The organism is Pseudomonas sp. PSPC3-2, assembly GCF_049897085.1.
Taxonomy (GTDB): Bacteria; Pseudomonadota; Gammaproteobacteria; order Pseudomonadales; family Pseudomonadaceae; genus Aquipseudomonas; species Aquipseudomonas paraveronii.
Map to the genome: position 1 here is coordinate 1 of NZ_JAFCVO010000003.1, position 56,716 is coordinate 56,716.

Below are 56,716 nucleotides of genomic sequence, written 5' to 3' on the forward strand. Positions count from 1 at the left end.
TTTGAGCCGCCGCCGCTTTCCAGGCTTTCCTGATGGATGTTGTAGCGGATGCCGACGATCAGGTATTCGCGGTTCTGGTCCTGGCGGCTGAAGCCGGTGAGGCTGAACAGGTGGCCGGAGCCGAGGCCGCGGGCGTTGCCGCTGAATTCGATTTGTTCATGCAGGGTTTGCAGCGCTTCGATGCGGGTGCGCGCGTAGTGTTCGCCGTCCGCGCTTTGCACGTAGGTGCCGGGGTAGTCGTACAGCGGGTAGTCGCCGGCGGTGTGCGGGCGCGGCATGGCCGAGCGCACGTCGATGCTCGCGCTGGGGCGCTGGAAGTCGTAGTCGTTGAGCTCCAGCGAGCCCGGCTGCACTTGCTGCGCCAGGTGCCAGTTGTGCATGTGGTCGCGTTCGCGTTGCTGCTCGTCCTTGGGGTAATACGGAATCGACGCGTAGCCCGGCACCGTGGTGTGGGCGCCGTAGGCATCGGCCAGCACCAGCACGTGGCGGTCCTGTTCGTGTCGGAAGAAGTAGTAGATGCCTTCCTGTTCCATCAAGCGGCTGACGAAATCGAAGCTGGTTTCGCGGTACTGCACGCAGTATTCCCACTCGCGGTATGGCCGGCTCAGGGCGTCTTCGAAGTCGGAAAAACCCAGGTCGCGGAACACCTGCTTGATGATCTGCGGGATGCTCAGGTTCTGGAAAATCCGACAGTCCGAGGTGCGGCTCAGCAACCACAGCCACGGGCGTAGCGTCACTTGGTAGCTGGCGAACTGGCCCTGGTCGATGCTCTGGCTGCACTGCGCGACGATCCCGTGGAAATGCCGCTCGCCGCCGTCTGCCAGTTGCACGCCGACGCTCATCGGCTTGCCGAGCAACTGGTTGAGGTCGATGTTGGCGTCCAGGGAGGTCAGTTGCAGGTCGTAGGTGAACAGCCTTCCCAACTCTTCGCCGCCGCCCATTTGATTGAGCAGCAGCACGTCCGGCCCGAGGGGGCTGGTGATTTTGGCTAGGCGTGAGGCTTGGTTGAATAGCATCGGTTAACCCGTAAATTGCGTAATAGCTGAAGAAACCGGCTGCAAATGTGGGAGGGGGCTTGCCCCCGATAGCAGTGTGTCAGTTGATGCATGTGGTGACTGATTCACCGCTATCGGGGGCAAGCCCCCTCCCACACATTTGATCGTGTTTCGTCAGGTCAATCGTTGAACTGATAGTGCAATTCATTATCCCGGCTACTGATCCGCACACCCGCCAGCGCCTTGCCTTCGAGCATGCGCGTGAGGAATTCACGGCTCATGTCCGGCAGCAGGCTGTTGGTAAGGATCGTGTCGATCATGCGCCCGCCGCTTTCGGTCTCGGTGCAGCGCGAGACGATCAAATCGACCACCGCGTCGTCGTAGTCGAAGGCGACTTTGTGTGTGTTCTGCACACGCTTCTTGATGCGCTCGAGTTGCAGGCGGGTGATCGCCTTGAGCATCTCGTCGCTCAGCGGGTAATACGGGATGGTCACCAGTCGGCCGAGCAGGGCGGGCGGGAAAATTTCCAGCAGCGGCTGGCGCAGGGCCTTGGCGATGGCTTCCGGCTCGGGAATGTTCGCCGGGTCTTTGCAGACCTGGGAAATCAACTCGGTGCCGGCGTTGGTGGTCAGCAGGATCAGGGTGTTCTTGAAGTCGATCACCCGGCCTTCGCCGTCTTCCATCACGCCCTTGTCGAACACCTGGAAGAAGATCTCATGCACGTCCGGGTGGGCTTTTTCCACCTCGTCCAGCAGCACCACGCTGTAGGGCTTGCGCCGTACCGCTTCGGTTAGCACGCCGCCTTCGCCGTAGCCGATGTAGCCCGGTGGCGCGCCCTTGAGGGTCGACACGGTGTGGGCTTCCTGGAACTCGCTCATGTTGATGGTGATGACGTTCTGCTCGCCGCCGTACATGGCTTCGGCCAGGGCCAGGGCGGTTTCGGTCTTGCCCACGCCGGAGGTGCCGGCCAGCATGAACACGCCGATCGGCTTGCTCGGGTTGTCGAGGCCGGCGCGAGAGGTCTGGATGCGCTTGGCGATCATCTGCAAGGCGTGGTCCTGGCCGATGATGCGTTTTTTCAGGTGCTGGTCGAGGTTGAGCACGGTTTCCAGTTCGTTGCGCGCCATGCGGCCGACCGGGATGCCGGTCCAGTCGGCGACTACCGAGGCCACGGCCTGGTAATCCACGGTCGGTAGGATCAGCGGGGTTTCGCCTTGCAGCGCGGTGAGGCGCTGTTGCAAGTCGACCAATTGCGCACGCAACTCATCGTTGCCGCTGTCCACGACGCCGGCTTTTTCACGCAACGTGGCGCGGGTAGCGAGCAACTCATCCACCAGGGTTTTCTCTTCGGCCCAGCGGCTTTCCAGGGTGGCCAGGCGCTCGCGCTCGGCACTCAGCAAGGCTTCGCTGTTGCTCTGGCGCGCACCGATGGCGATGCCGATCGCATGCTCGCGGGCGATGATTTGCAGCTCGGTTTCCAGGGCTTCGATGCGGCGACGGCTGTCGTCCACTTCGGCCGGCACCGCATGCAGGCTGATGGCAACGCGGGCACAGGCGGTGTCCAGCAGGCTGACGGATTTATCCGGCAACTGGCGCGCCGGGATGTAACGGTGGGACAGCTTCACCGAGGCTTCCAGCGCTTCGTCGAGGACCTGCACCTGATGGTGCTTCTCCATGGTCGAGGCCACGCCGCGCATCATCAGCAGCGCCTTGTCTTCCGACGGTTCGGCAACCTGTACCACCTGGAAACGGCGGGTCAGGGCCGGGTCTTTCTCGATGTGCTTTTTGTACTCGGCCCAGGTGGTCGCGGCCACGGTGCGCAAGGTGCCACGGGCCAGGGCCGGCTTGAGCAGGTTGGCTGCGTCACCGGTTCCGGCGGCGCCACCGGCACCCACCAGGGTGTGGGCTTCGTCGATAAACAGGATGATCGGCTTCGGCGAGGCCTGGACGTCTTCGATGACCTGGCGCAGACGCTGTTCGAATTCGCCTTTCATGCTGGCGCCGGCTTGCAGCAGGCCGACGTCGAGGCTGCGCAGTTCCACGTCTTTCAGCGCGGGCGGCACGTCACCGGCGACGATGCGCAGGGCGAAACCTTCGACCACGGCGGTTTTGCCGACGCCGGCTTCACCGGTGAGGATCGGGTTGTTCTGGCGTCGACGCATGAGGATGTCGACCAACTGGCGGATTTCTTCGTCGCGGCCGACGATCGGGTCGAGCTTGCCGCTGCGCGCCTGTTCGGTCAGGTCAACAGTGAAACGCTTGAGCGCTTCCTGCTTGCCCATCGCACTCGGCGCCATCGCACCGCTGGCTTCGCCCGGAACGGCGCCGGCGTTGAAACCGTCGCTTGCGCTCAGGGCATTTTCCGGCGAGTCGCCGACGTACTCGTCAAAGCGTTCGCTCAGGGTTTCGGCCTTGATCTTGTCGAACTCCGACGATAAGCCCAACAGCGCATGGCGCAGGCTCGGCGTCTTCAGAATGCCCAGCACCAGATACCCGGTACGCACCTGGCTTTCGCCGAACATCAGGCTGCCGTAGACCCAGCCGCGCTCCACGGCTTCTTCCACATGCGAGGACAGGTCGGTGATCGAAGTCGAGCCACGGGGCAGGCGGTCCAGGGCTTCGGTCAGGTCGCGGGCCAGGCGTGCCGGTTCCACGTTGAACTGACGGATGATGCGGTGCAGGTCCGAGTCCTGCAGTTGCAGCAACTGGTGAAACCAGTGGGCCAGTTCCACATACGGGTTGCCCCGCAGCTTGCAGAACACGGTGGCGGCTTCGATGGCTTTGTAGGCCACGCTGTTGAGTTTGCCGAACAGTGCGGCGCGACTGATTTCACCCATGCTCTGGATTCCTTGAGGTGGTGGCGTGATCGGCGTAATGCCGGGCCAGGATTAGGTCGTTGGCATCAACCGCAGGGCGGCCGAGCCAGGTGTTGAAGCCCAGGCGGAACCGGCCGTTGAGTTGCAGCGCCGGTACTTCGGGTTGTTGCAGAACCAGGTTCAAGTCCCAATCCAATTCATGGCCCAGGTACTCGGCCACCCAGGCCACCAGCTCGTTGAACGGCTGGCTGCCGGGCAGCATGCCCATGTAATCATCAAGTTTCAGCGGGCCCAGGCGGATACGGAATTTATGCTGGCGGTCCCACACGTGGCTGCCCAGGCAGAAGTCCACGCCCAGCCGGTTGGCGCTGACACCAACGCGGCTGCGTTCGGGCAGTTCGAGCCACTGGCCGACGTATTCTTCGATTTCTACCGGCAGGCCGAAGTACTCGCCAAGGATCGCCTTCAAACCATCCGGGTAGCGGGTTTGCGCTGACAGGTGGCCGCTGTAATGCAGCTTTGCCGTGTCGGGGATCAGCCCCTGGTTGAGCAGGCTCGGCATGCCCCGACCGCTCAAGGCGGCGAGGCGCGCCGACCAGTAATCATCGTCCGGGCGGTCGTGGCTGACGGTCGGCCGCGCCTCGGCCCAGGCGCGATAGAACAGGCTCAACAGGCGATGATGGAAGATATCCAGGAACTGCTTGCTGGTGCTGTCGGCGTTGTTGCGCTGGCGCTCGCGCACGTATTCGGTGATGTGCAGCGGCAGCGGGCCGTTGGGACCGCCGAGGCCGAAAAAGAACTGCTCCAGCCGCGCCGGCTTGCCGTCGCCACCGGGGTCGACCGAGGCCAGGGTGGCCGGTGCGAAGGTGCAGTCGGCCTGTTGCCCGAGGCGCAGCGGGTCATCCGCCAGGCGCAGGGAATGGCCCAGGCGCGGCAGCTCCGGCGATTCGCACTCGATACGCCGCAGCGCCTGGAAGAAATCGTATTCCCAGGGCTCCCGGTGCATCGCATCCAGGGTACTCACAGGGTCGGACGACGTCCGGGCTTGGCTTTCCATCGCATGATCTCGCCGCGTTCGGTGGTACGGATCACCGTCTCGGTAAAGCTGTTGATCGACACGTAGCGTGCCAGGAAGCGCTCCAGTACCGCACCGAGCAGGAACACCCCGGTGCCGCGAAACGCGTTTTCATCGAATTCCAAGGTGATTTCCAGGCCGCGCCCAAACACGATCGGGCCGGGCATCGGCAGGCGCCGGGTCACCGTTTTGCTGCTGACTTCGCGCAGGCCTTCGATCTGCAATTGCAGGGCGGCGTCGTTGCTGTCGCCATACAGGCGCAACAGTTCGCGCAAGGCGCCCGCGCCCTGGCCCTGTTCGCTCAGGGACAAGTAGTTGAGCGACAACTGGCTGATCAGGCGCCAGGCCTTGGCGTCATGGGCATGGCTGGCCCGCGGGCGGCTCGGCCCGGCGACGCAGCGCACGGCCAGCACCGGGGCGCTGTCGGCGAGGGTGAAGTCGGTTTTGCCGTTGCCCACGCTCATGAACAGCGGCAAGTCGCGGTTGGTACACAGCGCTGTCACACCGAGTTGGCGCAGGTCGTGGCGGTACGGCGCTTGCTGGCTGTCCACCAGGCTGACGAAGGTTTCGCTGCCCACGTAGGTGGAGCGCGGGCCGTTGCGCCGTTGGTCGCTGGACAACACCCGAGGCTCGCGGCGCACGGTGTAGTACGCCTGGTCGCGGCCATAGCGCGATGGGTCGCGCACCGCATAGAACGGCAGGAACGGCTGCTCCGGCCCCGTGCCGTGGCCAGTGATGCCGCTCAGGGAGTGAATCTCGAAGTCCATCGGCCGCGTGCGGTCGGCGATCACATGGTGTTCGTTGACCCGGTCGGACAAGTGGATACGGTCCACGCGTTTCGGGAACAGGTTGATCGCCGGGGTGCAGAACGGCAGGAACTGCGCGGCGCCGACGCTGCCTTCCAGGCTCGGTTCGTGACGGTCGAACAGCACGATCAGCTCCAGCTCCTGGCCGTCGCAACGTTTGACCGCACGGCGCAGTTCGGCGAACTCGACGAACAGGAAACGGTGGGGCAGGGCGAAGTATTCCTGCAACAGCCGATAGCCCTGGAACGCCCGCGCCACCACGGGCATGGCCGCGTCGGCGTCGTCAAAACCCCGCGAGCGCAGCGCGTCTTGCGGCAGGCGCTCGACCCAATCGCCACCCGGCTTGCGCGCAAAGACCGCGCAGGTGTTGCCCAGCAACTGTTCGTAGAGGCGGAACGGTTGCTCATCGGCGCCGCTGAGGTACAGCGGCAGGTTGTCCAGTTCGAGGCTGTTGAATGGCAACTCGGCGCCGGTGCGCAGGGTCAGGCGCAAACCGGCCTTGGCTTTCGGCTCGCTGGCCGCCAGGCGCCCGAGCACGGCGGCGGGGTTGCCGAAGTATTCGGCGTGGCTGACCTGCAACGGCCACAGCGTCACCGGGTGAGCGGTGCGGTACTCGCAACAGGTCTGGGTTTCACGGCCCAACGCGGCGCGCAAGACGGTGTCGCGCGGCAACGGGAAGCCGCTGGCCAGGGAGCCTTCATCCGGGTCGGTCTGCAGTTGCACCACGGTCATCGACGGGGTCGGCGCCAGGTAGTGCGGGTAGGCGATTTCCAGCAGGTTGTGGGTGAAGGTCGGGTACTCGGCGTCGAGCTTGAGCTGCACGCGGGCCGTGAGGTAGGCAAAGCCTTCGAGCAGGCGTTCGACGTAGGGGTCGGCGCAGTCCATGCCGGACAGGCTCAGCCGACTGGCGATCTTCGGGTATTCCTTGGCGAACTCGGCGGCGCTTTCGCGCACGTGGTGCAGTTCCTGGTTGTACAGCTCCAGCAGGCGCGGGTTCATGGGCGTCTCCGCTGGTCGGCGTTGACCACGCGCACGTGGCCCGACTCCAGGTCCAGGTCGGTTTGCAGCAGCAGGCGCAACGGCACCGGCTGCGCCCACAGGTCGCCTTCGATCTCGAAGCTCAGGGCGTTGTGGTTCATCTCGCCATGGCCGACACGGGCTTTGACGCGCAAGGTGTGGCGCAGAATACGTGGCTCAAAGGTGGCGATCGCCTGATAGATGAGGGTTTCCAGGGCTTTGATGTCGACGCTGGAAACACTGTTGCCCGCCAGTGCCGGCAGGCCGTAATTGACCACCGAGGTGCCGGCCGGGGTGTGCAGGGTGGCATCGGCATCGAGCAGCGACGTGGTATTGAGCAGCCACGCCAGGTCACGCAGCACCGAGGCTTTCAATTGGGTCAGGGACAGCACGCGTTTGTCGGCGCTTTCCTTCGGATTGGTCGGGTCGTCGTCGGTCAACCGGTCCAGCAGGGACGGTTGCAGACGGTCGCGGGTGGCGATTTCGGTTACCACGTAAAGGGCGCCACATACATTTTTTGGTCGCCACCCCAACCGCAGGATGCCGATAGGCTGACCGGCGCCACCTCTAGGTGCCCTTGGATTTGGCGAATAGCCTGCATTTTGTTCAAGCAGTCGCGGCTCGGGGCAGGCATGTGCTCAACACGCCAAACTGAAAATATAGGGACGCCGTTGAATGTCTCCACGCGCAATTTCTGATGTTTATCCAAGCTGAAGCTGCATGGCCATTCCATATCCAGTTTTGTACGGCTTTGATCAGGGTTGACTAACGTGCACTGACCCTGGTCATCGATCAGTTTGAGGGGTTGCCCAACAAACACGGCCTCGATCGTCGCCGTTTCGGTATGTTCGGCGCGTGCGTTCAGACTGAGCACGTTCATGGTCAGGCAGAGGGCGAGCAATGGTTTTTTCATTATGTGAGTTCCCAAAACCAGACAGCTCTGGAGCGGAAAAAGAGATCGCCGGTTTGGGTTATTCCTCGGTTCCATAGATCAATATGATCGCCGGTACGGTTATCCAGGGACTCGCCTGATTGCTGGAAACAATCCTTGAAAAAAATAAGTCCGGTTTTGCCCATCAGCGTGCGACGGTCTTCGGCGGTGTTACCCAGAATGGCGGGTCGTCCTAGATGCCTTTTCCACAGCCAATTAGCCAACGACTCGGCACCCCTGGCGTGTTCATGCGCACACTTGGGCTCCGTATAGGTAGATTTGTTGACCTTGATGCTCAGCTCGGCGTTGAGCGCCAGACTCATGCGGATAGCGCATTGATTGGCCCAAGGGCCATTGCAAGGATCTGCTTTCGGGTACGTAACTAAAAGATCGGAATACGCCTTCCACACATTAATAAACGAAGGTTTGGCCATGACTCAGATACCGAAAAAGAAGGGGTCGAATGTGAGCACGCACCAAACCCCCCCCGGCGCATGGCGCCAGGGGGTGTTCATATCAGCGCTTGGTGTTGGAGCGGATGTTCCAGCCAAACTTGATCGCGCCGCCGTCTTTGGTGCCGTCGGCTTTCTGTGGCTGGTAGTCGACCATCACTTGGGCGAAGTTCAGGGTGACGTTTTCGGTCAGGCGATCATCGGAGCCCGAACCACCGGTGCTCAGCGACGTGACCAGCACTTCTTCCAGGTTGATCACCATGTACTCGACCTGGCTTTCGCCACCGGCCTTGCGCACGGTCAGCTTGACCTTGTCGATGTGTTTGCCGCTGGCGCAGTGCATCATCAGGTTCGGCGAGGATTTGTCGACGTACTTGGTCAGCGACAGGTCTTGGATGTTCACCTTGCCTGCGCCGCCGCCACCGCCTACGTGCATGTTGCCGGACTGGGACATGCCCCAGCTCCAGTTCAGCACGTCGATTTCGTCCTTGTGGGCTTTGTCCATGGACTCGCCCTTGATGTCGCCAATCTTGATGAAAATATCAACAGCCATGTTTTCTCCCTGTGTGGACTCGGCCACTCGATTTGGTTTTTTGTGGGAGGGGCAAGCCCCCTCCCACAGAAGAGCAAGTTCAGCCGCTAGTTATGCGCTTTTCGCCGAAGGCAGTTTCGATACCAGGCGCAGCGACACGGTCAGCCCTTCGAGCTGGTAGTGCGGGCGCAAGTAGAACTTGGAGTTGTAGTAACCCGGGTTGCCTTCGACGTCTTCCACGATCACTTCGGCGGCAGCCAACGGGTGCTGGGCCTTGGTGGTTTCGGTGGAGTGCGCCGGGTCGCCGTCGACGTAGTTGAGGATCCAGTCCTGCAACCAGCGTTGCATTTCGTCCTTCTCTTTGAAGGAACCGATCTTGTCGCGCACGATGCACTTCAAGTAGTGCGCGAAACGGCAGGTGGCGAACAGGTACGGCAGGCGCGCAGCCAGGTTGGCGTTGGCGGTGGCGTCCGGGTCGTCATACTCGGCCGGCTTCTGCAGCGACTGCGCGCCAATGAACGCGGCGAAATCGGTGTTTTTCTTGTGCAGCAGCGGCATGAAACCGTTCTTCGCCAGCTCCGCTTCACGGCGGTCGCTGATGGCGATTTCGGTCGGGCACTTCATGTCCACACCACCGTCATCGGTAGGGAACGTGTGGGCCGGCAGGTTTTCCACTTCACCGCCGGATTCCACGCCTCGGATGCGCGAGCACCAGCCGTAGTGTTTGAACGAACGGTTGATGTTCACCGCCATCGCGTAGGCGGCGTTGGCCCAGGTGTACTTGGAGCTGTCGGCGCCGTCGGTGTTTTCTTCGAAGGCGAAGGCTTCCACCGGGTCGGTCTTGGCGCCATACGGCAGGCGCGCGAGGAAGCGCGGCATGGTCAGGCCGATGTAGCGCGAGTCTTCCGATTCACGCAGCGAGCGCCAGCCGGCGTATTCCGGGGTGGTGAAGATCTTGGTCAGGTCGCGCGGGTTCGACAGTTCCTGCCACGAGCCCATGCCCATCACGGTCGGCGAGGCCGCAGCGATGAAGGGGGCGTGCATGGCTGCACAGACTTTGGACAACTCGCCCAGCAACTCGACATCCGGTGGCGACTGGTCGAAGTAGTAGTCGCCGACCAGGCAACCGTAAGGTTCGCCGCCGAACTGGCCGTATTCTTCTTCGTACATCTTCTTGAAGATCGGGCTCTGGTCCCAAGCGGTGCCCTTGAATTTCTTCAGGGTCTTGTGCAGGTCCGGCTTGGAGATGTTGAGCACGCGAATCTTCAGTTGCTCATCGCTCTCGGTGTTGTTGACCAGGTAGTGCAGGCCACGCCAGGCGCTTTCCAACTGCTGGAAATCCTGGTGGTGGATGATCTGGTTGACTTGGGCGGTGAGCTTGGCGTCGATGGCGGCGATGATCGATTCGATCGACTTGATCGCGTCGTTGGACACCAGGTCCGTCTGTGCCAACGCCTGTTCGGCCAGGGTGCGCACGGCGGTTTCCACGGCTTCGCGGGCACGCTCGGTCTTCGGTTTGAATTCTTGCAGCAACAGCGAGGCGAACTCGCTGGTTTCTTCGGTGGCGCCCAGGTTTTGAGCGTTTTCGCGAACGGTATTCTCGGTCATGATTATTGGTCCCCTGCCGGCTTCGGCGCGCTCGCAAGGGCCTGCAGCAATGCTGGGTCCTTGATCGCTTTCATGATGATTTCTTCAGCGCCGGTCTTGCCGTCCATGTAGGTCAGCAGGTTGGCCAACTGGGTGCGGGCTTCGAGCAGCTTGCTCAGCGCGTCGACCTTGCGGGCCACGGCGGCTGGGCTGAAGTCGTCCATGCTTTCGAAGGTGATGTCCAGGCTCAGGTTGCCTTCGCCGGTCAGTTCGTTGGGTACGTGGAACGCTACGCGTGGCTGCATGGCCTTGAGGCGCGAGTCGAAATTGTCGACGTCCACTTCAAGGAACTTGCGGTCGGCCACGGGCGCGAGCGGCTCGGCGGGTTTACCGGCGAGGTCGGCCATCACACCCATCACGAAGGGCAGCTGGACCTTTTTCTCGGCGCCGTAGAGCTCGACGTCGTACTCGATCTGCACTCGAGGCGCGCGGTTGCGCGCGATGAATTTCTGAGAACTTTGCTTCGCCACGTTGCTGCTCCTGGTCGCTTGAGCGACGGTATTGTTACTGCACGGTCGGTCGGCTTACTCGCCGTCCGGGCCACGCAGGTTTTCAAATTGGGACATGCCGTCGGGAATCAGATTACGCACGATGGCCGCGAAGTCGGCATGCACCAGGTGCTTTGCGCGGTTCAACAGCACCGGCAGTGGGCTCGAAGGCTCGTGACGGCTGTAGTACGCAAGGATCTTGTCGAGGCTGCGCAGCACGTCATCGCGGTTGGTGATATCGCCGCTGGGGCGCGGTGCGACAGGGGCGGCGGCGAAGTCGACCGAGGGGGCATTGTCGTCACTGACGGCCTCGGGTTCGCGGCTGTCGGTCTCGCTGCTCGGGACAAACTGACTGAGGATCTGCAGCGCCTGCTTGAGCGGTTGTTTCAACAGGCTGAGGTCGACGCCCTGGGCCGAGCCGACCTGGTCGCTGACCTGTTGTTCGATGGCTTCGCAGGCGGCACGCGCGCTGCTCAAGGCGTCGCGGGTGGCTTGCAGTTGCTCGGGGTCGCTGTCGAGGAACGCGGCGTTGAGCTGCTGGGCGCCGAGTTGTTCGTCGGGGAAACTCATCAGGCCGCTGGCGTTCAGCGCGGCGCGCAGGCTCACGGGGCCGAAGGTGCGCGAGCGCGTGAGGATGCTTTCGCGCAGCAGGCGAATCGTCGCGTCGCTGGTCAAGCCGGACAGGGCGTTGATGCGCACGGTGGGGTCGTTATCGTCGTCGGCATCCAGGTGCGGATGCAGGTCGGCCCAGTATTCGCGCAGCAGTGCGTTGATCAGCGTGAGCGCGTCGGCCAGCCCGGCCACACCCTGGAGGGCGAGGGCGCTTTGCAGCAGAAAATGGGTGATGCGCAGGTCTTTGCTGCGTTGCAATAAGTCGAGGCTTTGCTGCTGGATGCTGCGCCAGTCCGGCGGTTCGGCAGGGAGGATGGAGTCGCCCATGCTGCGCTCGGGCTGACCCTTGGCGTCACGTTCCAATTGTAGAAATTGCGCGTCATATTCCATGTCTTCGCCACATGGCGAAGTCGCGGAAACGGCAGCGAGCAGCAACGGCACATCCACTGAAATCGATCTCCCTATCGGCCCGTTAGATGGCGGGCAATTCATGCATTAGTTGCGTGATGAACTTTGCATGTTTTCTTGGTCATATAAGTGCGACGCCACTAATGTGCCATCACTGGTATTCAAGAAGTTGTGCATTTTTGGTGTAGTAGTTATGGCTTGTCAAGGTAAGCTATTCGCCCTCTGTGACAGATGTGCGGTGTTTAGCAACCTGCTCGACTGATAAGTCAGGAGGCGTACTAAAACAGGATTTTTCTCACAGACGCCGGTTAAGATCAGTGATCATGCTGTAAAAAGCAGGTTATAACAGCCGTTCGCACCACCTGACGGGACCCCTCGGGAAAGGTTGCCGCCGGGAATCGACTGCGCGCGAAGTATCAGCAAGGAGGCAAGATGTCGCTGTGTTTGACTATCACTAGTTATCACAAGATTACCCCTGGGCAGTGTGCCGAAAAATCCTTGAGCCAGGGCTCGATGGCGATCGGCCGCAGCTCGGATAATGACTGGGTATTGCCTGATCCTGAGCGTCTGGTTTCCTCGCAGCATTGTGTAATTCAATACAAAGATGGTCGATATTATTTAACCGATAACAGCACAAATGGTGTGGAGTTGGTTAACGCCGGCATCCGTCTGCGTCGGGGTAATAGCGAGCCTTTGCAGGATGGCGAACTGATCCGCATCGGTGATTACGAAATCCAGGCGCGCATCGATTTCAATGTGCAAGCCGTGGATAGCCAGCCGTTTGCCGGTGATTCCCCGAACAGTTTCGAGGCGCTGATGGGCGCCGTCGTGAGTAAACCGGCAGCCGCGCCGGTGATCGCCCCCCAGTTCCAGGGCGCGTCGTCGATGGACACCCTGCCGGACCTGTTTGATTTCCTCAGCCCGACCGCTGTGCCGCCGCCGACCGTGGCCGATCACGTGCCTTGCGAGCAACATGATTTTCGCCCGCCGACCCCGGTGGCCGTGCCGGTTGTCCCGCCACCTGCCGTGTCGGGCTCGGTCATTCCCGAAGATTGGGACCTGTTTGGCGACACGCCAGCTCCCTTGGTCAGCGCACCGCCACCGCCATCTCCCGCCGCCGTTGTCCCGCCGCCACCCGTGGTTGAGCCCTTGCTCCCCGTGGCCGACAGCCAACAACCCGATCTTTTGCAAGCCTTCCTGCGCGGTGCCGGCCTGGACCAACTGCGCCTGGACAAGGCCCAGGCCGAAGCCCAGATGGAAAGCATCGGCCGCAGCTACCGGCTGATGGTCGACGGCCTGATTGACGTGTTGCGCGCTCGCGCGAGCCTCAAGGGCGAGTTCCGCATGCAGCAAACGATGATCCAGCCAGCGGAAAACAATCCGTTGAAATTCGCCCCGAATGCCGACGAAGCGTTACTGCTGCTGCTTCGTCATGGCAACCAGGCGTTTATGGCGCCGGACATCGCGGTGCGCGACAGTTTCGACGATCTGCGCGCTCACCAGTTGGCAGTAATGGCCGGTGTGGAAGCGGCGATCAAACATCTGCTCAGTCGCTTCGAGCCGGCACAGTTGGAAGAGCGCATGGGCAAGCCCGGCGGGCTGTCGAGCCTGTTCAGCGGCTCGCGCCAGGCCCAGTACTGGCAGCAGTTCACCGAGCTCTACGGCAATATTTCCCGCGAGGCCCAGGAAGATTTCCAGGACCTGTTCGGCCGCGAATTCAGCCGAGCCTATGAAGAGCACAGCGCACGACAGCGTCGCTGAAGCATGGATAAAACGGAAAGCTAAGTACGTCATTGAGGACGAAGGATGATTCCCAGGTTTTTACTCGCAGTAGCCACCCTGCTGATGCTGACAGCGTGCGCCAAGGATGCTGTCAAACCCGAAGCCGCGGCCTCGGCCGAAGCGAACACCGCTGCCGTCGAGTTGCACTTTCATGCGATTGCCGGGCTTAACCCCGGCGCCAACGGCCAGGCCGCCCCGGTGCGGGTGCGGATTTTCGAACTGAAAAACGCCGCCACCTTCAGCCGTTCGGATTACTTCGCCCTGGCTGACCGCGCGCAATCCACCCTTGGCCTCGACCTGCTGGACCAGGACGAAGTGACGGTGCAGCCCGGCCAGCAACTGAGCATCCAGCGCGACCTCGACCCGTCCACCCGCCAGATCGGCCTGTTGGTGGGCTATCGCGAGCTGGACCGCGCGCAATGGCGCACGGTGCTCAACGTGCCGCCGCGCCAATACACCGAATACCAGATCAGCCTCGATGTGCGCGCCGTGCGTGCGGACGTCGTGGTTTCCCCATCCAGCCCAGCCCAATAACAAGCAATCGGAGCCCCCATGTCCTGGAACAATCGCGTGGTCTGGTCGGAAGGCATGTTCATTGGAACGCAGCACTTCCAGCAGCATGACCGTTACCTGGAAAACCTGATCGACGCCCGCAGTCGCCCGTTGTCCGCCGGCGCCTGGGGGTTTTCCGAGTTGCTGATCGATCAGGGCCTGCTGGCCCAGGGCAAGCTGGCGATTGTGTCGGCACGCGGCCTGCTGCCCGATGGCACGCCGTTCAATATTCCCCAGGATGACCTGGCGCCCAGCCCGCTGAATATCGACGACAGCCTGCGCGACGGCCTGGTCTACCTGGCGTTGCCGCTCAAGCGCGCGGGGGCCCGCGACACCGTCGACGACGGCGAAGAGCTTGGCGCTGCCCGCTACGTGAGCCAGGTGCGCGAAGTGCGCGACGACAACGCACCGTTCGAGAACCGCGCCCCGGTGGCCGTCGGTTCCCGCGCGCTGCGCCTGCTGACTGCGCAGGACGGCATCAGCGATTACGCCGCGATCGGCCTGGTACGTATCAAGGAAAAACGCGCCGACCGTGCGCTGGTCCTCGACGACAGCTACATCCCGCCGTTACTCGACGTGGCCGCCAGCAAACCGCTGACGGCGTTTCGCAGCGAACTGCTCGGCCTGCTGCACCAGCGCGGCGAAGCCCTGGCCGGGCGCGTGGTCGCTTCGGGCGCGGGCGGCGCGTCGGAGATCGCCGACTTCATGCTGTTGCAACTGGTCAACCGTGCCCAACCGCTGATCCAGCACCTCAGCCAACTGAGCCCGCTGCACCCGGAGCGTTTGTTCAGTGAACTGGTCAGCCTGGCGGGTGAGTTTGCCACCTTTTCCACCGCCGGCCGGCGCCCCCAGGAATACCCGCAGTACCAGCACGACGACCTGGCCCTGAGCTTTGCCCCGGTGATGCAGGCTCTGCGTGAAGCGCTGTCGATGTTGATCGACAGCAAGGCCACGCCGATCCCGATTGTCGAGAAAGCCTACGGCATCCACGTGGCGATGCTCGCCGACAAAACCCTGATCGACAGCGCCAGTTTCATCCTCGTGGTGCGCGCCGATGTGCCCGGCGAAACCCTGCGCGCACGCTTCGGCCAGCAGAGCAAGGTCGGCTCGGTGGAGCACATTCGCGACCTGGTCAACCTGCAATTGCCTGGCATCGGCCTGCTGCCGTTGCCCGTGGCGCCGCGCCAACTGCCGTACCACGCAGGCTCGACCTATTACGAGCTGGACCGGGGCAGCGAGCACTGGCAGCAGTTGAGCAATTCCGGTGGTTTCGCCTTCCATATCGCCGGGCAGTTCCCGGGCTTGAACCTGGCCTTCTGGGCGATCCGAGGATAATCCGCGATGCACCCCAATGATGATGACCGCACCCAGTTCATGCCGCGCCCGGGTGGCCGGGAGCCTGCTCCTGCGCGTGCCGAACCGGCGCCGCTGTCGATGCCGGCCGCGCCGATCCTTACCGGCCAAAGCCAAGGCCTGAACCCGCTGGAAAGCGCCGCCGGCCCGTTGCTGGCGTTGCTGACACGCCTGCGCAACACCATCGCGCATCCGGCGCCGGCCAGTTTGCGTGCGCAGTTGCTGGCCTACCTGCGCCAGTTCGAAGAGCGCGCCGAAGCTGCTGGCGTGGCCCGCAACGAAGTGCTGCTGGCGCGTTACGCGCTGTGTACCGCCCTGGATGAGGCCGTGTTGAGCACGCCGTGGGGCAGCACCAGCGATTGGGGTAAGCAGAGCCTGCTGATCACGGTCCACAACGAAGCCTGGGGCGGCGAAAAGGTCTTTCAGCTACTCGACCATTGCCTGCAAAGCCCGCGTGAGCGCTTGTACCTGCTGGAGCTGTTGTACCTGTGCCTGTGCCTGGGTTTCGAAGGCCGCTACCGCGTGATGAACGATGGGCGCAGCCAACTGGAAGCCCTGCGTGAACGCACCGCGGCGGCAATTCGCAGCGCACGTGGCGAGCATGAGCGCGAACTGTCGCCGCATTGGCGCGGCGTGAGCGTGGTACGCGATCGCCTGGCGCAGTTCATGCCGCCGTGGATCGCCGTGGCCATCGGCCTGGCGCTGCTGCTGGCGTTGCTGTTCGGCCTGCGCATGAAGCTGGCTTCGGACGCCGAGCCGGTGTTCAAGAATATCCATGCCCTGGGCGAGATCCCGGTGCAGGCCATCGACCGCCCCGTGGCGCAGCCGAAAGTGATCGAGCGCCCGCGTCTGGCCGGTTTTCTGGTGGAAGACATCAAGGCCGGTCGCGTTGCGGTGGAAGACAAGGTCGACCGTTCCGTCGTGACTATCCGCGGTGATGAGCTTTTTGCCTCGGCCAGCTCCAGCATCGTCGATGACTACCAGCCGTTGATGCTGCGCATTGCCGACGCGATCCGCAAGGTCAAGGGCCAGGTGCGCGTCACCGGGCACAGCGACAACCGCCCGATTGCCACGCTGCGCTTCCCGTCCAACTGGGCCTTGTCCGAAGCGCGGGCCAAGTCGGTGCTGGAGATCCTTGCGGCCAAGACCGGCCAGGGCGATCGCTTCAGTGCCGAGGGCCGAAGCGACACCGAGCCGGTGGCCACCAACGCCACCGCCGAAGGCCGTGCCCGCAATCGTCGGGTTGAAATCACCGTACTCGCGGAGGGCGTCGAGTGAAGGCGTTTTTCAGTTTCATGATTCGCTGGGTAATCCCGTTGCTGGGCCTGATCGCCCTGAGCCTGATCATCTGGTTTGTCGGGCCGTTGCTCGACGTACTGATGCCCGAAGGGCGGCGCTGGGCGCTGATCATTCTGGTGTTTGCGGTGTGGCTCGCCTACCGCGTGTTCCGCATCCTCCAGGCCCGCCACCAGGCCGCCGAAGTGATGCGCAGCCTGGCGGCGCAAACGCCGGCCGACCCCAACAGCGTCGCCACCGCCGAAGAACTCACCACCCTGCGCCAGCGCATGGACGAAGCCCTGGCCCTGCTGAAAAAAGCCAAGCTCGGCGGTGATGAGCGGCGCAACCTCTACGAACTGCCGTGGTACGTGATCATCGGCCCGCCGGGTTCGGGCAAGACCACCGCGCTGGTCAATTCCGGGCTGCATTTCCCGCTGGCGGCCCAATTGGGTGCCGGTGCGGTGCGCGGCGTCGGAGGCACGCGCAACTGCGACTGGTGGTTTACCGACCAGGCCGTATTGCTCGACACCGCCGGCCGCTACACCACCCAGGACAGCAACTCCACGGTGGACAAAGCCGCTTGGTTGGGCTTCCTCGACCTATTGAAAAAGCAGCGTTCGCGCCGCCCGATCGATGGTGCCTTTATCGCCATCAGCCTGTCGGATCTGCTGCTGGGCAGCGATGCCGAACGCGCTGCCCACGCGGCAGCGATTCGCCTGCGTATCCAGGAGCTGTACACCCAACTGGGCGTGCGCTTCCCGATCTACCTGATGCTGACCAAGCTCGACCTAGTGCCGGGCTTCATGGAGTTCTTCGACAACCTGAGCAAAGAAGAGCGCGCCCAGGTGTGGGGCATGACCTTTGCCCTGGACGACGGCAAGCACGGCGACAGCCCGCTGGCCCACCTGCAAAGCGAATTTGCCGGCCTCGAACAGCGCCTCAACGAACGCCTGGTCGAACGCCTGCAACAGGAGCGCGACCCGGCACGGCGCGACCTGATCTACGGCTTCCCGCAGCAGTTCGGCGCGTTGAAGGATTGCCTGCAAGGTTTCCTCGAAGGCGTGTTCAAACCCAACGCCTTTGAAGAGCGCGTATTGCTGCGCGGTGTGTACTTCACCAGCGGCACCCAGGAAGGCAGCCCGATCGATCGCTTGATCGGCGCCATGGCCCAGAGCATGAACCTGGACCGCCAGCACCTCGCGCGTCAGAGCGGCAGCGGGCGCAGTTACTTCATCGAGAAACTGTTCAGCGCGGTAGCCTTTGCCGAGCGCGGGCTGGTGGGCGTCAACCCGCAGGTCGAACGGCGGCGCAAATGGATCGCGCGCGGCGTGCTCGCGGCCACCGTGGCGCTGGTGATCGTGGTCAGCAGCCTGTGGTGGGTCAGTTATCGCGCCAACCAGGCGTATATCGCCCAGGTCGACCAGAAGGTCGCCCCCCTGGGCCAGGCCGTACAGAACCTCAGCCCGGCACAGCGCGAAGTGCTCGCCGTGCTGCCGTTGCTCAACGCGGTGAAACACCTCGCCGGTGATTCGCCAAGTTGGTCCGAGGGCCTGGGCCTGTATCAAGGCGATATGCTCGAAGCCGAATCCGCCAGCGTCTATCGCAAGCTGTTGATCGCCGTCTTCGCGCCACGCCTGGTGACGCGCATCGAGGAGCAACTGCACGGCGGCGGTAATTCCGACTTCCTCTACGAAGGCCTCAAGGCTTACCTGATGCTCGCCGACACCGAGCATTACGACCCGGACTTCATCAAAGCCTGGATCGCCCTCGACTGGGATCGCAACCTGCCGCGCGATTTGCCTGCCGATCAGCGCCAAGCGCTGGCCGAACACATGCAGGCGTTGTTCGAACGCCACCCGCCGAGCGCACGCCTCGACCCGCGCTTGATCGACGACCTGCGTCGGCAGTTGCGACAACTGCCGGTGGCCCAGCGCGTGTATGACCGGGTCAAACGCCAGAAACTGCCCGAAGGCATTGCTGACTTCCGCCTCAACGAAGCCGCCGGCCGCGACGCTGCGCTGGTGTTCAGCCGCAAGAGCGGCAAGCCGTTGGGCGAGCCGTTGAGTGGTTTCTTCACCGCCAAAGGCTATCGCCAGGCGTTCCTGCTGAGCAGTCTGAACCAGACCGGCACCCTGGCCGAAGAGCAATGGGTGCTTGGCCAGGAACAGGCCGACCAGCAGAACGTGGTCAGCCTGGCTGCCGACGTGCGTCGCCTGTACTTCCAGGACTATCAGCGTCAGTGGGATGCGTTGCTCGCCGACATCGACTTTGTGCCGATTACCAGCGTGGCCCAGGCGGCGGACGTGCTGCGGGTGATTTCCGGGCCGACTTCGCCGCTGAAAAAGCTGCTGGTGGCGGTGGCCAAGGAAACCGACTTGCAGGCGGAAGAACGCCAGTTGGCGGCCAAGGGCGTGCCGGTTGAAGGCGGGGTGGACAAGCTCAAGGAGCGCCTGGGCAACCTGCTCGGCCAGGAGCAGCCCAGCGCAAATGCGCCGGTTGCGGCGGACGACCCGGTGACCGCGCACTTTGCCGAGCTCAACAGCATCGTCAGCAAGAACGAAGGCGAGCCGGCGGCCATCGACGGCCTGCTGGCCGACATGAACGCGCTGTACGTGCAAGTCAGCGCCATGGTCGGCGCCAGCGGCGATGCCTTGCTCGGCGAGGCGAAGAACCAGGCGGCGGCTGCAGCCACGCGGGTCAGCCTGAACGCCGAGCGCCAGCCGCCGTTGGTGCAGGGCATGGTCAAGTCGGTGGTCAACTCGACCACCAACAGCATGATGGGCGGCGTGCGTAACCAACTGAACGCGGCCTGGGTCAGCGAAGTGGTGAACGTGTATCGCCAGTCCCTGGCCGGGCGTTATCCGATGTCGCCGGGCAGCGCCCGTGACGCCACGCTGGATGATTTCGGCCAGTTCTTCGGCGTGGGCGGGGTGATGGATAACTACTTCCGCAAATACCTGCAGCCCTACGTGGATACGTCCGCACAGACCTGGCGCTGGCAGCCGGGCGCCGCTCAGAAACTCGGGATTGCGCCGGGCGTGCTGCAAACCTTCCAGCGTGCCGCGACGATCCGTGACGCGTTCTTTCGCGCAGGCGGCACTCAGCCGATCGTGCGTTTTGAGCTCAAGCCGGTGGCGATGGACGCCAGCATCACCCAGTTCCTGCTTGACCTCGACGGCCAGCAATTGAGCTACGACCACGGCCCGAGCCGCCCGGTGGCGATGCAGTGGCCGAACCCCGGCAGCATTGGCGTGGTGCGTATTTCGATCATGCCGCCGTCGGCCAGCGGCCGTTCCGGCGTGACCCTGGACGGCCCGTGGGCCTGGTTCCGCCTGCTCGAACAATCGGACCTCACGCCCGGCAATGCGCCGGATCGCTTCAGCCTGCGCCTGCGGGTCGACGGTGCGAGCATCGCCTACGAATTGCGCGCCAACAGCGCCTTCAATCCGTTCAAAAGCCGCGTGCTCAGTGGCTTCAGCCTGCCGGAGCGGTTATGACGACGCTGGGCTTCTACGGCAAGTTGGCCAGTCGCGGGGATTTTGTCAGCCGCGCCTTGCCGCAGAGTTTTATCGGCCCGTGGGACAGCTGGCTGGCGGCGGGTTTGCTCGCCAGCCAACACAGCCTGGGTGCCGACTGGCTCAACGTGTACCTGGTCAGCCCGCTGTGGCGCTTTGTTCTCGCGCCCGGCGTGTGCGGGCCGAACGCGGCGGCGGGTGTGGTGATGCCGAGCATCGACCGGGTCGGGCGGTATTTCCCGCTGGCCGTGGTCGCCTTGCTCGATCACGACACCAACCCGGCGTCCCTGGTAGGTGGCCCGGACCGCTGGTTTGAAGAGGCCGAAGAGCTGTTGCTCAGTACCCTGGACGCCGGCGCCACCTTCGACCGTTTCAACGACGGCGTCGACAGTCTGGGCTTGCCGGCGACTGAACTGCGCGCGGTGGACAGCCGTTTCGCCGGGCTACAGCGGGTCGCCGCCACCGTGCCCCATGCACGCATGACCGCGCTCGCCGAACAGGCCTGCGACGGCGCCAGCCTGTGGTGGGGCCGTGGTTCGCAGACGATTTCCCCGGGTTTATTGCGGTGTCAGGGCTTGCCTGCCACCCGCGATTTTGCGCAGTTTTTGCTCGGACAAGAAGGTGTGATGTAGATGGGGTCGACGTACAAATCCGCGAGCAAAAGCCATGTGGGCATGGTTCGCCAGGTCAATGAAGACGCGTGCCTGGACCTGCCCGAGAGTCGCCTGTGGGTGGTAGCCGACGGCATGGGTGGGCATGCCGCCGGGGATTACGTCAGCAGCCTGATCGTCGACAGCCTGCGCAGTGTGCCGCTGGGACGTTCCCTCGAGGAATACTCGGCGGCCTTGCGCAATGACCTGATCCGCGTCAACGCGGCCGTGCGTGAAGAAACCGCCAACCGTGGCGTGACCATGATGGGCAGCACCGTGGTGGTGTTCGCCGCACGCGGCTTGCGCGGCGTGTGCCTGTGGGCCGGCGACAGTCGCCTGTATCGCCTGCGCGACGGCGTGCTCGACGGCGTCTCCCGCGACCACAGCTACGTGCAGGACCTGCAAGACAGCGGCCTGCTCAGCGAGGCCGATGCCCGCGTGCATCCGCGCGCCAACATCGTCACCCGCGCCATCGGCGTGGAAGCCCAACTGGAACTGGCGGTGGTCGACCTGCTGATTGCCCCCGGCGACAGCTACCTGCTGTGCAGCGATGGCCTGAACAAGACCGTCGAAGATCATGAGATCCGTGAAGTGCTCAACCATGACGCACCGGATGAAATCGTGCGCAGCCTGGTCCACCTGGGGCTTAACCGAGGCGCACCGGACAACATCACCGCCATCGTCGTGAAGGTATCGGCATGAACATCGTGATCCCGGGCTACGACATCGAAGGCGAGATCGGCGAAGGCGCCATGGCCAGCGTGTACCTGGCGACCCAGCGCTCGCTGGAGCGCAAGGTCGCGCTAAAGGTGATGGCTGCGGCGCTGGCGGCGGACCCGAGTTTCTGCGAGCGCTTCCTGCGCGAGGGCAAGACCCTGGCGCGGCTGTCGCACCCGCACACGGTGACCATCCATGACATCGGCAATGTCGGTGAGCTGTATTACATGGCCATGGAATACCTGCCCAACGGCACGCTCAAGGAGCGCATCGCCGCCGGCCTCACACCGGAGCAGGGCCTCACGCTGATCCGCCAGATCGCCTCGGCCTTGGGTTACGCCCATGCGCGGGGGCTGGTCCACCGTGACGTCAAGCCGGCGAACATTCTGTTCCGCGCCGATGGCACCGCCGTGCTGTCGGACTTCGGCATCGCCAAATCCCTGGACGACCGCACCCAGTTCACCCAGGCCGGTTTCGCCGTGGGCACGCCGAACTACATGAGCCCGGAACAGGCGCGTGGCCAGGAAATCGATGGCCGTGCGGACCTGTATGCGCTAGGCGTGGTGCTTTACGAGATCCTCGTCGGCAAGCTGCCTTATAACGGCACTGATGCGCTCTCCACGGCGCTGGCCCACCTGACCGAGCCGCTGCCGGAGCTGCCGCTGCATCACGGGCGTTATCAGGAGGTGCTGCGCAAGCTGTTGGCCAAGGACCCGAATGAGCGTTTCCCGGATGCGGCGGCGTTGCTGCTGGCGCTGGATCAACTGCCGACAGAGTCGCCGGACGCCACGCTGGTGCGGCCGTTGCCGATTCCGCTGAGTTTTGACCTGGCGGGCATGACGCCCGTCACCATCGACATTCCCACCGATAAACCCCAGCCACAACCCGTGCGCCAGCCGGTGGTGACACCGCCACCACACACTTCCGTGTCCGAGCAGCGCCGTGGGCCGGTGTTGGCGTTGGCCGCCGTGGCGGTGGCGGTTGCGTTGGCCATTGGTGGCGCCAGTTACTGGTGGTTGAGCGGTAGCGATACGCCTGCCAAGCCGCCGGCTGCTGTAGTGCCCAAGGTCGCGCCGCCTGTAGTGGTCGCCGACGTGGACGGTGGTCAACGACCCTTGCTGATGGTGGGCAAGAAAACCCTGTTCCAGCGCGTGCTCAGCAAGCCCGGCGCGAAACTCTCCAGCGCTGCCGGCAGCGCACCGGGCAAAGCCCTGCCGGCGTTTTCGGTGCTCTACGTGTATCAGCGCAAGGACGTCGACGGCAGCCCGTGGGTGCGCGTCGGCGCCGCCACCGATGGGCGCAGCGGCGGTTGGTTGCCGGCCGCCCAGGTCAGCGACTGGAAGCAAAGCCTGGTGCTCAAGTTCACCGAACGCTCCGGCCGGGCGCCGGTGATGTTCCTGCGTCAATCCGGCGAAGTGGAAAAGCTGCTGGCCGATCCCGCCGCCGCCAAAGGCGTGCTGGCCAAGGCGCAGAACAACCGCGACGACAACGGCCAGGTCCTGGCCCTGGAACCGGCCGCCAGCGCCGTGCCGCAGAACCAGTTCTACCTGTTGCCGATCTTCGATTCCAAAGAGAGCTTCGACGAAAACGGCCAGCCGGTGCAGTTGCTCAACGTCGCGTCCATCGACCCCGGCAATAGCGCAGTCGCCAAGCCCGCGACCCCGGTAATCAACGCCAGCGCTGATGCCTTCCGCACCGCCGTGGTGTTGGTGGTCGACACCACCGTGTCGATGCAGCCGTATATCGACCAGATCCGCGATGTGGTCCACGAACTGCAAACCCGCATCGCCGAGCGTGGCGAGCTGGACAGCGTCAGTTTCGGCCTGGTGGGTTTTCGCAACAGCATCAAGAAAACCCCGGGCCTGGAATACGTGGCCAAGACTCTGATCACCCTCGACCAAGGCCGCGACCCGCAGCGCTTCCTCGACCTGGCGCGTGAGGTCAAGGCGTCCAGCGTGTCCAGTCATTCCTTCAACGAGGACGCGTTTGCCGGAGTGATGCAGGCGGTGGAAGGCATGGACTGGTCCGGCTATGGCGGCCGTCTGATCTTGCTGGTCACCGACGCTGGCGCCTTGCGCAAGAACGACCCGTTCGCCGCGACCCAGATGAACGAAGCCGAAGTACGCCAGGCGGCGCTGGGCAAGCAGATCAAGATCTACGCCCTGCACCTGCGCACCGATGCCGGCAAGAAAACCCATGGCGGCGCCGAAAGCCAGTACCGCATCCTCACCGCTGACGCCAACCCGCAGATCGGCGACCTGTACACGAAGGTGCCGGGTGGCGATGTGCGCAAGTTGGGCGAGCGCGTCGACGAGATCGGCACGGTGTTCGCCAACCTGGTGCATCAGGTGCGCAGTAACACGCCGCAGCCGGTGCCGTTGTTGAGTGCCGCGCCGAGCCTGGCAGATAAATCCGCCGCCATCGGCTACGCCATGCACATGGACTTCCTCGGGCGCAAAACTGCAAGCCAGGCGCCGCAGTTGGTCAGCGCCTGGACCGCCGACCGCGACCTGACCAACCCGGCGCTGCCGGCGTTCCAGGTGTGCGTGATGTTGACCAAATTGCAGCTCAACGACTTGCAGCAGTCGCTGAAACTGATCGTCGACGCCGCCCGCAAAACCCAGACCTCGCCCAAAGACTTCTTCCAGGAAATCGCCAGCGCCTCGGCCTATATGAGCCGCGACCCGCAGGCCCTGCGCAAGGGCGGCAATCTGGCGGATGGCGGCATTCTCGGCGAATACCTGGAAGGCCTGCCGTACCGCAGCAAGTCGCTGAACATGACCCAGGATCTATGGCTGTCGTTGAGCGTGGCCGAGCAGGAAGACTTTATCGACGAGCTGGACTCGAAGATCCGTCTCTATGAAACCTTCCATAATGACGTGGCCAACTGGGTCCGTTTCGGCGATGCCGAGCCGGGCGATGCGTTGTACCGCGTGCCCTTGTCGACGCTGCCGTAATGCTGAACCTGAACGCGGTCCACAAGAGCCGGGGCGTCGGTAGCCAGCGCTATAGCCTGGTGATTCCGGCGCTGCACCTGCGTGCGGGTGAGCAAGTGGCGATTGTCGGGCCGAGCGGGTGTGGCAAAAGCACCTTGCTCGACCTGCTGGCGTTGGTGCTCGCGCCGGATCAGGTGGACAGGTTTGAATTCAATCAGACCGACATCGGCGACTTGTGGCGCGCCAATCGGCAGACCGCCTTGGCCGACCTGCGCAGCCGGCACCTCGGTTATGTGCTGCAAACCGGCGGGTTGCTGGGCTTTCTCGATGTGCGCAGCAATATCGCCTTGTCCCGGCAATTGCTGGGGTTGAAGGACGATGGCAGCGTGGCGCGCCTGGCTGAGCAATTGGAGATCAGCGATCAGCTGGCCAAGAAGCCGGCGGCGCTGTCGGTCGGCCAACGCCAGCGCGTGAGCTGCGCCCGCGCCCTGGCCCATGCGCCGCAATTGGTCTTGGCCGATGAGCCGACCGCGTCCCTCGACCCGCTTAACGCCGAACGGGTGATGCAGGCGCTGTTGGCCCGCGCGCGCGAACACCGCGCCGCTTGCGTGATCGCCACCCATGATGAACCCCTGGCCCGCGCCAGCGGCTTGCAGGTGCGCCGCATCGCTTGCCGTCGCGACAGCGACGGCGGCGTCACCGCCACCCTCGGGGAGGTGTGCTGATGCGCCTCGGCCTGGTGGCTTCCCTGGCTTGGCAGGACTACCGCAACGATGCGTGGCTGTCGGCCTGCTCGGTGCTGGCGCTGGTCGCCGTTATCGCGCCGTTGCTGGTGCTATTTGGCCTGAAATTCGGACTGGTCAGCAGTTTGACCGAGCGCCTGGAGACCGACCCCGCCACCCGCGAAATTATTCCGTTGGGCGGTGGTCGATTCAGCCGCGCTTTTGTCGAGCAGTTGGGCCAGCGCGGCGACGTGGCGTTCGCCATCCCGCGCACGCGGCAGATCGCGGCGACCGCGCAGGTGGGCACATTGACCCTGGAAATGCTGCCGACTGCGCCGGGCGATCCGCTGCTCAACGGTTTGCCGATGCCCCAGGGGCTGGAGCAGATCGTGCTGAGCCACACCGCCGCCGAGAAGCTCGCGGCGCGGCCGGGGGATTGGCTGGAAACCAGTTTTGCTCGTCAAGTTGCGGGGCGCGTCGAAGCCCGGCGTACACGCTTGCAGGTGCTCGCGGTACTGCCGCTGGAGGCCTTCGCCCGCGACGGTCTGTTTGCCCAATTGAGCCTGCTGGAAGCGGTGGAAGACTACCGCGATGGCCGCGCCGTAGCCGCGCTGGGCTGGGACGGCGACGCGGCCAGCGTGGGCGAGCAGCGGGTGTATCCGGCGTTTCGCCTGTATGCGCGCAACCTCACCGATGTGGAGCCGCTGCGGGTGTATTTCGCCGGACAGAATCTGTGGGTGTCGACTCAGGCATCGAGCATCGCCCAGGTGCAGTCGTTGAGCCGCAACCTTTCAATCGTGTTTTGGATCATCGCCGGGTTGGCCTTGGCCGGGGCGTTCGCGGCGATCTTCGCCGGGGCGTTGGCCGCCGTGGCGCGCAAGCGCAGGGAGTTGTCGGTGTTGCGCCTGTTGGGCTTTTCCACCGGCGCGCTGTTGCGCTTTGTGGTGCTGCAGGCGCTCTACAGCGCTGGCTTGGCTGCCGTGTTCAGTGCGGGTCTGTATGGCCTGGCCGAGGCAGGGTTGAATCAATTATTCGTGCAGGTGCCGGGCGAACACGCCAGCCACCTGTTGGTGCGTCATTACGGCCTGGCCCTGGTTGCGGTGCTCGGCGTCAGCGCCGTGGCGGCGGCCTGTGGCGGCTGGCGCGTGGCGCGTATCCAGGCTTCTGAAGGAATCCGAGATGTATAAGTTACTGGGCGCCGCCTTGGCGCTGAGCCTGGCCTCACTGGCCTGGGCCGATGAAGCCAGCGATAAGCTCGACAACCCCAAACCGTTGCCGGGCGACGTCAGCCTGCCGTTACCGTGCGAAGGCAACCTGGTGTTCCGCTACGCCTACGTGCTGGCGCAAGGCACGTTGGACGACCGCGAGATCAGCCTCGGCTACCCCTTTGCCGAAGGCGAGGCGGGCTATCAACAGTCGTTTATTTCCGGCTATCGCCGCGACTTCATCAACGGCCAGTTCAGCCTCAAGGACTTGCCCAAAGACTGGAATAAAGTCATCGCGCCCCTGATGCCGAAGACCGACGCCAAGACCCCGCTCAAGCCGATGCTGTACTTCATCGGCAAGTACGAAGTGACCGCGCGTCAATACGCCCAGGTGATGTCCCAGGCGCAATCGTTGGCCAGTGGCGAACCGGCGCCCGCGTGCGATGCGCCCAGCGGCATGGCCGGGCGTTTGCCCAAGGTCAAGCTGTCGCGCTTTGAAGCCGAACGCTTCTCGGCGGTGTACAGCGCCTGGCTGATGAAATATCACCGCGAGTTGCTGCCGGTCAGCGGGCGCGGCGCTTCTGCCGACGACGGCGGCCTCGGTTTTGTGCGCTTGCCCACCGAAGTGGAATGGGAATTCGCCGCGCGCGGGGGGCAGGCCGTGAGTCGCCAGGACTTGGAAGGGCGCCTGTTCCCCCGGCGTATCGAGGGCAGTGAAAGCGATGGGCCGCTGGCGGATTGGGCGGTGTTCAACCAGGTCGCCGGCGGCACCGGCCAGGCCGCACGGCTGATGCCCATCGGCACCAAACTGCCCAACCCGATCGGTATGTTCGATGTGATCGGCAACGCGGCGGAAATGGTCCAGGAATCCTTCCAACTGGTACATGCCGGACGTCGCCAGGGCGCCTACGGCGGCTTTGTGGTCAAAGGCGGCAATTACCTGGAAGGCGAGGGCACGCTGTTCACTGGCATGCGCCGTGAGTACCCGTTGTTCGCCGCCGACGGCACCGAGCAAAGCAACGAGACCACCGGTTTTCGCGTGGCGATTGGTGCGCTCTCGGCGCCGCGTTCGCGCTACAAGGAGCTGTTCGCGCAGTGGCAGAAAGAGGGCCGCTTGGCCTCGCTGACCGATGCCATCGATGACGCCCAGGACCCGACCAAGCGCCTGGACAGCATCATCGCCGCGAGCGTCGACCCACGGCTGCAAGCCGAGCTGGGGCTGGTCAACGAAGAGCTCAAGCGCAACGTCTCGCTGATCGCCCAGCAACGCGAAGAAGCGGCGGGCAACTTGATTCAGTCGGCGGCGTTGGTGGCCGAGACCATCAACAACTACAACATCCGCCTGATCAACCTGCAAAAGAGTCGCCAGCAGGCCGTGGATGCTAAGGACGAGGCCAGTGCGCAACTGTTTGCCACGGCCATCGCCAACGGGCGCAGCGCGCTCGACGGTGCGGTGGCGATCTATATCGACAACCTGGCCACCGGCACGCGCTACACCGATGCGGTGATCCAGGCACAGTTTCAACGGATCAAGGAAGAGTTGGATCGCAAGCCAGTGCTCGGCAAAAGCCTGGTGACGCGCGCGACACTGTTCGTTCGCCATGTCGGCGACTACCGCAAGCAACAGCGGGCCGACCCGGCAACGATTTTGAAGGAATTGCTCGCAGCCAGCGGTCAGCGGTCTTGATCGCTGGCTTGCGGGCGAGCTTGGAAGGGACTCAGGCGGCGGTGGGCCGTGCTGGGCAAGTCAAACTTAAAAGAGAACACACCTATGCTTTTTTCCCGTAAGGCGGTTTCCAAGCGTCACCTGCTGCTGATCGCGGCCGGTTTCAGCACCGTGTTGACTGGTTGCGCCACGTCGCCGGCCTCCAAGGTCGCGTCGAGCACCAAGGTCGAGTACTACCCGAACTGCTATGAGCCGGTGCAGCACCTGCGCACGACCGATTCGGACATGACCAAGTCGGTCGTTACCGGCGCGGCCATCGGCGCTGCCGGCGGTGCATTGCTCGGCGCCCTGACCGGCGACTCCGAGAAGCGTGGCCGTAACGCAGCGATCGGTGCTGCGGGCGGCGCCCTGGTCGGCGGCGCGGCGGGTTACTACACCGAGCGTCAGAAGCAGGTCGCCGACGACAACCAGCGTATTGCATCCTACGCGGCTGACGTGAACAAAAGCGCCTCCGACATCGATCGCAGCACCGCCTACGCCAAGGCGTCGCAGCAGTGCTACCAGAGCGCGTTCACCAAACTGGTGGCCGACCGTAAAGCCAAGACCGTCAACGATACCGAAGGCCGCAAGCGCCTGGCGGAAATCGTTTCCGGCCTGAAGGAATCCAATGACTTGATCGTCGCGGTCAATGGCAAAGCCAGCGAAGACCTGAACAACTACACCCAGGCTTACGAGAAAGACCTGCAACAGGTTGGCGTGCAGCGCAACGACGTGGTCACCGTGGCGACAGCGGATGCCACTCCGGCGGTCGTACCGGCCAAGAAAGGCAAATCGACCAGCAAAGTCGTGACCAAGCGTCCGCCGCTGCCTGTGGTGCCGAAAGAAGCGGTCGCCACCGAAAAAACCTTCCAGACTGCCCAGACCAAGCAAGCTGAAAGCAAGCAGGTCGCCAGCGCCGGTAAAGCGCAGATCGAAGGCACTTGCCGCGATCCAAACCTGGCCGACTGGGCACCGGTACCTTGCCCGAACGTATAAGCAAGTTGTTGCTATAAGCGTTAAACGCCAACCGATCTCCCGCTAAAGCGCGAGATCGGTGGCGTTCTTTTGGCAAATTGCTACACTGCTGCGGCCACTCAATAATTACACCGAGGCCGTGTGCATGAAATTTCGTTTTCTCCTCTGGGTACTGGGCCTGATGATGGGCAAAGCCAGTCGCACCAACCCTGCGTTCCAGCAGCAGTTGGGTGACAAAGACCTGGCGTTCCAGTTGCAGACCCTCGACGGCAAGGTTGCCCGTCATTTCATCGTCAAAGACCAGCGCATCACCAGCCGTTCGGGTGTTCACCCCGCGCCGGCCTTCGCCATTGCCTTTAAAGATGCCGCCTACGGCTTCGCCACGATGCAGGCGAAGAACAAGCAACTGGCGTTCATGACGGGGATTCAGGACAAGTCGATTCAGATCAAGGGCAACCCGGCGCTGGTGATCTGGTTCCAGGGGTTGACCAAGTATTTGAAGCCGAAGAAAAAGAAGTAGACCGAGGTGGATTCATCGGGGGCAAGCCCCCTCCCACACTTGACCGTGTTCGCAGATCAAAATGTGGGAGGGGGCTTGCCCCCGATAGGGATCTAACAAGCTACCGATTCAGCCCTGGCTGAACTGCGAGGCCAATTCGCGCAACAGCACCTCGGCATCCAGCACCTTGGCCACGACTTCTTCAGCCTTGTCACGGCTCAAGCCCAAACGTTCAAGCAACTCGTCAGGGATGGTTTCATCCGGCCCGGACCCGATGCCTCGGCTGCGCAGCAGGCGCACGGCCAAGCACACCAGATTCGGGTACTCGGCGTATTGGCCGTCGTAGAACGGATCGTGCTGGAAGCGCAGGGCGGTGGACAGTTCGTCCGGCATGTCCCAGTAGCGCATCAACCAGGCGCCGATCTGCTCGCGGCTGATCCCCAACAAGTGTTGCTCCACAAAGCTGTGGCACAGGTGCGGGTTGACCTCCAGGTGTCGGCAGATCAGCGAGAAGTGCGGCGGGAATACGTGGGCCAGCAGCAGATAACCAAAGTTGTGTAGCAGGCCGGCCAGGTAGGTCAGGCCGGCTTCCGGGCGTTGCGCGCGCGGCATCGCGCGGGTCAGGCCTTCGATGACGGCGGCGGTGTAGATCGACTGGTGCCAGTACGGCGTGGCGTGGTGCGGATGGTCCTTGGGCAGACTCAGGGTTTTGCCCAGGGCCAGGCCCAGCGCCAGGTTGATCACCAGATCGAAGCCCAGCACACGCACGATCGCGTCTTCCACCGAGCGGATTTTGCCCGGCGAGGCGTAATAGGGCGAGGCGGCCCAACTGACCACTTGGGCGGCCAGCGACGGGTCGGTTTCGACCACGCTGGTGATGTCTTCGATGGTGGCGTTGGGGTCGACGCGCAGTTTGATGATCTTCTGCGCGGTGTCGGCCAGCGGCGGAATCTCGATGGTCGCTTCCAGGCGCTGTTGGATGCGCCGGGCGGTGAACGCCTGCATGGCCTGGGTGATTTCCTCGCGGTCATCATTGGGCCGGTCGAGGTTGGGGCGGATGTTGCTCAGCGGCTCGCCGAATTGCGCGGCGCTGGCCTTGGTCAGCATGGTTTTGAAGTCGGCGCTGGCAATCTCCAGCAGCAAACCGGCTTCGCCCGAGTGAACCAGCAGGCTCGGCTCATTCAGCAGGCTGCCTTCATACAGGCAAGGTGAACTGGTCAGCGCCGGCAGGCCGGGCAGCAGGCTCAGGTCATGCTTGCCCAGCATGCGTTCGATACGCTCCGGTGACACCGACGTCAGGCGACGACCGGTGAGTTCGGTGAGTCGGTTGAGGTCGAGCAACTGGCTCTGAGGGAACAGCACCATGAGGGCGCCCACCGCATCCTCCAGCAGCACCGCCTGGACCTTTCGCGCAGGGTTCAGGCCCGGATGTTCGGCGACTTCCGTGTAGCTGATGGCGAGCTTCGCGAGCAGCGCTCGAATAACCGGCGGTGCGGTCAGCGGGGCGGTGGCGTGGGCAACTTCTGACATGGCCTGATCCAATTTCGTACAGTCTTTGGAGTATAACCAGCTTGATACATATGTTGGTCGGATAAGTGAAACAGGCGTCACACTTGGCCGTATTGCTGCCCATGCCGCAGCCATCGGTCCAGTAGCGGGCTGACGTGATGCGGCCAGCGTTCGAGCAAGGCTTGGGCCGCATCGCGCACCGCCGGCAGCAGGTCGGCGTCGCGCATCAGGTCGGCGACCTTGAATTGCAACAGGCCGGTTTGGCGGGTGCCGAGCATTTCGCCGGGGCCGCGCAGTTCGAGGTCTTTTTCGGCGATGACAAAGCCGTCATTTGTTTCACGCATGATACTTAGGCGTTGACGACCGACCTGTGACAGCGGCGGGTGATACAGCAGCACACAGTGGCTGGCCGCGCTGCCCCGGCCGACGCGGCCGCGCAACTGGTGCAGTTGTGCCAGGCCCAGGCGCTCGGGGTTTTCGATGATCATCAGGCTGGCGTTGGGCACGTCCACCCCGACCTCGATCACCGTGGTGGCCACCAGCAATTGCAGGTTGCCGGCCTTGAAATCAGCCATCACCGCAGCTTTTTCCGCTGGCTTCATGCGCCCGTGGATCAGCCCGACCTTGAGTTCGCCCAAGGCGCTGGTGAGGTCTGCGTAAGTGGTCTCGGCGGCCTGGCAGGTCAGCTCTTCGGACTCTTCAATCAGTGTGCATACCCAATACGCCTGGCGGCCTTCGGCACAGGCGCCGCGTACCCGCTCGATCACTTCCACGCGCCGCGTGTCGGTGACCAGCACGGTATTGACCGGGGTGCGGCCGGGCGGCAGTTCGTCGAGGATCGAGGTGTCGAGGTCGGCGTAGGCGCTCATGGCCAGGGTGCGCGGGATCGGTGTGGCGGTCATGATCAATTGGTGCGGGCTCATGCGTCCGCCCACGCCTTTCTGGCGCAGGGCCAGGCGCTGTTGCACGCCGAAGCGGTGCTGTTCGTCGATGATCACCAGCGCGAGGTTCTTGAACTGCACTTCGTCCTGGAACAGCGCGTGGGTGCCCACCACCATCGGGGCGCCGGCGGCGATCTGTTCCAGCGCCGTTGCGCGGTGCTTGCCTTTGAGTTTGCCCGCCAGCCACGCGACTTCCAGGCCCAGCGGTTCGAGCCAGCGCTTGAAGGTGATGAAGTGCTGCTCGGCGAGAATCTCGGTAGGTGCCATCAGCGCCACCTGGTAACCGGCTTCCAGCGCCTGCAAGGCGGCGAGGGCGGCGACCACGGTCTTACCCGCGCCGACGTCGCCCTGGATCAGGCGCAGCATCGGTTCCGGCTGGCTGAGATCGTAGGCGATTTCATTGCCCACGCGTTGCTGGGCACCGGTCGGCGCAAAGCCGAGGTTCGCCAGGTACTGTGCGGGCAGGCGCGTGGCCTTGGGCATCGCCGGTGCGCGCAAAGCGCGCATGCTCTCGCGCAGGCGTTGCTGGGACAGTTGGTGGGTCAGCAGTTCTTCGAAGGCCAGGCGATGCTGGGCCCAGTGATGACCGAGGGCCAGTTCGTCGACATCGGCGTCGGCCGGCGGGTGATGCAGGTAGCGGATCGCATCGTCCAGCGGCGCCAGTTGATAGTCGCGGGCCAGCTCCACGGGCAGCCAGTCGGGCAGGCTTTTCGGGCCGAGCATGCTCAGGGTCTGCTGGCACAGTTGGCGCAGGCGCTGTTGGGTGAGGCCTTCGGTCAGCGGGTAGATCGGCGTCAGGGTGGTGTCGACCGGCGGCGGCTCGTCGCCGGTAATGGCGCGGTATTCCGGGTGGTAGATTTCCAGGCCGGAGGCGCCGGGGCGTGCTTCGCCGTAGCAACGCACGCGGGTGCCGCGCTTGAGGCCTTCCTTCTGCGCGTTGCTGAAATGATAGAAGCGCAGGCTCAGGCCACCGGTGCCGTCCTGCAAGCGCACGACTAAACTGCGGCGCTTGCCCATCACCACGTCGGCGCCGCTGACGGTGCCTTCGATTACCGCGTCTTGCCCCGGACGTAAATGGCCGATGGGCACCACGCGTGTGCGGTCCTGGTAGCGCAGGGGCAGGTGGAACAGCACATCCTGAAGGTTCTCGAGGCCGACCTTGGCCAACTTCTCGGCCATGGCTTCGCCGACACCCTTGAGCGCCGTCACCGACACCTGCGACAGCTCAGTCATACAGCGGCTTAGCTCGCAGCAGGCGGCTTGGCCACCGAACACAGGCGGATCGAGTCGGCAAGGATCTCAATGGCTTTGGGTCGTGGGAAGCTGGCGCGCCAGGCGATCGCCACGGTACGGAACGGCACCGGTGGCGTGAGTGGGCGTACTGCGATCACGCCTGGGGCGTAGTGATGGCTGTCCACCGCCGACAGCGGCAGGATCGAGATGCCCAGGCCGGAGGCGACCATGTGGCGAATGGTTTCCAGGGAGCTGGATTCCACGGTGGTGTGTTTGGCGCCGTCGTGGCCCTTGGTCAGGGTCGGGCAGGCTTCCAGCACCTGGTCGCGGAAGCAGTGGCCTTCACCGAGCAGCAGCAGGCTCTTGTCGTTGAGCAGGCCGGCGTCGATGGTGTCTTTCTGCGTCCACGGGTGCGAGGCCGGCATCAGTACGTAGAACGGCTCGTCGTAGAGCGGCAGGGTCAGCACGTCGGCCTCGTTGAACGGCAGCGCAATGATGATTGCGTCCAGCTCGCCGTTGCGCAGTTTGTCGCGCAGCACGTGGGTGAAGTTCTCTTCGATATACAGCGGCATCTGCGGCGCGACGCGGTGCAGTTGCGGAATCAGGTGCGGGAACAGGTACGGGCCGACGGTGTAGATGGCGCCGACTTTCAGTGGCGCGGTCAGCTGGTTTTTGCCGGCCTGGGCCAGTTCACGAATGCTTTGGGCCTGCTCCAGAACCTTTTGGGCCTGGGCTACGATGCCTTCACCGACCGGCGTCAGGCGCACGGCGCTTTTGCTGCGCTCGAAAATCAGCACACCGAGTTCGTCTTCAAGTTTTTTCACACCCACCGACAGCGTCGGCTGGCTGACGTGGCAACGCTCGGCCGCGTGGCCGAAGTGTTGTTCTTGGGCGAGGGTCACGATGTAGCGTAATTCTGTAAGAGTCATAGCGGGCGTCCATGAGGTTGCGAGCCAAGCATACCGGCTGCAATCGATAGACGCACGTTATCAGAACTTTGACTGGGATTGAGCGGGGAATGTGCGAGATTTTGCTGAAACGATAAGACCCAATGTGGGAGGGAGCAAGCCCCCTCTCACACAGCCCTGCGCGTGCCTTTAGCGGCGACGCTTCTCGATGTTGTAAACGAACGGCGCGACGATCTCAATGCTGCCGCTTTTTACCATGTCGGCCGGTGGCTTGGGCAATGGCTGGGCGCTGCGGATCATGTCCAGGGTGGCGCGGTCCAGGTTGGCGTTGCCGGAGCGGCCCACCAACTCGTAGGACAGCACATTGCCTTGTGCATCGACCACGAAGCGCAAGCGATTCATGCCTTCCTTGCCACTGTTCAGAGCGCTTTGCGGGTACTTTTTGTACTTCTGCAGGTGCGCCAGCAGGGCGCCTTCCCAGGAGGCTTTGGCGGCGACCTGTTGCGGCGACGGGCCCGGCGCGGGCTGGGCCGATTTTTCCGCCGGCGTGTTGGTCGGCGGCGTGTCGCTCGGTGGCGCTTCGGAAGGTTTCTCCTTGGGCGGTTCGGGCTTCTTCTCCACCGGCTTGGGCGGCTGTGGTTTGGGCTTGGGTTTGACCGGCTTGGGCACCTGGATCGTCGGCTTGGGCGCCTCGGTCAGTTTCGGCAGCGGCAGCTCTTCCACCGGGGCCGGCGGCTGCGGCGGCGTGACGACCTTGGGCGGTGCCGGTGGCGGCGGTGCGGGCATCGGCGCCAGGTCAATGACCATGGCCGCCGGTGGCAGTTGGACCGTGCGCGGCGCTGACCAGTGGAGCGCGATGGCGATCGCGATGGCATGCACGCCCAGCACGACGGCCAGGCTGGTGCCATAACGCGTCAGTTTGTGGCGCGTCGTGATCATTTCTTGGCTGCCGTCTCAAGTCCGACCAGGCCGACCTTGAGGTAGCCGGCTGCCCGCAGGGCATCCATCACGCTCATCAGGTCGCCGTAGTCCACGCCCTTATCGGCCTGGAAGAAGATCGTCGTGTCTTTCTTGCCGTGGGTCTTGGCGTCGAGCACCGGCCCCAGGGTTTCGGTTTTGACTTCTTCTTCGCCCAGGAACAGGCGCTGGTCCGCCTTGACGCTGAGGAAAATCGGTTTCTCCGGGCGCGGCGCAGGCTTGGCGCTGGACGCGGGCAGGTCGACCTTGATATCCACGGTGGCTAACGGTGCCGCCACCATGAAGATGATCAGCAGCACCAGCATCACGTCGATAAATGGCGTGACGTTGATTTCGTGGTTCTCGACGAGTTCGTCGTCGCCTTGATTCAAATGCAGGCCCATGGCCGATTACCCCACTTTCACCATGTGCGGTTGCGAGCTGCGCTCGGTAGGCAGGTGATCGAGGTCGCGGCTGACCAGCAGCAAGACTTCTGCCGACGCGTCCGATACCTGGGCCTTGTAGCCGGCAATCGAACGGGCGAAGACGTTGTAGATCACCACCGCAGGAATCGCGGCAACCAGGCCCAGGGCGGTCGCCAGCAGGGCTTCGGCGATGCCGGGAGCGACAACGGCGAGGTTGGTGGTCTGGGTTTTGGCGATGCCGATGAAGCTGTTCATGATGCCCCACACGGTGCCGAACAGGCCGACGAACGGCGCGGTGGAGCCGATGGTCGCCAGCACGCCGGTGCCGCTGCTCATGTTACGACCGCAGGCTGCCACCAGGCGCTCCAGACGGAACGCCACGCGCTCCTTGATGCCTTCTTTTTCGCGGGTGTTGGCCGACAGGCGCATTTCTTCCAGCGCGTCGTGTACCAGCGTATTGGCCAGGGTGCCCTTCTTGGTCGCGCTCTCGCTCGCTTCCTTGAGGGTGGTGGCCTTTTTCAGGTGGACGATTTCGCCGCGCAGGCGGCGCTTGGCGCCCAACAACTCGAAGCCTTTGGCGATCCAGATGGTCCAGGTGATGATCGAGGCGATGGCCAGGCCGATCATCACGGCTTTCACCACCACGTCAGCGTTTTGGTACATGCCCCACGGCGACAGGTCGTGGGCCATGCCGAGGGTGTTGTTCTGTTCGGCTTGCGCCTCTTCGGCCAGCGCATTGAGGCCCTCAACAGCGGTCTTGAGTTCTGGCGGCAGCTTGGAGATGTCGACAGTGCCGTCAGCGTTTCTTGGCACCGGTGTTTGCGCGACGTTCGCGGGGGGTGCTTGTTCGGCGGGAGCAGCAGCCGGTGCGGTGGCATCAGCGAATGCGGCGGTCGGTGCCAGCAGTACGCTGAACAGCAACGCAGCAATCGCGCGCCAGGCGCGAGACGGACTGTGAAGCCTGGTTGGCGAAGCGGGGTTTGTATGACGTGTCATGCTGGCCGGACCTGAGAGAAAAAAATGAGTGATCGTCCTTCCAGACCCTGTGAGGTCGAGGACAAATGGGTGGTTATTATTGCAAGTAATTCTTGTTAACAGAAGCAATGCAGTAATTTTATTTGCCCTTTTTCTGGCCGCTGGTCTCTTGTGACGGCTAATCTAGACCTTTCAGTACGGAGTTTTGTGATGTCTGCGCCTTCTGTTGTGATTGCCGGTTGTGGCGATGTGGGGAGTCGGCTGGCCAGCCAATTACTCGCCTCGGAATGGGAGGTTCATGGCCTGCGGCGCGATATTTCGCGCCTGCCCGACGGCGTGATCGGCATTGCCGGTGACCTGTTCAATAAGGACTGCCCTGACACCTGGCCGATCGGCGGGGTGGATTACCTGGTGTATTGCGCGGCGGCGACGGATCACGACGAAGCCGGTTATCGCGCCGCGTATGTGCAAGGGTTGCAGCACGTGTTGGAGTGGTTGACGGATTACGGCCAGGAGCCCAAGCATCTGCTATTTGTGTCCAGCAGCAGTGTGTATGGGCAGCAGCAGGGCGAATGGGTCGACGAAACGTCTGAGACCCTGGCAAAAGGCTATTCCGGGCAGGTGATGCTGGAGGCCGAGCAAGTGGCGCTGAACAGCGGCATTCCGGCGAGCATCGTGCGGTTGACGGGGATCTATGGGCCGGGCCGTGAGTGGCTGCTGACTCAGGTGCGCCAGGGTTATCGCGTGGCGATCGATCCGCCCTTATATGGCAACCGGATTCACGCCGATGATGCGGCGGGCCTGCTGGCGTTTTTGTTGCGGCATGTGGAGCAGGGCGGTTCGTTGGATCAGATCTATATCGGTGTGGATGACGCACCGGCGCCGCTGGCCGAGGTGGTGGCCTGGTTGCGCGATTACCTGGGTGTGACGCAGTGGTCCGAGGACGCCAGTGTGCGTCGTGCCGGTAGCAAGCAATGCAGCAACGCCCGGGCGAAGGCGTTGGGCTGGGTGCCGACGTATCCGAGTTATCGTGAAGGGTATGCGGCTATCTTGAAGGGCTGAAACGCGATCAGAAAATGTGGGAGGGGCGGTGCGACGATTCGACTTGCCCCGATAGCAGGGGTTCAGTCAATGCATCTGTGACTGTCACCGCCGCCATCGGGGGCAAGTCGAATCGTCGCACCGCCCCTCCCACATTCATATCTGTGTGATGGCGGTTATTGTTTTTCAAGCATCCATTGGCGAGGGCCTGGCGTGAACTGTGGCACTTCATCAGCATGCGCGGTGTTGATCGCCTGGAAGATTTCCAGTTGCTTGCCCTTGCGTACAAAGATCCACGGATTGCCCACGCCGTGCTGTTGCAGCCACATGCTGTCGTAGCCGCCGCTCATGGAGGCGCAATCACCCGCCAGGCACAACGAATATCGATCGGCGCCCGGCAGGCCGGCGACTTGGCCGTCGGCTTGGAACTGCACGATGGCGCCTTCGCCATTGCCGCTGGCTATTTTCCAGTCGCCGCCCATATAAGCTGCGTACAGCGCGCGCTCGAAGTTGGCGCCCAGTGGCGCGCCTTCCGGTGCGGGTTCCTTGGCGCGGGCGAACAGCTGTTCGGGCTCGTTGTCGTTGGCCACTTGCAGCAGTTGCCTGCCTTTGCGCTTGAGTTCAGTGGCGGCGCTGCCGTAGAAGTCGACGCTCCAGGCGCCAGGCTTCTCACTGAGCAACTTGCCTTCCGCTACTTCAAAACCGTTGTAGTAGCGGGCCTGCATAGCCTTGGTGTTGACGTCCCATTCGAGGTTCGGACCAAAGCTCTGCAGTGCTTCACGCAAAGGGCCGCCCTTGGCTGCCGCGTCGATGGCAACCTGGTTGATCCAGGTGCCGCTCACATCCAGGTCGGCGGGGTTGCTGGCACAGCCGCCGAGCAACAGGGCGAGCAACGAAGAGGCTACTAGCGCTTTGCGCATCATGAAATCCTTTTAAAACGAAGTCGGCGCAGCCTGTGGAGGCTACGCCGGGTGTTTTACTCGATGACCAGAATCGCGTCCATCTCAACCTGTGCGCCCTTTGGCAGGGCAGCAACGCCGATGGCGGCGCGGGCTGGGTAAGGCTGTTCGAAGTACTTGCCCATGATCTCGTTGACCTTGGCGAAGTGGCTAAGGTCAGTGAGGAAGATGTTCAGCTTGACGATGTCCTTGAACGAACCACCGGCAGCTTCGGCGACCGACTTGAGGTTTTCGAAGACCTGTACGGTTTGTGCTTCGAAGCCTTCAACCAGTTCCATGGTCTTTGGGTCCAGCGGGATCTGGCCGGACATGTAGACGGTGTTGCCCGCCTTGATCGCCTGGGAGTAGGTGCCGATGGCGGCTGGGGCTTTGTCGCTGGTGATAACAGTCTTGGTCATGAATGACTCCTTGTAAGAGGTGGGCTATGCACGCATGCGGGTGATGCGGATCACGCCGGTCAAGGCGCGCAGTTTCTTGATCACGCGGGCCAGGTGTACGCGGTCGTGTACGCTGACCACCAGTTGGACCACGCTGATGCGACCATCGCGCTCGTCCATGCTGATTTTTTCGATATTGCCGTCGGCCGCGTTGACGCTGCTGGCCAGCAGGGCGATCAGGCCGCGTTGGTGCTCCAGTTCCACCCGCAGCTCGACGTTGAATTCACCGGTGACATCCTTGGCCCACGAGAGCTGGATGCATTTTTCCGGGTTGTGGCGGATTTCGCTGATATTGCGGCAGTTGTCCAGGTGAACCACCATGCCTTTGCCCGCAGACAGGTGACCGACAATCGGGTCGCCCGGGATCGGTGTGCAGCACTTGGCGTAGCTGAGCACCAGGCCCTCGGTGCCGCGAATCGCCAGCGGACCTTCCGGGCTTGGCAATTGCTCGCCTTCGCCGAGCAGGCGACGGGCGACCACATAGGCCATGCGGTTGCCCAGGCCGATGTCTTCGAGCAGGTCTTCGATGGTTTCCTGGCGGTACTCGTTGAGCATCGCTTGCAGGCGTTCGCCGGGGATCTTCTCCAGGGCGCTGTCGAAACCGTTGAGCACCTTGTTCAGCAAGCGTTCGCCCAGGCTGATGGACTCGGAACGGCGCTGCAGTTTCAAGGCGTGACGGATGTGAGTGCGCGCCTTGCCGGTGACCACAAAGTTGAGCCACGCCGGGTTCGGGCGTGCGCCCGGTGCGCTGACGATCTCCACGGTGGAGCCGCTTTGCAGCGGTTCCGACAGCGGGGCCAGGCGCCGGTTGATGCGGCAGGCGATGCAACTGTTGCCGACATCGGTGTGTACGGCGTAGGCAAAGTCGACCGCCGTGGAGCCTTTTGGCAGCTCCATGATCCGGCCCTTGGGCGTGAACACGTAGACCTCGTCCGGGAACAGGTCGATCTTCACGCTTTCGATGAATTCCAGGGAGTTGCCCGCACGTTGCTGCATTTCCAGCACGCCTTTGACCCACTGGCGGGCGCGGGCGTGGGTGCCTTTGGACTGCTCGTCGCCGCTGGATTTGTACAGCCAATGGGCGGCGATGCCGTTATTGGCCATCTCTTCCATTTCCCGAGTGCGGATCTGGATCTCGATCGGCACCCCATGCATACCGAACAGCGTGGTATGCAGCGACTGGTAGCCGTTGGCCTTGGGAATGGCAATGTAGTCCTTGAAGCGCCCCGGCAGGGGTTTGTACAAATTATGTACAGCGCCCAGTACGCGGTAGCAGGTGTCGACCTTGTCGACGATGATCCGGAACGCGTACACGTCCATGATCTCGTTGAAGGCCCGGCGCTTGCCGCGCATCTTCTTGTAGATGCCGTAGATGTGCTTCTGCCGCCCGCTGACCTCGCCCTCGATCTCGTCGATCGCCAGGCAATGGCTCAGGGACTCTTCGATCTTGTTGACGATTTCCTTGCGGTTGCCCCGCGCGCGCTTGACCGCCTGGTAGATGCGCGCCGAACGCATCGGGTACATGGCCTTGAAGCCGAGGTCTTCGAATTCGATACGAATGGCGTGCATGCCCAGCCGGTTGGCGATGGGCGCGTAGATTTCCAGGGTTTCCTTGGCGATGCGCCGGCGTTTTTCGCCGGACAGCACTTCCAGCGTGCGCATGTTGTGCAGCCGGTCGGCGAGCTTGACCAGAATCACCCGGATATCCCGGGCCATGGCCATCGCCATCTTCTGGAAGTTTTCCGCCTGGGCTTCGGCCTTGGTCTCGAAGTTCATCTGGGTCAGTTTGCTGACCCCATCGACCAGTTCGGCCACGGTGTCGCCAAATTGCGCGCAGAGCGCTTCCTTGGCGATGCCGGTGTCTTCGATCACGTCATGCAGCATCGCGGCCATCAGGCTCTGATGGTCCATGTGCATGCCGGCCAGAATATTGGCCACCGCAAGAGGATGGGTGACATACGCCTCGCCGCTGCGGCGGCGTTGGCCGTCGTGGGCTTGTTCGGCGTAGAAATACGCTCGGCGGACCAGGTTGACCTGGTCTGGGCCGAGGTAGGTCGATAAGCGATCGGCGAGGGCGTCTATGCTCGGCAAAGGATGAACTCCTGCTGCGTGCGTTGACTCCGCGCCGTGCTACGTCGACCAGGCATAGGCTTAGGCGTCCTCGTTGGACTCGCCTTCGAACGCGGCAAACAGCGGTTCGTCTTCAACGATTTCGGCGTTGGCGATGAACTCGTAGCTCATCAGGCCTTCAGCGATTTCGCGCAGGGCGACAACGGTAGGCTTGTCGTTTTCCCACTGGACCAGGGGCTCTTTGCCGCCAGTGGCCAGTTGACGGGCACGCTTGGTAGAGAGCATGACCAGCTCAAAGCGGTTTGCCACGTGGTCTAGGCAGTCTTCAACGGTTACGCGGGCCATGATATTCCTCGGAGCGAATGCAAAATGCGCGCTGCCCGGTTGGGCGAGCGGACTAAACAGTTTAAAAAAACACCAGCGTTTAGGGAAGCGCTGATTTTTCCACGGCCCTCGAAAACCGCTACAAGTGCCAATGTAAGGCCCTCGCAGCCGTTTTGGGAAGAACCAATCAACCGAGCAGTTCGGCCAGTAATTTGCCGAAACGCTGCTGTTGGCGCTTTTGCTGGAGCTGATTGGCGCGGAAAATCGCCTTCAAGTCGTCGAGTGCGTGGGCAAAATCGTCATTGATGATCAGGTAGTCGTAGTCGACGTAGTGGCTCATTTCGCTGACGGCTTCACGCATGCGGCCTTCGATGATCGCGTCGCTGTCCTGGCCTCGGTTGGTCAGGCGCTGGTGCAAGGCTTCGAGCGACGGCGGCAGGATGAAGATCGACCGCGCCTTGGGCATCAGTTGGCGCACTTGTTCGGCGCCCTGCCAGTCGATCTCCAGGATCAGGTCGTGACCTTCATCCAGGGTTTGTTGCAGGTGGCTTTGCGACGTACCGTAGAGGTTGCCGAACACTTCGGCGCGCTCAAGGAAGGCGCCGTGCTCGATCATCTTGACGAACTCGGTGCGCTCGACGAAGTGATAGTGGACGCCGTTCACCTCGCCCGGGCGCATGGCGCGGGTGGTGTGGGATACCGAGATGCGGATCTGTTCTTCAGCGTCGGTCAAGGCCTTGACCAGGCTGCTCTTGCCCGCGCCCGAAGGGGCGGAAATGATGTAAAGGGTGCCGGTGCTGTGGGTCATGGAGGTTGCCTTACTCAATATTCTGTACTTGTTCGCGCATCTGCTCGATCAACACTTTGAGGTTGACCGCAGCCGTGGTGCTACGCGGATCGAACGCCTTGGAGCCCAGTGTATTGGCTTCGCGGTTGAGTTCTTGCATCAGGAAGTCCAGGCGCCGACCAGCGGCGCCGCCGGACTTGAGCACGCGGCGTACTTCAAGGATGTGGGTACTCAGGCGGTCGAGCTCTTCGGCGACGTCGCTCTTCTGCGCGAGCAGGACCATTTCCTGCTCCAGGCGCACCGGATCAAGGTCGGCCTTCATATCGGCAAAGCGGTCGAGGACCTTCTGGCGCTGGGTCGCGAGCATCTGCGGCACCAACTCGCGCAGGGTGACCACGTCGGCTTCAATCGAGGTCAGGCGCTCGTTGATCAGTCGGGCCAGTTCGGCGCCTTCGCGCTCGCGGCCGGCCTTGAGTTCCTTCAAGCCCTGGGTGAACAGGGTGAGGGCTTCGGCGTTGAGGGCTTGCGGGTCGCTGGCGTCAGCCACCAGCACGCCGGGCCAGGCCAGCACTTCCAGCGGGTTCAGCGCGGCAGGCTGCTTGATCAGGCCTGCAATGGTCTCGGCGGCGGCGACCAGTTGCGCGGCGCGCTCGCGGTCGACCTGTAGCGGTTTGCCGGTGGTTTCCTCGGTAAAGCGCAGTGTGCATTCCAGCTTGCCGCGGGAAATGCCCTGGCGCAGTGCCTCACGTACCGCGCCTTCGAGGTCGCGGAACGATTCCGGCAGGCGCAGGTGCGGCTCCAGGTAGCGGCTGTTGACCGAGCGCAGTTCCCAGCTCAGGGTGCCTTGGGCGCCGGCTTTTTCGACGCGGGCGAAGGCGGTCATGCTGTGCACCATGGAGGTACCTCGCGTTGCAGTCCCGCAATAGCGGGCTGATGGGTAAATTGAAGCCGACAGGCTGCGAAGGCGCAGGAGTGTAGCGCAGTGGGGCGATTGGCCCCAAACCCTGGCACTGACAAAGCACTGGAAGTCGGCGATTCGTAACCGGATTTTTTAGATGTGCCCCGAATCGGCTCGCGGCTCTATAATGCCCGGCAGTTTTTCGTCCTCCGTACAGGTATCCCCTATGAAACGTCCAAGTGGTCGCGCTGCCGATCAGCTCCGCTCGATCCGCATCACCCGCAACTACACCAAACACGCCGAGGGATCTGTACTGGTCGAGTTTGGCGATACCAAGGTGATCTGCACCGTCAGCGTCGAAAACGGCGTACCGCGGTTCCTCAAGGGCCAGGGCCAGGGTTGGTTGACCGCCGAGTACGGCATGCTGCCGCGCGCCACCGGCGAGCGTAACCAGCGTGAAGCCAGCCGTGGCAAGCAAGGCGGCCGCACCCTGGAAATCCAGCGCCTGATCGGCCGTTCGCTGCGCGCTGCCCTGGACATGTCCAAGCTGGGCGACGTGACCCTGTACGTCGACTGCGACGTGATCCAGGCCGACGGCGGCACGCGTACTGCCTCCATCACCGGTGCCATGGTTGCACTCGTCGACGCGCTGAAAGTGATCAAGAAGCGTGGCGGCCTGAAGGGCGGCGACCCGCTCAAGCAGATGATCGCCGCTGTGTCGGTGGGCATGTACCAGGGCGAGCCTGTGCTGGACCTGGACTACCTGGAAGACTCGGCCGCCGAGACCGACCTGAACGTGGTGATGACCAGCACCGGTGGTTTCATCGAAGTGCAGGGTACCGCCGAAGGTGCGCCATTCCAGCCGGCTGACCTGAATGCCATGCTGGCCCTGGCCCAGAAAGGTATGACCGAGATTTTCGAGCTGCAGAACGCTGCGCTGGCCGACTGAGCCAGCTTCAAGGAGAAACGCCATGAGTGACAGCCAATTGCCTGTTCCGGCACCGTCCAAGGAAGTGCGCCAGTGGGCGATGTTGTGTCACTTCGCGGCGTTTCTGGGGTTGGTATTCCCTTTCGGCAGCCTATTGGGGCCGTTGATCCTGTGGCAGATCAAGAAGGACATGGACCCGCTGATCGATGACCAGGGCAAGGAGGCCCTGAACTTCCAGATCACCGTGGCCATCGCCTGGCTGGTCTGCATGGTGCTCGGGTTCGTGGTGATCGGCTTTCTGTTGATGTTGATCCTAGTGGTCGCGGCGCTGGTGCTGACGATCATTGGCGGGATCAAGGCCAACAACGGCACGGCCTACCGCTACCCGTGGACCTGGCGGCTGATCAAGTAAGCAGGCGCGCACAAAAAAACCGACAGCGATGTCGGTTTTTTTGTACCTGGACAAAGACCTCAGATGGTCAGTGTCCAGTCGTAGTCCACGATCAGCGGCGCATGCTGCGAGAAGCGCGGCTGGCGCGGCAGGCGTGCGCTGCGCACAAAGCGGCGCAGGCCCGGGGTCAGCAACTGGTAGTCGAAACGCCAGCCCAGGTTGAGCATCTCGGCCTGTTCGTTATCCGGCCACCAGCTGTACTGGTCGCCTTCACGGCTGACTTCGCGCAGGGCGTCGACATAGCCCATGTTGCCGACAATCTCGTCCATCCAGGCCCGTTCCGGCGCCAGGAAGCCCGGCGATTGCTGGCTGTCGCGCCAGTTCTTGATATCCAGCTTCTGTTGCGCCACGTACAGCGAGCCACAATAAATGTACTCGCGACGTTTGCGTCGCTGTTTATCCAGATAGCGGGCGAAGTCGTCCATTAGCTTGAACTTCTGGTTCAAGTCTTCATCGCCGTTCTGCCCCGAAGGAAGCAGCAAGGTCGCGATGCTGACCTTGTCGAAATCGGCTTGCAGGTAGCGCCCGTAGCGGTCGGCTGTCTCGAAGCCGAGGCCGCTGATGACCGCCTTGGGTTGCAACCGCGAGTACAAAGCCACGCCACCTTGGGTGGGCACTTCGGCATCGCAGGCATAAAGGAAGTAGCCATCCAGTTGGAAGGCTGGATCGTCCAGTTCAAAGGCGGAGGCGCGGGTGTCCTGCAGGCAGATGACGTCGGCATTCTGGGCTTGCAGCCAACTGAGCAAACCACGCTCGACTGCAGCCTGAATACCATTAACGTTCACACTGATGATCCGCATAAATGGCCCCAAAAATCGCGTGCGTGTATGATACACGCCGTCTACCTAATTAGCTAAAGCCGTGGTATCTGAGGTTTTTTTCATGCAGGCGTATCAACGCGATTTCATTCGTTTTGCCATCGATCGCGGTGTTTTGCGCTTCGGTGAGTTCACCCTCAAGTCCGGGCGCACCAGCCCGTATTTCTTCAATGCAGGCTTGTTCAACTCGGGTTCGGCCCTGGCTCAGTTGGGGCGTTTCTACGCGGCAGCCATCGTTGAAAGCGGTATTTCCTTTGACGTTCTGTTCGGTCCGGCCTACAAGGGCATCCCCCTGGCCGCTGCGACGGCCGTGGCGTTGGCTGAACACCATGGGCGCGATCTGCCGTGGTGCTTCAACCGCAAGGAAGCCAAGGCCCATGGCGAAGGCGGCAGCCTGGTGGGCGCGCCGCTGACGGGCGACGTGCTGATCATCGACGACGTGATCACCGCAGGCACCGCCATCCGTGAAGTCATGCAGATCATCGCGTCCCAGGAGGGTGCCAAGGCGGCAGGCGTGCTGATCGCCTTGAACCGCCAGGAGCGCGGCAATGGTGAATTGTCGGCGATCCAGGAAGTGGAACGTGATTTCGGCATCCCGGTGGTGAGCATCGTGTCCTTGAACCAGGTGTTGCAGTTCCTCGAAGACGATCCGCAGCTCAAGCAGCACTTGCCGGCGGTGCGGGCGTACCGCGAGCAGTTCGGCGTCTGACACCGAACCTCCGTCCACATAAAAAGGCCCCGCTCAATCAGATTGAGCGGGGCCTTTTGGTTTTCAGCGCTTAAGGACGCTTGCGATTGCTGATCAGCGTGCCCACACCGGTGTCGGTGAAGATTTCCAGCAGGATCGCATTCGGTACGCGGCCATCAAGGATCAGTGAGCTGCCGACCCCGCCCTGTACCGCTTCCAGCGCACAACGGATCTTCGGCAGCATGCCGCCGTAGATGGTGCCATCGGCGATCAACTCGTCCACTTGTTGGGTGGTCAGGCCCGTCAGCACCTTGCCTTGCTTGTCCATCAAGCCCGCAATGTTGGTCAGCAGCATCAGCTTTTCAGCCTTCAGTGCTTCGGCCACTTTGCCGGCTACCAGGTCGGCGTTGATGTTGTAGGACTCACCGTTGGCGCCCACGCCGATCGGTGCGATAACCGGGATGAAATCACCTTTGACCAGCAGGTTCAGCAAGTCGGTGTTGATGCCGATCACTTCGCCTACCTGGCCGATGTCGATGATTTCCGGCTGGGTCATTTCCGGCGTCTGACGGGTCACGGTCAGTTTTTTCGCGCGGATCAGCTCCGCGTCCTTGCCGGTCAGGCCAATCGCGCTGCCGCCGTGGCGGTTGATCAGGTTGACGATGTCTTTGTTCACCTGGCCGCCGAGGACCATCTCCACCACGTCCATGGTCTGCGCGTCAGTCACACGCATGCCATCGATGAAGTGACTTTCGATCGACAAACGCTTGAGCAGATCGCCGATCTGCGGGCCGCCGCCGTGGACCACCACCGGGTTGATCCCCACGGCTTTCATCAACACGATGTCGCGGGCAAAGCCGGTTTTCAGCTCGTCGCTTTCCATGGCATTGCCGCCGTATTTGATCACCAGCGTCTTGCCGACGTAGCGTCGAATGTAGGGCAGCGCTTCGGACAGGACCTTGGCGGTGTTGGCAGCGGCTTCGCGTTCGAGGGTCATTCAGGGCTCCGGTGCAAAAAAATCAGAACGGTAATTGGAGATCAGGGGCAACACGTTTCAACTGGGCGTGGAACACGTCCTTGATGCGCTGCAACTCAGCCTCGGTATCCGCCTCGAAACGCAGCACCAGCACCGGTGTGGTGTTGGACGCGCGAACCAGGCCCCAGCCTTTGGCGTAATCGACTCGCACACCATCAATGGAGGTCAGGTTGGCGCCTTCGCCCCATTGCGCATCGTGCAATGCGTCAATGATGCTGAATTTGCTCTCTTCGGTCACATGGATATTGATCTCTGGCGTAGAAATATCGTTCGGGAAGGTCTGAAACAGCTCCTGCGCCGTGGATTTTTCCTTGCTGAGGATCTCCAGCAGACGAGCGGCGCTGTAAATGCCGTCGTCAAACCCGAACCAACGCTCTTTGAAAAACACGTGGCCGCTCATTTCGCCGGCCAGCAGCGCGCCGGTTTCCTTCATTTTCTTTTTGATCAACGAATGACCGGTCTTCCACATTAGCGGGCGACCGCCGTACTCCTTGATCAGCGGCGTCAGGCGACGGGTGCATTTCACGTCGAAGATGATTTCGGCATTCGGGTTGCGCGCCACCACGTCACGGGCAAACAGCATCAGCAGGCGGTCGGCGAACACGTTTTCGCCGGTGTTGGTCACCACGCCCACGCGGTCGCCGTCGCCGTCGAAGGCCAGGCCTACGTCGGCCCCGGTTTCCTTGACCTTGGCGATCAGGTCCACCAGGTTTTCAGGCTTGCCCGGGTCCGGGTGGTGGTTGGGGAAGTTGCCGTCGACGTCGCAGAACAACGGCACGACTTCGCAGTTCAGGGCTTCGAGCAGTTGCGGGGCGATCACGCCGGCCGCGCCGTTGCCGCAGTCCACCACCACTTTGAGGCGACGTGCGAGTTTGACGTCACTGGTGATTTCGTCGGAGTAGCGCTGAAGAATGTCGACCTTGGTGATGCTGCCTTTGCCGCTGGTCAGGTCGTTGGTTTTCAGGCGTGTGTGCAGGGCCTGGATCTGTTCGTTGGCCAGGGTGTCGCCGGCGATGACGATCTTGAACCCGTTGTAGTCCGAAGGGTTGTGGCTGCCGGTGAGCATCACCCCGGATTTGCCGGCCAGCACGTTGGCGGCGTAGTACAGCGCCGGGGTCGGCACCAGGCCGACATCGCTGACATGGCAACCGCTGTCGGCCAGGCCCTGGATCAATTGTTCCACCAACTCGGGGCCGGACAGGCGGCCATCACGGCCAACCGAAACGTTTGGCTCATCCTGGGCCAGGCTTTGGGCGCCGATGGCGCGGCCAATCCAGTAAGCGGTTTCGGCGGTCAGGGTCTTGGGCACCACGCCACGGATGTCATAGGCGCGGAAGATGCTGTCGGGAAAGGTCGGTGCTACTCGGGCGGCGGTACTCATCGCGGGGGGAAACTCCATCTGAGAGAGGCAAGGCTGGCCTTAATGCGGCTGACCGGCAGGCTTAAACTGAAGGGTATGACGGCGTTTTCGGTGCAGAGTTCGTGGTGCAAAAAGGCCATCGGAGCATCCGCTCCGCGCTTATGTTCTGGTAGTGCTTTGATTTTAATGAAGAAATATCGTTCGTCAGGTCCGCGCATTCTTCATCCTGAAAGGCCATGCGGTGGCGTCGAGCCGGGCCGGACAGTGGCGTCCGCCCCGGTTCAGTGTGGTCAGAGACTGCCGGAATGCCCAAAGCCGCCTGCACCGCGCTGGGTTGCGTCGAATTCCTGTACCAGTTCGAAGTGCGCCTGCACCACCGGCACCAGCACCAGCTGCGCAATGCGCTCGCCGACGACGATGTTGAAGGCGGTCTGGCCACGGTTCCAACACGACACCATCAATTCGCCCTGGTAGTCCGAGTCGATCAGGCCGACCAGGTTACCCAGCACGATGCCGTGCTTATGGCCGAGGCCGGAGCGTGGCAGGATCAGCGCCGCCAGGCCCGGGTCGCCGACGTAGATCGACAGGCCGGTTGGAATCAGCAGGGTCTGGCCCGGCTCAAGGACGGTGTCTTGCTTGAGCATGGCGCGCAGGTCGAGGCCGGCGGAGCCAGGTGTGGCATAGGCCGGCAGTGGGAAGTCGGTGCCGATGCGGGGGTCGAGGATCTTGGCTTGCAAAGCGTGCATGTAAATTAAACCTGGTTCAGCCGTTGGGCGATAAAAGAGATCAGTTGACGGGCAATCTTGCCCTTGCTGGTCTGGGCGAAAAGGGTGGCGTGCAGGTCGCGGTCGATCACGCTGCAGGCGTTTTCCTCGCTGTTGAAGCCGATGCTCGGGTTGGCGACATCATTGGCAACGATCAGGTCGAGATTTTTGTCTTTCAATTTGCGAGCGGCGTAATCCAGCAAGTGCTCGGTCTCGGCGGCGAAGCCGACGCTGAACGGGCGGTCCGGGCGGCTGGCGATCGTGGCCAGGATGTCCGGGTTGCGCACCATTTGCAGGAGCAGGCCGTCGCCGCTGGTAGGGTCTTTCTTGAGTTTGTGCGGTGCGACGACTTCCGGGCGGTAATCCGCAACCGCTGCCGAAGCGATAAACAGGTCGCAGGGGATGGCCGCCTCGCAGGCCGCCAACATGTCCCGGGCGCTGACCACGTCGATTCGCGTGACGCGATCGGGGGTCGGCAAATGCACCGGGCCGGTGATGAGCGTCACGCGCGCGCCTGCCTCGACCGCGGCTTCAGCCAGGGCAAAGCCCATTTTTCCTGAGCTATGGTTGGTGATGTAGCGCACCGGGTCGATATTTTCCTGGGTCGGGCCGGCGGTGATCAACACGTGCTTGCCGGTCATGGCCAGGTGCTGGAAGCACTCGGCGGCGCACAGCGCCAGGTCGGTGGCTTCGAGCATGCGGCCCATGCCGACGTCACCGCAGGCCTGGCTGCCGGAGGCCGGGCCGAACACCTTGAGGCCACGGCTTTGCAGGAGTTGAGTGTTGGCTTGGGTGGCCGGGTCGCGCCACATGGCCTGGTTCATGGCCGGGGCGATAGCGACGGTGGCGTCGGTGGCCAGGACCAGGGTGGTCAGCAGGTCATCGGCGATGCCTTGCGCCAGGCGGGCGATCAGGTCGGCGGTGGCCGGGGCGATCAGTACCAGATCGGCCCATTTGGCCAGTTCGATATGGCCCATGGCGGCTTCGGCGGCCGGGTCCAGCAGGTCCAGGTGAACCGGGTGGCCGGACAAGGCCTGCATGGTCAGCGGGGTGATGAACTCACTACCGCCGCGGGTCATGACCACGCGCACTTCGGCGCCCTGGTCGAGAAGCCTGCGAACCAGTTCTGCGCTCTTGTAGGCGGCAATGCCGCCGCCGACGCCGAGAACGATGCGTTTCCGATACAGACGCTGCATTGGTTTGCCTTTCCAGTTCAGTGAAGCCAGTTCAGTGACGCCTGCGACGCCCCCTCCCCAGGTGAAATCGCATGCAAAAAAGAGCGGCTACGATAACACAGCGTCCGCCAGGCAACAGCGGCGCACATGCACAGGGAGGTGGGATGAGTATTCGTGATTGGCCGGCAGCAGAGCGGCCACGAGAGAAACTGTTGGAGTGGGGCGCGGCGAGTTTGTCCGACGCCGAACTGTTGGCAATCTTCCTGCGCACCGGGGTAACCGGGCGAAGCGCAGTGGACCTGGCCCGCCATCTTCTCGCGCAGTTCGGTGGACTGCGCCCGTTGCTGGAGGCCAGTCAGGTGCTGTTCAGCCAGCAGTTGGGGCTGGGGCCGGCAAAGTTTGCCCAACTGCAGGCGGTGCTGGAGATGTCCCGGCGCCACCTGGCCGAACAGTTGCGCGGTGACTCAGTGCTGGAGAGCCCGGTCGCTGTGCGTGACTACCTCAAGGCGCTGTTGCGCCACGAGCCTCACGAGATTTTCGGCTGCCTGTTTCTCGATTCAAAGCATCGGGTACTGGGTTTCGAGGCGTTGTTCCAGGGCACCATCGATGCCACCGTGGTTTACCCCCGGCAAGTGGTCAAGCGCGCCCTGGCTTACAACGCGGCGGCGTTGATCCTGTGCCACAACCATCCTTCGGGGAGCGTGGAGCCGAGTGCGGCTGATCGAAAATTGACCAAGATTCTGCAAAAAGCCTTAGAAGTGGTGGATGTACGGGTGCTGGATCACATCATCGTGGGGGATGGTGATCCATTGTCGATGGCGGAATACGGGTGGATGTAGGGGCGGAGCAGCTGCAAACCTCAAGAGGGCTTGCAGCTTGTCGCTCAGGGCTTGACGCTGACCTTGGAGAAATCCTGCCGCCCAAACGGGCTCACCTGGTATCCCTCGACATTCTTGCGAGCCAGGGCGAACGCCGTCGGGTGCGCCAGCGGCAGCCACAGAGCCTGTTGCTGGATCTGCGCCTGGGCCTGTTGATACAGCTTGCTGCGCACCCCTTGCTCGCTGGTGGTCTTGCCGGCGCTGATGAGCTTGTCCAGGGCCGGGTCGCAATAGCGCGCGAAGTTGGTGCCGGATTTCAGCGCCGCGCAGGAGAACTGCGGCGTCAGGAAGTTATCCGGGTCGCCGTTGTCACCGGCCCAGCCCATGAACAGCAGGTCGTGTTCGCCGGCCTTGGCGCGGCGAATCAGCTCGCCCCATTCGATCACGCGGATCTCAGCCTGGATGCCGACCTTGGCCAGGTCCGCCTGCAGCAGTTGCGCGCCGAGGTTTGGGTTGGGGTTCAGCAGGCTGCCGGTGGGGCGTGTCCAGATTGTGGTCTTGAAGCCGTCCTTGAGCCCGGCGCGCTCCAGCAGCAGCTTGGCTTTGGCGATGTCCTGTGGATAACCCGGCAAATCCTTGGCATAGCTCCAGGTGTTGGGCGGGTAGGGGCCGTTGGCGGCTTCGGCGGTGCCTTCGAACACGGCTTTGAGATAGCTGCCCTTGTCGAAGGCCAGGTTGATCGCCTGGCGCACCTCAGGCTTGTCCAGCGGCGGGTGCTGGCTGTTGATCGCGACGAATGCGGTCATGAATGCTGCGGTTTTTTCCACTTTGAGTGCAGGGTCTTTCTCGGCTTCGCCCACATCCAGCGGTTTGGGTGACAGTGCGATCTGGCATTCGTCGCGGTGCAGTTTCTGCAGGCGCACGTTCGCATCCGGGGTGATGGCGAAGATCAAGTTATCCACAGCCGGTTTGCCGGCGAAGTAGTCCGGGTTGGCTTTGTAGCGCACCACGGCATCTTTCTGGAACCGCGTGAAAATGAACGGGCCCGTGCCGATGGGCTGGCTGTTGAGCTTCTCCGGGGTGCCGGCCTTGAGCAGCTTGTCGGCGTATTCGGCCGGGTAGATCGAGGCAAAACCCATGCTCAGCGCGGCGAGGAAAGTCGAGTCGGCGTGATCGAGGGTGAAGCGCACGGTCAGCGGGTCAAGGGCGTCGATCTTCTTGATCAGTGCCGGCAATTGCAGCGACTGAGCGTGGGGGAAACCGCTCTGGGCGATCTTGTGCCACGGGTTGGCCGGGTCGAGCATGCGCTCGAAGCTGAAGCGTACATCTTCGGCGGTCAGGGTGCGGCTCGGGGTGAAATAGTCGGTGCGGTGGAATTTTACGTTGGGGTGCAATTGGAAGGTGTAGGTCAGGCCGTCCGGCGACACTTCCCAACTGTCCGCCAGGCTTGGCACCAGTTTGCCGCTGGCCGCGTCATAGTCCACCAAGCTGTTCATCAGCACGTCGGCCGAGGCGTTGGTGGTGGTCAGCGAGTTGTACTGCACCACGTCGAACCCTTCAGGACTGGCCTCGGTACAAACGCTCAGATTGGTCGCCGCCAAGGCCTGCGACGCGATAAATAGAGGGGCTAGCAAAAGCGCTAGGGCAGCGAGGCGCATGTTCGGTTTCCTGTGCAGATCGAAGGCCCATCTGCGAGTGCAGTCTGGAAAAGTCCTACCGTAGTGGTCTGATTGATAAATGACTAGTCCATTTTTGCCTGTGCTTTTGCCTCAAATGCTGTTTTGATGGCGCCTCAGCGCGTTTCGCCGTGTACTTTTTGGTGCCGGCGGGCGTTGTAAATCATTCTGTGCGACGAGCGGTCGGCTGTTGCAGCGGCCCCTCCTGGCAACGGTTCGGGCATCTGTCGCCGAGATTTACGCCGTTAAAAACACACGGGCTGTTGTTGCACTTGGGTCTTTCTGGTATAAAGCAGCGCTCTTTTCTAGGGGCCCGGTTCCTTCGCTTGTAGGTGTAGCCGGTAAGACCCTAAAGAAACGCGGCGCCTGGCGCCAAATGACTGAGAGATTAAGCGGCCAACCCATGCCGGGTTGGGCATGTGGTTTTAGAGGGCTGAGGCATGTCGAGAGTCTGTCAAGTTACCGGTAAGGGTCCGGTGACTGGGAATAACATTTCCCACGCAAATAACAAAACCCGTCGTCGTTTCCTGCCGAACCTGCAGCATCACCGCTTCTGGGTTGAAGAAGAGAAACGTTTTGTTCGCCTGCGTGTATCTGCCAAAGGCATGCGCATCATCGACAAGCGTGGCATCACTGTCGTGCTGGCCGAAATCCGTGCCGCTGGCAAGATCTAAGGAGCTCTATCATGCGTGAATTGATTCGAATGATCTCTAGCGCCGGTACTGGTCACTTCTACACTACCGACAAGAACAAGCGTACTACCCCGGACAAGCTCGAAAAGAAAATGTTCGACCCGCGCGTTCGCAAGCACGTGATCTACAAAGAAGGCAAAATCAAGTAATTGATTTTCTTCCTTGTGAAAAAAAGCCCGTATCTCACGATGCGGGCTTTTTTTTGCGTGGGATTTGCTGATCAGGCTTTCTGTTCGAACACCACGTAGATCTTGCGGCAGGGCTCCAGCACTTCCCAGGTGCCGCTGAAGCCGGCCGGGATCACGAAGCGGTCGCCGGCCCGCAAGGTCTTGGCGTTGCCCTCGGCATCGCGCAATACGGAAACCCCCTGCACAATCTCGCAGTACTCATGCTCGGTGTAGTTGACCTTCCACTGCCCGACCTCGCCTTCCCAGACCCCGGCGCTCATCTGGCCGCACGGGCTGTTGTAGTGGTTGTAGATCGTCTGCTCGGGATCGCCCTTGAGGATTTTCTCGGCAGCAGGGCGATAGCGATCGGCGGCGGTTTTGGCTTGGCTGAAGTCGATGATGTCCTGGATGCTCATGTGCGTGTCCCGTCTGGCCTGCGGTTGGGGAACCCAAAGTCTATGTTTATTAAAATGAACATCGCAAGGGCGTTTACCGGCGTTATGTCAAATATATTGATACATCCCCAGCCGCTGGTTTAGGGTGGTAGCCGCCTTTAGCCGAAAAAATGGCTGGCGAGGCAAGCATTCTTTGAGGCTGCCGGGGCACATCGCCTGGCCCTTGTATTCAATAAGAGGAGGACACTCGCATGACCACCCTGACCCGTGCCGACTGGGAACAACGCGCCAAGGACCTGAAGATCGAAGGTCGCGCCTATATCAATGGCGAGTACACCGCTGCGGTTTCCGGCGACACGTTTGAATGCATCAGCCCGGTCGATGGCCGCCTGCTGACCAGCGTTGCCAGTTGTGACGTCGCCGACGCCCAGCGCGCCGTGGAAAATGCCCGCGCCACTTTCAATTCCGGTGTCTGGTCGCGCCTGGCGCCGGCCAAGCGCAAGGCCACCATGATCCGTTTCGCCGCGTTGCTCAAGGCCAATGCCGAAGAGCTGGCGCTGTTGGAAACCCTGGACATGGGCAAACCGATCAGCGATGCCCTGAACATCGACGTACCCGGCGCGGCGAATGCCCTGAGCTGGAGCGGCGAGGCAATCGACAAGATTTACGATGAGGTTGCCGCCACCCCTCACGATCAGTTGGGTCTGGTGACCCGTGAGCCGATCGGTGTGGTCGGCGCCATCGTGCCGTGGAACTTCCCGCTGATGATGGCGTGCTGGAAACTCGGGCCGGCGCTGTCCACCGGTAACTCCGTGATCCTCAAGCCGTCCGAAAAATCCCCGCTGACTGCCATCCGCATCGCGGCCCTGGCCGTTGAGGCCGGTATTCCAAAAGGCGTGTTCAACGTGCTGCCGGGTTATGGCCACACCGTGGGTAACGCGCTGGCGCTGCACATGGATGTCGACACCCTGGTGTTCACCGGTTCCACCAAAATCGCCAAACAGTTGTTGATCCGCTCCGGTGAGTCGAACATGAAGCGGGTATGGCTGGAGGCGGGCGGCAAGAGCCCGAACATCGTGTTCGCCGATGCCCCGGACCTGCAAGCCGCCGCCGAATCCGCCGCCGGTGCCATTGCCTTCAACCAGGGTGAAGTTTGCACCGCCGGTTCGCGCCTGCTGGTGGAGCGTTCCATCAAGGATAAATTCCTACCGCTGGTGATCGCTGCGCTGAAGGGCTGGAAGCCAGGCAACCCGCTGGACCCGGCCACGAACGTCGGCGCGCTGGTGGACACTCAACAGATGAACACCGTGCTGTCCTACATCGAAGCCGGCCACGCCGACGGCGCCAAATTGGTGGCCGGTGGCAAGCGCATCCTGGAAGAGACCGGCGGCACCTACGTCGAACCGACGATTTTCGACGGCGTAACCAATGCCATGAAGATTGCCCGGGAAGAAATCTTCGGCCCGGTGCTCTCGGTGCTCACCTTCGACAGCGCCGAAGAAGCCATCGCCATCGCCAACGACACCCAATACGGCCTGGCCGCAGCAGTGTGGACGGCGGATCTCTCCAAGGCGCACCTCACCGCCAAAGCCTTGCGCGCCGGTAGCGTATGGGTCAACCAGTACGACGGCGGTGACATGACCGCGCCGTTTGGCGGCTTCAAGCAGTCGGGTAACGGTCGCGACAAGTCGCTGCATGCGTTCGACAAGTACACCGAGCTGAAGGCGACCTGGATCAAGCTCTAAGCAACACCGCAGCCCCCTGTAGGAGCGAGCGTGCTCGCGAAAAACGTCAACGATAACGCGTGCTGTATAGGTTGAACGCGGTGTCTTTGAGTTCTTCGCGAGCAGGCTTGTTCCTACAGTTCGTTTACAACCCTGAAAATAGTTATCCACAGGAGCGTGGAAATGCGTTGGGCGACTTATTTCGCCGTCCTGGCCTCGGTGCTCAGCGTCGGCCTGGCGTTGGGCGTCAGCATGCCGTTGGTATCCCTGCGCCTGGAAGGCTGGGGCTACGGCAGCTTCGCCATCGGGGTGATGGCTGCGATGCCGGCCTTCGGCGTGCTGTTGGGGGCGAAGGTCTCCAGCCGGCTGGCGTCCTGGCTGGGCACCGCCCACCTGATGCGCTTGTGCCTGTGGGCGGGGGCGGTGTCCATCGGCCTGCTGGCGATTCTGCCGAGCTACCCGGTGTGGCTGGTGCTGCGGCTGATGATCGGGGTGATCCTGACCATCGTGTTTATCCTGGGCGAAAGCTGGATCAACCAGTTGGTGGTGGAGCAATGGCGTGGCCGGCTGGTGGCGCTGTATGGCTGCACCTATGCGTTGAGCCAGTTGTCGGGGCCGTTGTTGTTGGGCCTGCTGGGCACCGACCATGATTATGGGTTCTGGGTGGGCGTAGGCCTGTTGACGCTGGCGCCGTTGCTGTTGCTGGGGCGTTCCGGGGCGCCGACCGCCGACTCCTTCAGCGTGACGTTTGCCGAGCTGTGGCGCTTTTGCCGGAGCCTGCCGGCGATTGCCTGGGCGGTGGCGTTGTTCGCTGCGTTCGAGGCGATGATTCTGACGCTGCTGCCGGTGTATTGCCTGCAACAGGGCTTCACGGCCGAGGTCGCCCTGGCGA

Annotated in this window: 51 protein-coding genes and 1 pseudogene (1 of these 52 cut by a window edge); 22 read left to right on the forward strand and 30 right to left on the reverse strand. The window is 62.6% G+C overall.

The annotated features are described in order from the left end of the window. The 11 genes from vgrG to tssA all read right to left on the reverse strand — a co-directional run. On the reverse strand, window positions 1–1,016 hold a 1,016-nt coding region (vgrG, locus tag ACP7CJ_RS06665), incomplete at its 3' end, for a type VI secretion system tip protein VgrG (RefSeq protein ID WP_426099899.1). Window positions 1,017–1,174: 158 nt separating this feature from the next. Continuing rightward, window positions 1,175–3,832, reverse strand: coding sequence for a type VI secretion system ATPase TssH (gene tssH, locus ACP7CJ_RS06670; RefSeq protein ID WP_426099900.1), 2,658 nt, complete (start codon window positions 3,830–3,832; stop codon window positions 1,175–1,177). Continuing rightward, window positions 3,825–4,868, reverse strand: a complete 1,044-nt coding sequence (gene tssG, locus ACP7CJ_RS06675; protein WP_276195477.1) for a type VI secretion system baseplate subunit TssG — start codon at window positions 4,866–4,868, stop codon at window positions 3,825–3,827. Before tssG ends, tssH begins: the two co-directional genes overlap by 8 nt. Beyond that, entirely contained in the window at window positions 4,832–6,691 is a 1,860-nt protein-coding gene (gene tssF, locus ACP7CJ_RS06680; RefSeq protein WP_276195476.1) for a type VI secretion system baseplate subunit TssF, read from the reverse strand. The genes tssG and tssF overlap by 37 nt, the downstream gene beginning before the upstream one ends. Continuing rightward, the gene (gene tssE / locus ACP7CJ_RS06685; RefSeq protein ID WP_276195475.1) at window positions 6,688–7,203 is read right to left on the reverse strand and encodes a type VI secretion system baseplate subunit TssE; all 516 of its coding nucleotides are present in this window, start codon (window positions 7,201–7,203) and stop codon (window positions 6,688–6,690) included. The genes tssF and tssE overlap by 4 nt, the downstream gene beginning before the upstream one ends. Beyond that, window positions 7,197–7,622 carry a hypothetical protein gene (locus tag ACP7CJ_RS06690; protein WP_276195474.1) on the reverse strand — a complete coding sequence of 142 codons (426 nt, stop codon included), beginning with the start codon at window positions 7,620–7,622 and terminating at the stop codon, window positions 7,197–7,199. The genes tssE and ACP7CJ_RS06690 overlap by 7 nt, the downstream gene beginning before the upstream one ends. Then, complete coding sequence (locus ACP7CJ_RS06695; protein ID WP_276195473.1) at window positions 7,622–8,074, reverse strand: type VI secretion system amidase effector protein Tae4; 453 nt, start codon at window positions 8,072–8,074, stop codon at window positions 7,622–7,624. The genes ACP7CJ_RS06690 and ACP7CJ_RS06695 overlap by 1 nt, the downstream gene beginning before the upstream one ends. A gap of 82 nt (window positions 8,075–8,156) precedes the next feature. Further along, complete coding sequence (locus ACP7CJ_RS06700; RefSeq protein WP_247406914.1) at window positions 8,157–8,645, reverse strand: Hcp family type VI secretion system effector; 489 nt, start codon at window positions 8,643–8,645, stop codon at window positions 8,157–8,159. A gap of 90 nt (window positions 8,646–8,735) precedes the next feature. Then, entirely contained in the window at window positions 8,736–10,232 is a 1,497-nt protein-coding gene (tssC, locus tag ACP7CJ_RS06705) for a type VI secretion system contractile sheath large subunit (protein WP_276195472.1), read from the reverse strand. 2 nt (window positions 10,233–10,234) lie between these two features. After that, window positions 10,235–10,741: a type VI secretion system contractile sheath small subunit gene (gene tssB, locus ACP7CJ_RS06710; protein WP_247406909.1), complete on the reverse strand. Its 507-nt coding sequence runs from the start codon at window positions 10,739–10,741 to the stop codon at window positions 10,235–10,237. A 54-nt stretch (window positions 10,742–10,795) separates the two neighbouring features. Continuing rightward, on the reverse strand, window positions 10,796–11,818 hold the full coding sequence (tssA, locus tag ACP7CJ_RS06715; protein ID WP_276195471.1) for a type VI secretion system protein TssA: 1,023 nt from the start codon (window positions 11,816–11,818) through the stop codon (window positions 10,796–10,798). A 393-nt stretch (window positions 11,819–12,211) separates the two neighbouring features. On the opposite strand from tssA, the gene tagH reads away from it, so the two are divergent. From tagH to ACP7CJ_RS06780, 13 genes are all read left to right on the forward strand, one after another. After that, window positions 12,212–13,540, forward strand: a complete 1,329-nt coding sequence (gene tagH / locus ACP7CJ_RS06720; RefSeq protein ID WP_276195470.1) for a type VI secretion system-associated FHA domain protein TagH — start codon at window positions 12,212–12,214, stop codon at window positions 13,538–13,540. A 45-nt stretch (window positions 13,541–13,585) separates the two neighbouring features. Next, window positions 13,586–14,095, forward strand: coding sequence for a type VI secretion system lipoprotein TssJ (gene tssJ, locus ACP7CJ_RS06725; protein ID WP_276195469.1), 510 nt, complete (start codon window positions 13,586–13,588; stop codon window positions 14,093–14,095). An 18-nt stretch (window positions 14,096–14,113) separates the two neighbouring features. Then, a complete protein-coding gene (tssK, locus tag ACP7CJ_RS06730) occupies window positions 14,114–15,448 on the forward strand; it encodes a type VI secretion system baseplate subunit TssK (protein ID WP_426099901.1) in 1,335 nt (444 codons plus the stop codon). A gap of 6 nt (window positions 15,449–15,454) precedes the next feature. Then, window positions 15,455–16,744, forward strand: coding sequence for a DotU family type VI secretion system protein (locus ACP7CJ_RS06735; protein WP_276195467.1), 1,290 nt, complete (start codon window positions 15,455–15,457; stop codon window positions 16,742–16,744). Continuing rightward, on the forward strand, window positions 16,741–20,241 hold the full coding sequence (tssM, locus tag ACP7CJ_RS06740) for a type VI secretion system membrane subunit TssM (protein WP_426099902.1): 3,501 nt from the start codon (window positions 16,741–16,743) through the stop codon (window positions 20,239–20,241). The genes ACP7CJ_RS06735 and tssM overlap by 4 nt, the downstream gene beginning before the upstream one ends. Next, entirely contained in the window at window positions 20,238–20,891 is a 654-nt protein-coding gene (tagF, locus tag ACP7CJ_RS06745; protein ID WP_276195465.1) for a type VI secretion system-associated protein TagF, read from the forward strand. The genes tssM and tagF overlap by 4 nt, the downstream gene beginning before the upstream one ends. Beyond that, entirely contained in the window at window positions 20,892–21,611 is a 720-nt protein-coding gene (locus tag ACP7CJ_RS06750) for a PP2C family protein-serine/threonine phosphatase (protein ID WP_276195464.1), read from the forward strand. After that, window positions 21,608–24,583, forward strand: a complete 2,976-nt coding sequence (locus ACP7CJ_RS06755) for a serine/threonine-protein kinase (RefSeq protein WP_426099903.1) — start codon at window positions 21,608–21,610, stop codon at window positions 24,581–24,583. Before ACP7CJ_RS06750 ends, ACP7CJ_RS06755 begins: the two co-directional genes overlap by 4 nt. Then, a complete protein-coding gene (locus ACP7CJ_RS06760; RefSeq protein WP_276195462.1) occupies window positions 24,583–25,287 on the forward strand; it encodes an ABC transporter ATP-binding protein in 705 nt (234 codons plus the stop codon). The genes ACP7CJ_RS06755 and ACP7CJ_RS06760 overlap by 1 nt, the downstream gene beginning before the upstream one ends. Further along, complete coding sequence (locus ACP7CJ_RS06765) at window positions 25,287–26,471, forward strand: FtsX-like permease family protein (RefSeq protein ID WP_276195461.1); 1,185 nt, start codon at window positions 25,287–25,289, stop codon at window positions 26,469–26,471. The genes ACP7CJ_RS06760 and ACP7CJ_RS06765 overlap by 1 nt, the downstream gene beginning before the upstream one ends. Next, entirely contained in the window at window positions 26,464–28,176 is a 1,713-nt protein-coding gene (locus ACP7CJ_RS06770) for a formylglycine-generating enzyme family protein (protein WP_276195460.1), read from the forward strand. The genes ACP7CJ_RS06765 and ACP7CJ_RS06770 overlap by 8 nt, the downstream gene beginning before the upstream one ends. A gap of 84 nt (window positions 28,177–28,260) precedes the next feature. Next, a complete protein-coding gene (tagQ, locus tag ACP7CJ_RS06775) occupies window positions 28,261–29,190 on the forward strand; it encodes a type VI secretion system-associated lipoprotein TagQ (RefSeq protein ID WP_276195459.1) in 930 nt (309 codons plus the stop codon). Between the two features lie 124 nt (window positions 29,191–29,314). Next, complete coding sequence (locus ACP7CJ_RS06780; protein ID WP_094774023.1) at window positions 29,315–29,689, forward strand: helicase; 375 nt, start codon at window positions 29,315–29,317, stop codon at window positions 29,687–29,689. A 108-nt stretch (window positions 29,690–29,797) separates the two neighbouring features. On the opposite strand, the gene ACP7CJ_RS06785 is transcribed toward ACP7CJ_RS06780, so the two are convergent. The 6 genes from ACP7CJ_RS06785 to exbB form a co-directional block, all read right to left on the reverse strand. Beyond that, a complete protein-coding gene (locus tag ACP7CJ_RS06785; protein WP_276195458.1) occupies window positions 29,798–31,198 on the reverse strand; it encodes an aminoacyl-tRNA deacylase and HDOD domain-containing protein in 1,401 nt (466 codons plus the stop codon). Between the two features lie 77 nt (window positions 31,199–31,275). Beyond that, entirely contained in the window at window positions 31,276–33,351 is a 2,076-nt protein-coding gene (gene recG, locus ACP7CJ_RS06790; protein WP_426099904.1) for an ATP-dependent DNA helicase RecG, read from the reverse strand. Window positions 33,352–33,359: 8 nt separating this feature from the next. After that, a complete protein-coding gene (locus ACP7CJ_RS06795) occupies window positions 33,360–34,280 on the reverse strand; it encodes a hydrogen peroxide-inducible genes activator (protein WP_247406180.1) in 921 nt (306 codons plus the stop codon). Window positions 34,281–34,448: 168 nt separating this feature from the next. Further along, the gene (locus ACP7CJ_RS06800) at window positions 34,449–35,198 is read right to left on the reverse strand and encodes an energy transducer TonB family protein (RefSeq protein ID WP_276195456.1); all 750 of its coding nucleotides are present in this window, start codon (window positions 35,196–35,198) and stop codon (window positions 34,449–34,451) included. After that, window positions 35,195–35,620 carry a TonB system transport protein ExbD gene (gene exbD / locus ACP7CJ_RS06805; protein ID WP_247408689.1) on the reverse strand — a complete coding sequence of 142 codons (426 nt, stop codon included), beginning with the start codon at window positions 35,618–35,620 and terminating at the stop codon, window positions 35,195–35,197. Before exbD ends, ACP7CJ_RS06800 begins: the two co-directional genes overlap by 4 nt. A gap of 6 nt (window positions 35,621–35,626) precedes the next feature. Then, window positions 35,627–36,637, reverse strand: coding sequence for a tonB-system energizer ExbB (gene exbB / locus ACP7CJ_RS06810; protein WP_276195455.1), 1,011 nt, complete (start codon window positions 36,635–36,637; stop codon window positions 35,627–35,629). Window positions 36,638–36,826: 189 nt separating this feature from the next. On the opposite strand from exbB, the gene ACP7CJ_RS06815 reads away from it, so the two are divergent. Next, window positions 36,827–37,678, forward strand: coding sequence for an SDR family oxidoreductase (locus ACP7CJ_RS06815; RefSeq protein WP_276195454.1), 852 nt, complete (start codon window positions 36,827–36,829; stop codon window positions 37,676–37,678). A gap of 155 nt (window positions 37,679–37,833) precedes the next feature. Here ACP7CJ_RS06815 and ACP7CJ_RS06820 read toward each other — a convergent pair whose 3' ends face one another. From ACP7CJ_RS06820 to ACP7CJ_RS06845, 6 genes are all read right to left on the reverse strand, one after another. Then, on the reverse strand, window positions 37,834–38,577 hold the full coding sequence (locus tag ACP7CJ_RS06820) for a hypothetical protein (RefSeq protein WP_276195453.1): 744 nt from the start codon (window positions 38,575–38,577) through the stop codon (window positions 37,834–37,836). Window positions 38,578–38,633: 56 nt separating this feature from the next. After that, the gene (locus tag ACP7CJ_RS06825) at window positions 38,634–39,014 is read right to left on the reverse strand and encodes a RidA family protein (RefSeq protein ID WP_003176922.1); all 381 of its coding nucleotides are present in this window, start codon (window positions 39,012–39,014) and stop codon (window positions 38,634–38,636) included. A 24-nt stretch (window positions 39,015–39,038) separates the two neighbouring features. After that, window positions 39,039–41,144: a bifunctional GTP diphosphokinase/guanosine-3',5'-bis pyrophosphate 3'-pyrophosphohydrolase gene (gene spoT, locus ACP7CJ_RS06830; RefSeq protein ID WP_276195452.1), complete on the reverse strand. Its 2,106-nt coding sequence runs from the start codon at window positions 41,142–41,144 to the stop codon at window positions 39,039–39,041. Between the two features lie 60 nt (window positions 41,145–41,204). Next, complete coding sequence (gene rpoZ / locus ACP7CJ_RS06835; protein WP_247398362.1) at window positions 41,205–41,468, reverse strand: DNA-directed RNA polymerase subunit omega; 264 nt, start codon at window positions 41,466–41,468, stop codon at window positions 41,205–41,207. A 166-nt stretch (window positions 41,469–41,634) separates the two neighbouring features. Continuing rightward, on the reverse strand, window positions 41,635–42,255 hold the full coding sequence (gene gmk / locus ACP7CJ_RS06840; RefSeq protein WP_276195451.1) for a guanylate kinase: 621 nt from the start codon (window positions 42,253–42,255) through the stop codon (window positions 41,635–41,637). Between the two features lie 10 nt (window positions 42,256–42,265). Further along, window positions 42,266–43,129, reverse strand: coding sequence for a YicC/YloC family endoribonuclease (locus ACP7CJ_RS06845; RefSeq protein WP_276195450.1), 864 nt, complete (start codon window positions 43,127–43,129; stop codon window positions 42,266–42,268). Window positions 43,130–43,358: 229 nt separating this feature from the next. Here ACP7CJ_RS06845 and rph point away from each other — a divergent pair, with 229 nt between their 5' ends. Further along, window positions 43,359–44,081, forward strand: a complete 723-nt coding sequence (rph, locus tag ACP7CJ_RS06850; protein WP_003213280.1) for a ribonuclease PH — start codon at window positions 43,359–43,361, stop codon at window positions 44,079–44,081. A gap of 22 nt (window positions 44,082–44,103) precedes the next feature. Further along, window positions 44,104–44,472: a DUF4870 domain-containing protein gene (locus ACP7CJ_RS06855; protein WP_017846057.1), complete on the forward strand. Its 369-nt coding sequence runs from the start codon at window positions 44,104–44,106 to the stop codon at window positions 44,470–44,472. A gap of 59 nt (window positions 44,473–44,531) precedes the next feature. Here the strand turns inward: ACP7CJ_RS06855 and ACP7CJ_RS06860 are convergent, their stop codons facing one another. Further along, window positions 44,532–45,311, reverse strand: a complete 780-nt coding sequence (locus ACP7CJ_RS06860; RefSeq protein ID WP_003195493.1) for an exodeoxyribonuclease III — start codon at window positions 45,309–45,311, stop codon at window positions 44,532–44,534. Window positions 45,312–45,393: 82 nt separating this feature from the next. Between ACP7CJ_RS06860 and pyrE the strand changes: the two genes are divergently transcribed. Continuing rightward, a complete protein-coding gene (pyrE, locus tag ACP7CJ_RS06865; protein ID WP_017526814.1) occupies window positions 45,394–46,038 on the forward strand; it encodes an orotate phosphoribosyltransferase in 645 nt (214 codons plus the stop codon). Between the two features lie 70 nt (window positions 46,039–46,108). Here pyrE and argB read toward each other — a convergent pair whose 3' ends face one another. The 4 genes and pseudogenes from argB to coaBC all read right to left on the reverse strand — a co-directional run bounded on the left by argB (window position 46,109) and on the right by coaBC (window position 50,373). Next, window positions 46,109–47,014 (reverse strand): acetylglutamate kinase, encoded by a 906-nt coding sequence (gene argB, locus ACP7CJ_RS06870; protein ID WP_017846055.1) that lies wholly within the window; start codon window positions 47,012–47,014, stop codon window positions 46,109–46,111. Between the two features lie 22 nt (window positions 47,015–47,036). Further along, window positions 47,037–48,452 (reverse strand): annotated as a pseudogene (locus ACP7CJ_RS06875) (phosphomannomutase/phosphoglucomutase); the annotation flags it as partial. Window positions 48,453–48,703: 251 nt separating this feature from the next. Further along, complete coding sequence (dut, locus tag ACP7CJ_RS06880; protein ID WP_276195449.1) at window positions 48,704–49,159, reverse strand: dUTP diphosphatase; 456 nt, start codon at window positions 49,157–49,159, stop codon at window positions 48,704–48,706. Between the two features lie 5 nt (window positions 49,160–49,164). Then, window positions 49,165–50,373 (reverse strand): bifunctional phosphopantothenoylcysteine decarboxylase/phosphopantothenate--cysteine ligase CoaBC, encoded by a 1,209-nt coding sequence (coaBC, locus tag ACP7CJ_RS06885; protein WP_276195448.1) that lies wholly within the window; start codon window positions 50,371–50,373, stop codon window positions 49,165–49,167. 143 nt (window positions 50,374–50,516) lie between these two features. Between coaBC and radC the strand changes: the two genes are divergently transcribed. Then, the gene (radC, locus tag ACP7CJ_RS06890) at window positions 50,517–51,191 is read left to right on the forward strand and encodes a RadC family protein (protein ID WP_247398338.1); all 675 of its coding nucleotides are present in this window, start codon (window positions 50,517–50,519) and stop codon (window positions 51,189–51,191) included. Window positions 51,192–51,235: 44 nt separating this feature from the next. Here the strand turns inward: radC and ACP7CJ_RS06895 are convergent, their stop codons facing one another. Further along, complete coding sequence (locus ACP7CJ_RS06895) at window positions 51,236–52,828, reverse strand: ABC transporter substrate-binding protein (RefSeq protein ID WP_426099905.1); 1,593 nt, start codon at window positions 52,826–52,828, stop codon at window positions 51,236–51,238. 458 nt (window positions 52,829–53,286) lie between these two features. Between ACP7CJ_RS06895 and rpmB the strand changes: the two genes are divergently transcribed. Both rpmB and rpmG read left to right on the forward strand, forming a co-directional pair. Continuing rightward, entirely contained in the window at window positions 53,287–53,520 is a 234-nt protein-coding gene (gene rpmB / locus ACP7CJ_RS06900; protein ID WP_003176907.1) for a 50S ribosomal protein L28, read from the forward strand. Window positions 53,521–53,531: 11 nt separating this feature from the next. Next, a complete protein-coding gene (gene rpmG, locus ACP7CJ_RS06905; protein WP_003176906.1) occupies window positions 53,532–53,687 on the forward strand; it encodes a 50S ribosomal protein L33 in 156 nt (51 codons plus the stop codon). Between the two features lie 71 nt (window positions 53,688–53,758). On the opposite strand, the gene ACP7CJ_RS06910 is transcribed toward rpmG, so the two are convergent. Beyond that, on the reverse strand, window positions 53,759–54,121 hold the full coding sequence (locus tag ACP7CJ_RS06910; protein WP_247398331.1) for a cupin domain-containing protein: 363 nt from the start codon (window positions 54,119–54,121) through the stop codon (window positions 53,759–53,761). A gap of 230 nt (window positions 54,122–54,351) precedes the next feature. Here ACP7CJ_RS06910 and ACP7CJ_RS06915 point away from each other — a divergent pair, with 230 nt between their 5' ends. Both ACP7CJ_RS06915 and ACP7CJ_RS06920 read left to right on the forward strand, forming a co-directional pair. Continuing rightward, window positions 54,352–55,845 (forward strand): aldehyde dehydrogenase, encoded by a 1,494-nt coding sequence (locus ACP7CJ_RS06915; protein ID WP_247398328.1) that lies wholly within the window; start codon window positions 54,352–54,354, stop codon window positions 55,843–55,845. A 162-nt stretch (window positions 55,846–56,007) separates the two neighbouring features. Further along, window positions 56,008–56,716 carry the 5' portion of an MFS transporter gene (locus tag ACP7CJ_RS06920; RefSeq protein ID WP_247398325.1) on the forward strand. 434 nt of this gene lie beyond the right edge of the window, so the window shows 709 of its 1,143 coding nt (coding positions 1–709); its start codon is at window positions 56,008–56,010; the stop codon falls past the right edge of the window.

Bases quoted from the DNA above. Each gene is read 5' to 3' on its own strand.
- tssH (WP_426099900.1), bottom strand. From the start codon at position 3,832: ATGGGTGAAATCAGTCGCGCCGCACTGTTCGGCAAACTCAACAGCGTG.
- tssG (WP_276195477.1), bottom strand. From the start codon at position 4,868: ATGGAAAGCCAAGCCCGGACGTCGTCCGACCCTGTGAGTACCCTGGAT.
- tssF (WP_276195476.1), bottom strand. From the start codon at position 6,691: ATGAACCCGCGCCTGCTGGAGCTGTACAACCAGGAACTGCACCACGTG.
- ACP7CJ_RS06690 (WP_276195474.1), bottom strand. From the start codon at position 7,622: ATGAAAAAACCATTGCTCGCCCTCTGCCTGACCATGAACGTGCTCAGT.
- ACP7CJ_RS06695 (WP_276195473.1), bottom strand. From the start codon at position 8,074: ATGGCCAAACCTTCGTTTATTAATGTGTGGAAGGCGTATTCCGATCTT.
- ACP7CJ_RS06700 (WP_247406914.1), bottom strand. From the start codon at position 8,645: ATGGCTGTTGATATTTTCATCAAGATTGGCGACATCAAGGGCGAGTCC.
- tssC (WP_276195472.1), bottom strand. From the start codon at position 10,232: ATGACCGAGAATACCGTTCGCGAAAACGCTCAAAACCTGGGCGCCACC.
- tagH (WP_276195470.1), top strand. From the start codon at position 12,212: ATGTCGCTGTGTTTGACTATCACTAGTTATCACAAGATTACCCCTGGG.
- tssJ (WP_276195469.1), top strand. From the start codon at position 13,586: ATGATTCCCAGGTTTTTACTCGCAGTAGCCACCCTGCTGATGCTGACA.
- tssK (WP_426099901.1), top strand. From the start codon at position 14,114: ATGTCCTGGAACAATCGCGTGGTCTGGTCGGAAGGCATGTTCATTGGA.
- ACP7CJ_RS06735 (WP_276195467.1), top strand. From the start codon at position 15,455: ATGCACCCCAATGATGATGACCGCACCCAGTTCATGCCGCGCCCGGGT.
- tagF (WP_276195465.1), top strand. From the start codon at position 20,238: ATGACGACGCTGGGCTTCTACGGCAAGTTGGCCAGTCGCGGGGATTTT.
- ACP7CJ_RS06750 (WP_276195464.1), top strand. From the start codon at position 20,892: ATGGGGTCGACGTACAAATCCGCGAGCAAAAGCCATGTGGGCATGGTT.
- ACP7CJ_RS06755 (WP_426099903.1), top strand. From the start codon at position 21,608: ATGAACATCGTGATCCCGGGCTACGACATCGAAGGCGAGATCGGCGAA.
- ACP7CJ_RS06760 (WP_276195462.1), top strand. From the start codon at position 24,583: ATGCTGAACCTGAACGCGGTCCACAAGAGCCGGGGCGTCGGTAGCCAG.
- ACP7CJ_RS06765 (WP_276195461.1), top strand. From the start codon at position 25,287: ATGCGCCTCGGCCTGGTGGCTTCCCTGGCTTGGCAGGACTACCGCAAC.
- ACP7CJ_RS06770 (WP_276195460.1), top strand. From the start codon at position 26,464: ATGTATAAGTTACTGGGCGCCGCCTTGGCGCTGAGCCTGGCCTCACTG.
- tagQ (WP_276195459.1), top strand. From the start codon at position 28,261: ATGCTTTTTTCCCGTAAGGCGGTTTCCAAGCGTCACCTGCTGCTGATC.
- ACP7CJ_RS06780 (WP_094774023.1), top strand. From the start codon at position 29,315: ATGAAATTTCGTTTTCTCCTCTGGGTACTGGGCCTGATGATGGGCAAA.
- ACP7CJ_RS06785 (WP_276195458.1), bottom strand. From the start codon at position 31,198: ATGTCAGAAGTTGCCCACGCCACCGCCCCGCTGACCGCACCGCCGGTT.
- recG (WP_426099904.1), bottom strand. From the start codon at position 33,351: ATGACTGAGCTGTCGCAGGTGTCGGTGACGGCGCTCAAGGGTGTCGGC.
- ACP7CJ_RS06795 (WP_247406180.1), bottom strand. From the start codon at position 34,280: ATGACTCTTACAGAATTACGCTACATCGTGACCCTCGCCCAAGAACAA.
- ACP7CJ_RS06800 (WP_276195456.1), bottom strand. From the start codon at position 35,198: ATGATCACGACGCGCCACAAACTGACGCGTTATGGCACCAGCCTGGCC.
- exbD (WP_247408689.1), bottom strand. From the start codon at position 35,620: ATGGGCCTGCATTTGAATCAAGGCGACGACGAACTCGTCGAGAACCAC.
- exbB (WP_276195455.1), bottom strand. From the start codon at position 36,637: ATGACACGTCATACAAACCCCGCTTCGCCAACCAGGCTTCACAGTCCG.
- ACP7CJ_RS06815 (WP_276195454.1), top strand. From the start codon at position 36,827: ATGTCTGCGCCTTCTGTTGTGATTGCCGGTTGTGGCGATGTGGGGAGT.
- ACP7CJ_RS06820 (WP_276195453.1), bottom strand. From the start codon at position 38,577: ATGCGCAAAGCGCTAGTAGCCTCTTCGTTGCTCGCCCTGTTGCTCGGC.
- ACP7CJ_RS06825 (WP_003176922.1), bottom strand. From the start codon at position 39,014: ATGACCAAGACTGTTATCACCAGCGACAAAGCCCCAGCCGCCATCGGC.
- rpoZ (WP_247398362.1), bottom strand. From the start codon at position 41,468: ATGGCCCGCGTAACCGTTGAAGACTGCCTAGACCACGTGGCAAACCGC.
- gmk (WP_276195451.1), bottom strand. From the start codon at position 42,255: ATGACCCACAGCACCGGCACCCTTTACATCATTTCCGCCCCTTCGGGC.
- ACP7CJ_RS06845 (WP_276195450.1), bottom strand. From the start codon at position 43,129: ATGGTGCACAGCATGACCGCCTTCGCCCGCGTCGAAAAAGCCGGCGCC.
- rph (WP_003213280.1), top strand. From the start codon at position 43,359: ATGAAACGTCCAAGTGGTCGCGCTGCCGATCAGCTCCGCTCGATCCGC.
- ACP7CJ_RS06855 (WP_017846057.1), top strand. From the start codon at position 44,104: ATGAGTGACAGCCAATTGCCTGTTCCGGCACCGTCCAAGGAAGTGCGC.
- ACP7CJ_RS06860 (WP_003195493.1), bottom strand. From the start codon at position 45,311: ATGCGGATCATCAGTGTGAACGTTAATGGTATTCAGGCTGCAGTCGAG.
- pyrE (WP_017526814.1), top strand. From the start codon at position 45,394: ATGCAGGCGTATCAACGCGATTTCATTCGTTTTGCCATCGATCGCGGT.
- argB (WP_017846055.1), bottom strand. From the start codon at position 47,014: ATGACCCTCGAACGCGAAGCCGCTGCCAACACCGCCAAGGTCCTGTCC.
- dut (WP_276195449.1), bottom strand. From the start codon at position 49,159: ATGCACGCTTTGCAAGCCAAGATCCTCGACCCCCGCATCGGCACCGAC.
- coaBC (WP_276195448.1), bottom strand. From the start codon at position 50,373: ATGCAGCGTCTGTATCGGAAACGCATCGTTCTCGGCGTCGGCGGCGGC.
- radC (WP_247398338.1), top strand. From the start codon at position 50,517: ATGAGTATTCGTGATTGGCCGGCAGCAGAGCGGCCACGAGAGAAACTG.
- ACP7CJ_RS06895 (WP_426099905.1), bottom strand. From the start codon at position 52,828: ATGCGCCTCGCTGCCCTAGCGCTTTTGCTAGCCCCTCTATTTATCGCG.
- rpmB (WP_003176907.1), top strand. From the start codon at position 53,287: ATGTCGAGAGTCTGTCAAGTTACCGGTAAGGGTCCGGTGACTGGGAAT.
- rpmG (WP_003176906.1), top strand. From the start codon at position 53,532: ATGCGTGAATTGATTCGAATGATCTCTAGCGCCGGTACTGGTCACTTC.
- ACP7CJ_RS06910 (WP_247398331.1), bottom strand. From the start codon at position 54,121: ATGAGCATCCAGGACATCATCGACTTCAGCCAAGCCAAAACCGCCGCC.
- ACP7CJ_RS06915 (WP_247398328.1), top strand. From the start codon at position 54,352: ATGACCACCCTGACCCGTGCCGACTGGGAACAACGCGCCAAGGACCTG.